This is a genomic window from Clostridioides sp. GD02404 (assembly GCF_045898275.1).
In the GTDB taxonomy this organism is placed as follows: domain Bacteria; phylum Bacillota; class Clostridia; order Peptostreptococcales; family Peptostreptococcaceae; genus Clostridioides; species Clostridioides difficile_A.
Map to the genome: position 1 here is coordinate 57,672 of NZ_JBJOCA010000015.1, position 48,304 is coordinate 105,975.

The window sequence follows — 48,304 nt, forward strand, 5'->3', positions numbered from 1 at the left end:
AAGAAATATGTACATTTATAAAGTAAAAATAATGATTTTTATAAAAATAAATTAAAGTAAAAATAAGTATGTTAAAAGTTAAAAAGTAGATTTTATTGATATTATATTTCAAATCATTGATTTGATTAATACAATAAGAGCTACTTTTTTTGTGTATATTAATGTTGAACGTCTTTAAATCTTTAGAAAATCTTTAGAAAAGTATGTATAATATCTTTAGTTTTTAACTTTAATATTAAGTATATAAACAAAATAAAGCAATACTAAATTGTGCTAGAGGGAGGTTTTTAAAATGGGAATTAAGTTCAAATAACTGAAATCAAAAGATATAAATCTATAAAAAAATGGAAAAACTTCTATCATATTGTATAATCATAGATGTAAAGAAAACTTTCAAACTAATTAATAAAAGGAGATTAAAATGAATTCATATAATATTTTGGTGGTAGAAGATGAGAAGGAAATAGCAGATGCTATAGAAATATATCTATTAAATCAAGGATATAATGTTTTTAAGGGGTACAATGGAGTGGAAGGGCTTAAAGTTATAGAAGACCAAGAAATACATTTAGCTATAATTGATATAATGATGCCTAAAATGGATGGAATAACACTTACAATGAAACTTAGAGAAAATCATAATTTCCCAGTAATAATGTTATCTGCAAAATCAGAGGAAGTTGATAAAATAATGGGACTTAACATAGGAGCAGATGATTATGTGACAAAGCCTTTTAAACCATTAGAGTTATTGGCTAGAGTTAATTCACAACTTAGAAGATATACTAAGTATCTAAACATGATTGGAGATAAAGAGCAAAGTGTAGAAACTAGTGACAGTGTATTTGTAATAGGTGGATTAGAATTAAATGAAAACACAAAAGAAGTTAGTATTGATGGAAAATATATAAAAACAACTCCTATAGAATTTAAAATACTAAGTTTACTTATGAGAAATGCAGGAAGAGTTTTTTCTGCTGATGAAATATATGAAAGAGTTTGGAATGAGAATGCTGTAAATACAGATACAGTCATGGTACATGTTAGGAATATAAGGGAAAAAATAGAGATAGACCCAAAAAATCCAAAATATTTGAAGGTGGTGTGGGGTGTTGGATACAAAATTGAAAAAATTTAAAGATAAATATATAGTTACTGTTATAGTTTTTATACTCATGTTATCAGCATCATTAGGTATGATTAGTCAATATTCTACTATACAAGCAGGTGCTAAAGGTGGAGCTAAGAATCCATTTGAACAAGAAGGTTTTGTAGATGATATATATAAAGGTAGTTATGTTTTATATCATAATATGAAAGAAGATCAAGAAGGTAAAATGATACAACCATCAAAGCTTTTTATAAATGAAGAGACTATAAACTATATAAAAAATGTAAGTAAAGAAAAAAACTTATATGATGGTTCAGAAAGCTATTATACAGATGATAGTATTAATGCAGATTTTAATGAAAACTTTGAAAGTTGGGAGTCTTTTATTAATAATTCAGGAAAAAATTTAAAATATTATTTGATTGATAAAGAAAAAAATTTCGAACTTTTCAATGAAGATAAAGAATTAAGGGCTCTTGATACAACAAAGAATGATAGTTCAGGAGAAAATTCTGATGAAAGTCAGGAAAAAAATACAACAATGAGCAATGAAGAGAGACAAAGTAAGCTTAAGGATATAAAGGATAATTATAGATTTTATGTTGCAATGAATTTTGATAAAGATGGAAAAGTAAATGTTGTCGATTCTTATGGAGTAAATCAAAAAGTTATTAACCAAATGTTGCTATCTAAAGCAAGAGAAGATTTAATGAATACCAATTTAGGTGGAAATTCAATTTCATATAAACTAACACCAATAAAAAATGTAACAGTAGTATATGCTGTGCCTAAAGTAATAAGCAAAGGTGATAGTACAGAGTATGGTTATGGAAGTATTTATAACAGTGATAATATAAGTGCATATATAAACAATGTAGAAAATAATTCTTATTATAAAATTTCTGGAATGATTTTAAAAATTATATTAGCTATAGTCGTGATTGTAGCTTTGGCATTCCCATATAGAAAATCTAAGGAATTAATGGGATTTGATACATTGTCAAAAATACCATTAGAGATACTTTTTATTGCTATTGTTATTGTACAGGGGATTGTAGACTTATATCCAACTGGAATAATAAGTGGTACCTTGAATGGAAATTATGTAGAGTATCTAATAAATAATGATATAAGTGCTAAAATGGCAAGTATATTGGTAAGCTTGATGAATCTAACTTATTGGTTTGTAATATTCTCAATAATATTTGTATTTATAACACTTTTAAAACATATTTTAAATGTTGGAATAAGAGAGTATTTTGTAAAGAGTACTATAACAGGAATGTTCCTTGTATGGTTTAAAAAAGTAGGAAAAAAAGCTATTAATCAAATTAGAACAATAGATTTGAAAGAAAAACCAAATAAAACTATAGTTATAATTCTTGGAGTAAACTTATTAATTATAGTTATAATGTGTAGTATGTGGTTCTTTGGGATAATACTAGCAATAATTTACTCAATAGTTTTATTTAAAGTACTATCTGATTATTCTAAAAAGACAGTATGTGAATATAATCAACTTTTAGATGTTACGAAGAAAATTTCAGATGGAAACTTAGAAGTAAATATGGAAAAAGATTTAGGATTTTTTAATCCTATAAAAGATGAACTAGGAAATATTCAAACGGGGTTTAAAAAAGCTGTTGATGAAGAAGTTAAGAGTCAAAAGATGAAAACAGAGCTTATATCAAATGTATCACATGACTTAAAAACACCTTTAACATCTATAATTACTTATATAGATTTATTAAAAGATGAAAATATAACAGAAGAAAATCGTAGATTGTACATTGATACATTGGATAGAAAATCACAAAGATTACAACATTTAATAGAAGATTTGTTTGAAGTAAGTAAGGTAAATAGTGGAGATGTACATTTGAATATAGTAAATGTGGATATTGTATCTCTAATGAAACAGACACTTTTAGAATTAGATGACAAAATTACAGATTCATCTCTAATATTAAAAAATAATTTTTCTAGTGAAAAGATAATATTACCACTGGATAGTCAGCGTACATTTAGAGTATTTGAAAATCTTATAATGAATATAAGTAAGTATGCAATGCCAAGCTCAAGAGTGTATATTGATATTTTAGAAACAGATAATAAAGTAACTGTTATGCTTAAGAATATGTCTGCAACTGAGATTGATTTTAGTGTAGATGATATAATGGAGAGATTTGTAAGAGGGGATAAGTCACGTAATACAGAAGGCTCTGGACTTGGTCTAGCAATAGCAAAAAGTTTTGTAGAGTTGCAGGGTGGAAAGATGAATATAAGTGTGGATGGTGATTTATTTAAAGTTACAATTACTTTTAATAAAAACTAAAGTAAATTTTTATAAGTACAATATTAAAATATAATTACAATTTGTTAAAATAAAAACGGTGAATCCTAATATATAGGATTCACCATTTTTGGTCTGTAGAATTGAGTGACTTACTAATTATCTCTTGTATATATTACTATAGCATCTCTCAAAAACTTTGCTAGCCCAGGCTGTTCTTTATCATAGTATGATGTAAAGCGTTCATCATATACATACATCTGCGCTAAAGAGGCATGAGCTTCCTTAGAATATGTATTCCAAGTGTAACTCAACCACTTATGATGTAATCTTGCAACTTCCTGAGAAAGTTCATTAGAAGCATCACCAGTTTTAAAAGCTTTCTTGAGTTTAGCAATTATTTCAATACTTAAGTTTTGCCAATCTTCATAATCTTGTTTAGACATATTTTTAAATTTTTTATTTGATGCATCTACTGCATCCTTACCATATTTTTCTCTAATTTCAGTTCCATAATTTTTTTCATTTTCATCAATCATTTTTTCTTTAAAACCTTCAAATTTTTCTATATCTGTCATATTGTATTTTCCCTCCCTTAAAGCTATAGTTTTATTTACATTTTCTATTAACAAGTCAATTTGTTTTCTTTTAGCTAGTAACTTGTTGTGATGTTCTTTTAATGCATTTAGACTGTCAAAAGTTGGTGAATTTATAATATTCTTTATATTTTCTAAGCTAATGCCTAACTCTCTATAAAAAAGTATCTGTTGTAGTTTATTAACTTCATTTTGACCATATATACGATAACCTGACGAATTTATTTTAAGTGGTTTAAGAAGTTCAATTTCATCATAGTATCTAAGTGTTCTAGTGCTTATACCAGCTATTTTGCTTAATTTTTGAACTGTATATTCCATGAGTAATACCTCCTATAAATTAAATATACACTTTTACGCAACGTCAATGTCAATATATTAAAATATAAAAATTCATATCTTTTAATAAAAATATAAAAAAATATCTTTACTGGATATTTTACACACAAGTGTCAATACTCACTAGTGAAAATTAAAAAAATAATATTTATAGATTTTCTTTATTGAAATATAGAGAGTCTGTAATCTAGGAGGAACTGTATGAATTTAAAAAGAAGCAACGAAAAACGAGAAGAGTATATAAGAATGTATTCAGATAAAGAAAGTTTTTTAAGTTTGATTCAAAATTTTACAAGTGTCTCAATAGCAAAAGAATTAACTCTTAAAAATATAGAGTTAGAAACATCTTTTATATGTGAATATAAAGGAAAGGAAGTTGATATAATATATAAGGTTTTTTCTAAAAATCATAAGGTATCACATTATATAGTACTGGAGTTTCAAACAGAAATGGATACTGATATTGTACCAAGATTAAAATCATATAGAGAGCAAATTTGGAAAAGCTTTATTATGAAAAAGAGTCTTGAAGAAATTGAAGACAAGAATTTTAAACTTCCCAAAGTTATACCAGTGGTTTTATATAGTGGACCTGAAAGATTAAGCAGAAAAAGAGGTATTTTAGATATGATAGAATCTATATCAGAGGAGAGTAATAATTCTAGTATAAAAAATTAAAATTACATATTATGTTTGTTGGTCTAAAATGGAAAACTATCGCATAAACTTGAATATGAAAATATTTATAGATACAAGTTCTATGTGGAGGTGTTCCATGAGAAATAACAAGTCTAAGGTATTGCTAGGAATACTATGTCTGGCAACAGGAATGGCTGTAATTTTGTCTATGTTGCTTCCTGGCTGGATTTGGTCAGCACTTACCGCATTAATACTTATTGGATGTGGAGCATTATTATTTTTTTGTTAAAATAATTTTAACTATAAAGTGTGGGGTGAGTATTGATGAAAGTAGTAACAATAAAGTTACCAAAATGGATTTCAAATATAGTCTTAAAATTCATGAGAAAGAGTAAAAATGATTAAATTAAAAAGCCTACTTACGGAAGTAGGCTTTTAAACGTGGTTACTAAGCTCTTTCAATCTTACCAGAACGTAAACATCTAGTACAAACTTTTACTCTCTTAGGAGCTCCATCTATAATCGCTCTTACGCTTCTTAAGTTAGCTGACCATGTTCTTTTATTATGTTTATTTGAGTGTGATACTTGGTTTCCAGAAACCTTACCTTTACCACATACGCTACATACTTTTGCCATCTATGCACACCTCCTTAAAATGATAACTATTTAAAGACTAAAAACATATTTATATTATCATAAATAACAAAAATTTGCAATAGAAATATATATTTGCCTTACACATATTGAAGAATTTCTTATTATCATATAAAATTATATATATAATTTTATATAAAGTAAATATATTTGGAAAATAATTATTATTTTTCTTTGAATATATATACTATAGAAGAAATTTTATCCAAAAACTTTTCTAGGTTTAAATTATACCATATTTATAGTATGATATGATTATAATTTTATATAATAAATAAGTAAAAATAGTAAAAAATAAATTAAGAAGTATTTTTAATAAAAATAAGCTTAAGGGGGTCAACCATGAGTGCAAAGGTAACGAATCAATATGGAAGTATAGAAATAGATAATCAAGTAATAGCTCAAGTCATATATAGAGCTGCAATGGAAAGTTATGGTTTAGTAGGTTTAGCGTATAAATCTAAAGGAATAGTAGAGTTATTAAAAGGCGAAAATGCTACTAAAGGTGTTAGAGTTGAAGAAGTTGAAGAAGATGCCATAGCAATAGAACTTTATGTTATAATACAATATGGTACAAATATATCTACTGTTGCCAATAATATAATAGATAGAGTAAAATATGTAGTTGAAAAAATGACTGGTGTAAGAGTCACTAGAATTGATATTAATGTACAAGGAATAAGAGTTAAGTAATTTCATAGGAGGAAACAAATGATTCAGTATATAGATGGTAAAAGGTTAAGAGAGATGTTTATTTCAGGTGCAAACAATCTCCAAAACAATAAAGATTTGGTTGACAAGTTAAATGTATTTCCTGTACCAGATGGAGATACAGGGACTAATATGTCATTAACTATATCTTATGCCTTAAAAGAATTAGCAAAAGTGGAAACTGATAACATATCGGACATAGGAAAGGCATTATCTAAAGGTTCTTTAATGGGAGCTAGAGGAAACTCAGGAGTTATACTTTCACAAATAATAAGAGGTATAGCTAAATCTATAGAAGGAAAAAGTAAATTATCAACAGATGATTTAGCAAAAGCTTTTAAAAATGGTTCAGATACAGCATATAAAGCTGTCATAAAACCAATTGAAGGAACTATACTTACTGTAGTTAGAGAAAGTGGCGAATTTGCAATAAAAGCTGCCAAAAAAGAAAAAGATATAGTAAAGTTTTTAAGTATGCTTGTAAAGGAATCTAATGCTTCATTAGAAAGAACTCCAGACCTTCTAAAAAATCTAAAAGATGCTGGTGTAGTTGACTCTGGTGGAAAAGGTCTTGTACTTATATACGAAGGAATGTTAGCTTCTATAAAGGGAAATGATATAGAAATAAAAAATGCTAACTTGGATGTTAATACTTCAGCAAGTATGGATTTTGCAAAGAGTACTACTAGTACAGATGATATAAAATATTGTTATTGTACAGAATTTATACTAGAAAGTTCTAAGGTGGAAGACACTAAAATAAGAGATATAATGATGGCTTATGGTGATAGCTTAGCAGTAGTTGGAGACGATGGAGTCATAAAGGTACATGTACACACTAATGACCCAGGAAATGTGCTTCAAGAAGCTCTAAAGTATGGTCAATTATTAACTATAAAAATAGAAAACATGAAGTTACAACATGAAAATACATTATTAGATGTAGAAGAGAAGAAAGAAAAAGAAGAGGAACCTTTAGAAGAAGAAAAAGAGTTTGGGTTTATAGCTACTTCTATGGGTGAAGGATTGGCAAATATATTTAAAGACTTTGGAGTTGACCATATAATAGAAGGTGGTCAAACTATGAATCCAAGCACAGAAGACTTTATGAATGCCATAAATAATATAAATGCTAAAAATATATTTATTTTCCCAAATAACAGCAATATAATAATGGCTGCTAATCAAGCTAAAGAATTGAGTGAGAAAAATATAATAGTTATACCTACAAAAAACACACCTCAAGGATTTGCTGCATTAGTAACATTTAATGGAGAGTTAAGTGAAGATGAGAATAAAGAAGCTATGATGGATGCTTTAAACTCAGTTAAATCAGGTCAAGTAACTTTTGCTGTTAGGGATACAGTAATGAATGAAATTGATGTTAAAGAAGGTAATATAATTGGAATTGCAGAAGGAAATTTATTATCAGCAGGAGATTATGTGGATGAAGTAACATCAAACCTTATTGAAAAGTTGGTTGATGAAGATACTGCTATAATAACATTATTCTTTGGTGAAGATGTTACAGAATCTCAAGCAAATGAACTACGTACTTCTTTAGAAGAAAAGTTTGAAGATGTAGATGTAGAATTATATTATGGAGGACAACCTCTTTATTATTACTTAATTTCAGTTGAATAATGATTATAAGAACCTGTATGACCAAGTAGCTTTTATAAAGTTGGTTGTACAGGATTTTTGTGTAGTAGGTGATATATTTGTTGGATTTATATAAAGATGTTCAATATGTTAAGGGGATAGGACCTAAAAAAGCTGATAAGCTGAATAAATTGGGAATATTTACTTTAAAAGACTTATTGTATTATTTTCCAAGACAGTTTGAAGATAGAAATAATCTAAAGAAAATAGCACAATTAGAGGATGATGAGAAAGTTACAATAAAAGCAGTCATATCAAGTATAAATACGTTTAGTCCAAAAGAAGGTATGACATTGACAAAGATTGATGTAAAAGATGAGACTGGTTCAGCTAAATTGGTGTTTTTTAACAAGAGTTATATAAAAAATACATTTCGTCCAGGTGATTCAATATTAGTTTTTGGTAAGGTTAAGAAAAAATTTAATAGTTTAGAGCTTACATCATGTGAGTTAGAGTATCTTACTAATTCACCTAAGAATACGTGTAGATTTATGCCTGTGTACCAGCTTACATATGGTGTTACAAATAAAGAAATTATGAGTATAATTAGAACAGTACTTGAAGATAAAGAACTAATTATACAAGAATATATGCCAAAGAGAATTATAGAGAAGTATAGACTATGTAATATAGATTTTGCAGTTAGAAATATACATTTTCCAAGCAATAAAGAATCATTAAAAATAGCTTTATATAGAATTGTATTTGAAGAATTACTTATACTACAACTTGGATTATTTGTATTTAAAAGTGGAAGAAATAAAGAAGATGGAATAAAATTTGAAATAAGTAAAGATTTAAAAAACATAATAAGTTCTTTACCATTTAAATTGACTAAAGCTCAAAATCGAGCATTGGATGAAATTATACAAGATATGGATTCGGATAAAATAATGAATAGGTTAGTTCAAGGTGACGTAGGGAGTGGTAAGACAGTAGTAGCCCTTTTGGCACTTGCAAATTGCGTTTTAAATGGATATCAAGGCGCTTTGATGGCACCTACAGAGATATTAGCAGGACAACACTATATTTCTCTTACTGAATCTCTGAAAGATTTTGGAATAAATGTAGGCTTATTAATAGGTAGCCTTACAAAAAAACAAAAGGATACAGTATTAGAACAAATCAAAAATAATGAAATTGATATATTGATAGGAACACATGCACTAATAGAAGACAAGGTTGAATTTAACAATATTGGTTTAGTTATAACAGATGAGCAACATAGATTTGGTGTTATGCAAAGAAGTAAGCTTTCAATGAAAGGTGCAAATCCAGATATATTAGTAATGACAGCTACACCAATACCTCGAACTTTAGCACTTATACTTTATGGAGATTTAGATATTTCTATTATAGATGAACTTCCACCAGGGAGACAACCAATAGAAACACTTGCTATCGAAAAGAATAAAAGAGATAGAGCCTATAATAACCTTGTAAGAAGAGAGGTTGAAGCAGGCAGACAGGTATATATTGTATGTCCTTTGGTAGAAGAAAGTGAAGCAATAGAAGCTAAATCAGCTGTTGAACTTGTAGAGGAATTAAGAGCTGAATATTTCCAAGATTTAAGGCTTGGCTTGCTTCATGGTAAAATGAAATCAAGTGAAAAAGACGAAGTAATGGGTCGTTTTAAAAATAAAGAAATAGATATTTTAGTATCAACAACAGTTATAGAAGTTGGTGTCAATGTGCCAAATGCAACACTAATGATAATAGAAAATGCAGAGAGATTTGGACTTGCACAATTACATCAGCTTAGAGGACGAGTTGGGAGAGGAAGTCATAAATCGTATTGTGTACTAATTTATGATTCTAAAACAGAGGTATGCAGACAACGAATGGCTATAATGGAAGAGACAAATGATGGTTTTAAGATTTCAGAGAAGGATTTAGAAATAAGAGGGCCTGGCGAGTTTTTTGGAACAAGGCAACATGGACTTCCAGAACTCAAAGTAGCAAACTTGTTTAAACATATAAAAATATTAAAGTTAGCTCAACAAGAAGCTAGATATATATTAGGTGAAGATAATAATCTACAATTGAAAGAAAATATGCCACTTAAAAAAGAAATTATAGATAAATTTAAAGATACATTGAAAGAAATTTCATTAAATTAATTTTAGATTATGTTAAAATATTATTAATGTAATAATGTGCTGAAGGGAGATTGTCATATTGAGAGTAATTTCAGGAAAAGCGAGAGGATTAAAACTAAATACTCCAAAAAATGAAGATGTAAGGCCAACTACAGATAGAGTAAAAGAATCTCTATTTAATATAATAAATTCATATATAATGGAAAGTGAAGTTCTGGATTTATTTGCTGGGACGGGTTCTTTAGGAATAGAGTGTTTATCTAGAGGAGCCAAGGCATGTACTTTTGTAGATATCAGTAAGGAAAGCATAGATATTGTTAAATCTAATATAAAAAAGGCAAGAGTTGAAAATGAAAGCATTATTTTAAATCTAGATTTTAAAACTGCTGTAGACAAGCTTAAATCACAAAATAGTAAATTTGACATAATTTTTATGGACCCTCCATATTATAAAAATATGTTTATAGAAGCTATTGAAAAAATTGATAATTCTAATCTGTTGAATGAAGATGGAATAATAGTTGTAGAACATGATACTAATGATTTGTTTCCAGACAAAATATGTAAATTAGAAAAAACTAGAGATAAGAAATATGGAAATACTACATTAACTTTTTATAAGATGGAGGCATAATATGGAAAATAAACCTAGAAAAGCTATATTTGCAGGAAGCTTTGACCCAATTACTAATGGACATTTAGATATTATTTGCAGGGCTTCTAAGTTATTTGACGAATTACAAATAGGAGTATTAAATAATCCTAATAAAAAAGGTCTATTTAGCTTTGATGAGAGAGTAAAGCTTATAGAAAAAAGTACAAGCCATTTAAATAATATAAAAGTTGTCACTTTTGATGGTTTATTAATAAATTACTGTCAGGAAAATGGGATTGGAGCGCTAGTTAGAGGTGTGAGAAGTGGTGCTGATGTTGATTATGAACTTCAAATGGCTCATATGAATAGAGAACTTAATCCAAATATAGAGACTATAATTTTACCAAGCTGTACAAAATACTCATTTATAAGCTCATCTTTGATAAAAGAGGTTTTGCTCTTTGATGCTGATATAAAAAATTTGGTTCCAAAGATTGTTTTGGAAGAATTAAAGAAAAAAACTACTGGGGGTAATTGATATATGAAGATAGATTTAGAAATGATTGAACTATTTGATCAATTAGAGGAGATATTCAGAAGTGCCTCTACGATTCCTTTCTCACATAAATGTACGGTAGATAAAGACGAAGTTTTAGCTATAATTAACGACATAAGAACTTTGATACCAGAGGAAGTGACACAAGCAGTATGGATTAATAGAGAAAGAAATAAAATAATAAGCCAAGCTAAGCAAGATGCTGCAAATATAGTTGAACAAGCAAAAAAAGAAGCTGAAAGAATACAACAAGAGTATCATGAGAATATAGAAGAGTTAAAGAAAAATTCTGAAGATGTGGTAAAAGCATATGTAGAATCGAGTGAACCTGTTGTTCAAGCAGACCAAAGAGCTAAGGAGATAGTTGAGAGAGCTGAAAGAATAGCAAATGAGATAAGAATTGGGTCAATTGAATATGCAGAAGATGTGCTTTCTAGTGTTGAGTATAATTTGAAGGAAATATTAGAAGAAGTAAAAAGAGATAAGAATGAACTTAGACCTAAAAAGTAAATTTTAAATGAATAAAGTGGGGCTATCATACAAATAATTTTAAATGATTTGTGATAGCTCTTTTTTATTATAGAAATTCTTTTAGATTAGAGTTAAAATGTGCAAAATTATAAAATCATGTGCAATTATTTGGTATGGAATTATATATAGAAAATATAGATAATAAAATTAAGGAGGTAGTATGAAAGAAAGGGCTAAAAAAATATTAGGTTTTATTATTAAAAATAATAATGTAACATCACAAGAATTACAAGAAAAGTTTAATGTATCAAAGAGAACTATTTATTATGATATCTTAGCTATAAATGAACAACTAGGAAAAAATGGTAATATAAAAAATGTAAAACACAAATTTACGTTTGAAGGTAACTTAGTTAATGCAAGAAAAATAATTTCAACTGAAGAAGATAAGTTTTTGGATAGTGACTATAGAAGAACTTTTATATTAAACAAAATATTACTTGGTGAAAAGATATCTATAGAAAAACTAACAAATGAAATGTTACTTTCAAAAAATACAGTAGTGCAGACAATAACTGATGTAAAAAAATACCTTCAGACAATGGGATTGAAACTAGAATATAATGGAAAATACAAAATTATAGGTGATGAATATGCTATTAGAGAACTATTTTTATTACTTACACAAGAAAATGTACTAGAAATTAATTGTATAAGTGAGGAAGTCACTAAATTTGATACAAAAGGATGTATAAATCTTACAGATTATTCTTTATTAAATCTAACTAAGTTTACAGAATTTGTAAATAAAAGGATAAGAGATGGGAAAACATTATACTCATATAAATACCTAAATGAAGCTAAAAAAATTAGTTACTTTAATAATTGTAAAGACCTTCTATGTGAAGAAGCAAATGAAAATGAACAGGCTTATGTATGTACTTATGTAAGTTCACTACCTAGTTTAAATAGTGAAATTAAGGGAGATGTCGTTGAAGAATATGTAGATAAACTTATAGACAAGTTTGAAGTGAATACAGCAATAAAATTAGAAAGTAAGCATGAATTTAAGAAAAATATTTTAAGACATCTACATTCTTCTTACAACAGAATAAGATTTAAGTTCCCTATTAGCAACCCCATGCTAGATGAAACTAAGTATAAACATGAGTCACTTTATAAAATTATAAAATCAATTATAGAGAATGAAGAAGAGTTTCCTATATTTGAGGGTATAAGGGAAGAGGAAATAGGGTTTATAGCAGCATACTTTGGTGGATACCTAAGAGGGTCTAGAGATAATGGTCTAAGAAGAAATAAAGTCTTATTAGTTTGTCCTAATGGTCTTATGGTATCGAAAAGCTTGGAAATACAGCTATACAAATATATACCAACTATAGAAATAGTGGGGATAGTGTCTATTAAGCAACTGAAAGAAGTAAAAGTATACTACGATTACATAATTACGACTATCGATATACAAGATGTAAGTAATGTAATAGTTGTAAATCCTCTTTTAACAGCATCAGATATTCAATTACTTATGAATAAACTCATAAGTGTAAAGGAAAATGATAAATATTTCAATCTTGAACTAATAATGCAAGTTATAAGAAAAAATGGAGTTATTAATAATGAAGAAGCACTAAAGTCTGATTTATTAAACATAATACACAAGATAGATGAAGGAGAGATGTATCAACCAATGTTAAAGGAATTAATTAATGAAGAAAGAGTTAACATAGTAAGTAGTGTTAAAGATTGGAAAGAGGCAATAAAAATAGCCTCAGAACCATTATTAGAAGATAATTCTATAGAAGAGTTATATGTAGAGAATATGATAAAATCAGTTGAAAAATATGGACCTTATATTGTTTTAGCTGACAGATTTGCTCTACCACATGCAAGTTCTAAAGAGGGAGTAAACAAGCTAGCGATGTCTTTACTTATAGTAGAAGAAGAAGTTGACTTATTAGGAAAGCCAGTAAACATATTCATGGTACTGGCTGCTATAGATAATACTACTCACATTAGAGCATTAGCATCACTATCAGAGATGATGTATGAAGAGGAAAATATAAAGTTAATAATTAATAGCAATAAAAGTTCAATACTAGAGCTTATAAATAAACAAAATTAGGAGGACTGAAAAATGAAGATATTAGCAGTATGCGGATTTGGTGTAGGTTCATCAATGGTGTTAAAAATGACAATACAAAAAGTTTTAAAGCAGTTAGATATAGAAGGTGAAGTAGAAAATACAGATATAAACTCAGCTAGAGGAACAGATTGTGACTGTATATTTACAAGTCAAGAATTATTAAATGAATTAAAAGGAACTTGCAATGTGCCAGTATATCCAGTTAAGAAGTATATGGATTTATCAGAAGTTAAAGAAGTTGTTCAAACTTTTTTAAATGATAAGAAATAGTATAAATTTTTAAAAATAAATTTAAGATAAGTAAAATAGAATAAAAGATTACTAAAACTGAAAATAGTAAGAGGGAGAGGAGGAATTTAGTGGTACAAAACTTAAATAGTTGACCTATCACTAAAAAAATATAATGCTTGATTTTATTTCAAATAATATTTTACGTAATCCATCTATGCTAATTGGATTAATAGCAGCATTTGGTCTTATATTGCAGAAAAAGAAAGCATCAGATGTCATAAAAGGGGCATTACTTGCAGCTTTCGGAATCATAATCATGGAGACTGGAACAGGCATGTTAGTCAGTTCAATAGCACCAATTAATGGAGCTTTCCAGAGTATAAGTGGTGGTGCAGTAACAAAAGGTTTAAGTGATGTCACTTTTACTGCAAGTTATGGGGGGATTATAGGTTTAGCCATGTTTGTAGGTCTGGCTCTTCACTTAATGATAGCGAGGTTTACACCTATTAAGACTATTTTTTTAACAGGTCACATGCTTTACTGGTTCCCATTTATATTTGTAGCATCAGGAGTTGAAGCGGGATTAAGTGGTGGAGTATTAATAGCCTTTGCAGCAGTATTATCAGCACTTTACTGGTCAATAATGCCTTGGTTATTGAGAAAGTATGTATTTGATGTTATTGGAGACGAGTCATTTACACTAGGACATCCATCAGGTTGTCTAGCGCTTATATCAGGATTTGTTGCTAAGTTAGTAGGAAATAAAGAAAAGTCTACAGAAGATATAAACATACCTCAAAGTATATCATTCTTTAGAGAAATATCTATAAGTGGAGGAATGGCAGTATTTCTAATGTTTATAGTTGTTGGAATAGTGATACCAGATGCGTTTAAAGATGCTAATGAATTTATTGGAACATATGCAATAAAACAAGGTCTTTCTTTTGGGGCAGGTCTTATAATAATGCTTCATGGTGTAAGAATGTTAATAAATCAAATAATGCCTGCATTCCAAGGTATATCAGAAAAAGTTGTGCCAAATGCGCTACCAGCTTTTGACTGTCCAATATTATTTAACTATAAGCCAAATGCTGTATTAATAGGATTTTTAGTTGCCATGTTAACATCTACAGCTATGATTTTAATATGTAACTACTTTAATGTATTTAATATGTTACTTATACCACTTGTTATAACTTCATTCTTTGAGTGTGGAGCAGCAGCCGTAATAGGAGAATCACAAGGAGGCATACGTGGAGCTATAATAGGTACAGCTGTAGCTGCAATATTTATGGTAGCTTTAGTAGGAGTATCTGCTGTAATTTACTCAGGTACTATTCAAAACTGGATACTAATATTTGGTGGTAATGACCTTTCTTTATTTGGCATAATCAGTAAATTTATGGGGTCATTATTTGGAGGAGTATTATAGACATGGAATTTAAATACATAAGTGAGATAAAGAGATTAATCGATATAATAGAAAATGAAGAAAAAGCCAATATGGAAAGAGCAGTGGAAATTCTTGTTAAAGCAATAGAAAACAAGAAAGCAATATTTTCTTTTGGAGCTTCACATGCAGGAATACTAACAGAAGAATTATTCTACAGAGCAGGTGGTTGTGTTCTTATAAATCCAGTATTTGCGAAATCTTTGATGTTAGATACAGCACCTATAACCCACACTAGCAAGATGGAAAGGTTAGAAGGATATGGTTCAGCCTTAGCTGATAAGACTCCAATTAAAGAAGGAGATGTAGTTATAATTCACTCAGTATCTGGTAGAAATCCAGTAAGTATAGAATTTGCTATAGAGGCTAAAAAAAGAAATGCAATAGTAATATGCATAACCAATTTAAGTTACTCAAAGAGTGTATCATCAAGACATTCTTTAGGGAAAAATCTTTATGAAGTATGTGATTTAGTAATAGATAATCATGGTCAAAAGGGAGATGCTTGTGTAGAAATAGATGGTCTAAATCAAAAAGTTAGCCCAACTTCTACTGTAATTGCAACTACTGTTATGAATTCTATTATAGCTCAAATTACTCAAGAACTAGTTAATAGAGGATTAAAGAATCCACCAATTTTTTATAGTGCAAATATAGATGGTGGAGATGAATTAAATAAGAAGATTTTTGAAGAGTATAAAAATGTAATTCACTACGAATATTAAGGTGAAGGATATGTTTTAATAAATTCTAAAGTATTATAACAATATAAATAAGTAGTATAAAATAAAGAGGATATCTCAAAATAGAGATAAGCCTCTTTTTAATTGTTAAAATGATGAAAATATATTTGCTTTTATACAAAAAAGAGTCCTCATGAACTAAAAAGCTTATTTTAGGAAACGTTGTCATAGAAAAAAACTATAATAAAAAAAAGTGCATAGAAAAAACTGATTAGACAATAAATACACGCTTTGATAATATTTTAAATGGAATAAAATATGTAGAATTATAATGAAAAATAAAATAAGATGGAGGGAATAAAATTGGGTATGTTGAAAAAATTATGTTCACTAGCTATGGTGGCAATTATGACTACAACTCTTATAACAGGGTGTTCAAGCGGGAATGGAAAAGATTCAAAAAAGGATGGAGAAAAAGAAAAGTTAGTTCTTTGGATGCCACCAGTAGAAGATAATATGAAGGAAGTTTGGGACCCTATTTTAGATAAATTTGAGGAAAAAAATAACTGCGAAGTAGATTTACAGATAATTCCTTGGGACAATTATTCTGAAAAATTTGCAACAGCTATAAGTGCTGATGAAGGTCCGGATGTGGGATATATGTATGCAGAAATGTATCCACAATTTATACAAAGTGGCGCAGTAGAAGATTTAACTAACTACGCAACTAAAGAAGACAAAGAACAATCTATTTATATAAAGACATCTGAAATGATGGGTGGAATGTATGGAATGCCATTCCAAGCAGCAAATCCAGGTGTACTGTACTATAACAAAGATATCTTAGAAAAAATAGGAGAAAAACCTCCTAAAACATGGGAAGATTTTAAAAGAATCTGTAAAAAAGCAACACAAGATACTGATGGTGATGGAAAGATAGACCAATGGGGATTGGCTCAAGGATGGGGAGCTAAAACTTTTGGTAACTTAAATTGGAACTGGTACCCTTACTTGTGGCAAGCTGGTGGGGATATATATAATGATGATTTAAAATCAGTTAAGTTTAATAATAAAAATGGTTTAGATGCAGCAAATTTCTTAAAAGAATTACAAGCATATGTACCTGAAGATTCTTTATCTAAAGATAGTAATGAAATAATAGAAAGTGTATTTGGTCCAGGAAAAGCAGCATTTACAGTAATGCTATCTTCTGCTGCAACAAGTGTATTTGATAAATCATTCCCAGACTTAAATTGGGGATTTGTAACTGGATTAGAAGATAAGAAAGCTGCGACTTTTGGAGCAGTAGACCATTTATCTCTAATGTCATCAGCAAAAAACAAAGAACTTGCATACAAACTAATACAACATATGTTAAGTGTTGAATCGATGACAGAATTCCATAAAGCAATACCAAGAGCACCAATAACAAAAGGTGAACCATATCAAGGTGATGAAAGATTTAAAGAAATGGTTGAAAATGACAAAGATATATATAGACCATTGGTTGTAGGTCCTCATGGTGTTGAAATATATGAATATTTATGGAAAGAACTTCAAACAATGATTTCAGGAGATAAAACTCCAAAACAAGCATTGGATGATGCTGCAAAATATTCAAATGATTTATTAGCACAATAAAAGTTTACAGCTGTAAGACGTTTTATAGTATCTTGCAGATTAAAATTAGCATTGTATCATAGTACAATGCTAATATTTATATTGGAGAGGATAAAATGGAAAACTTAGTTAGAGATTTTGAAGGAAATTCAAAAAAGAAAAGAATAAGATTGAATATTAAACCATATATCTATATATTGCCATTAGGTATAATTTTAGTGGCATTTTATGTGATACCAATAATAATGTCAATATATTTTAGCTTTACAAAGTATAACATTATTAGTCCAGCTACATTTATAGGTTTAGAAAACTATAAAAAATTGTTTACAGATGAAACACTAAAAGTATCTATTATAAATACAATTAAATTTACTATTGTTGTAGTACCATGTCAGACTATTTTATCATTGGTTTTGGCGGTTTGGATTACTGGGAAGGGAAATAGTAAAATAGCTTCATTTGCTAAAGGTGCAATATTTATACCAGTATTATCATCTATGGTTTTGATAGGTATGGTATGGAGAGCTTTATTAAATGGTGAAGGTTCAATTGTATATCAAGTATTAGGTGTTTTTGGCATAGAGTCTTCCAAACTTTTAGGAGATAGTAAGACCGCACTACCTACACTTATGTTTATATCTATGTGGAAAAATATAGGGTATTTTATGGTGATTTACATTTCGGGAATAATGAATTTACCAAAACATTGTTATGAAGTGGCAAAGGTTGATGGAGCTACAAAACTTCAAGAATTTATGAAAATAACAGTTCCTTTATTGAAGCCAACAACAATAATGGTTGTGTTTTTAGGAACTATATGGTCACTACAGGTATTTGACTTAATCTATACTGTGACTGGTGGAGGGCCAGGGATATCTACTATGAGTATAGTTATGCATGCTTTTAACTTGAACTTTAAAAATTTTAATTCTGGATATGCAATGACTGTAGCAAATGTATTATTCTTGTTGATAGCTGTAGTCTCAATTTTGCAGAATAAATTTGTAAGACGAGATAGTTCAGATATTTAGAAAGGTAGGTACAAAATGAAAGCAACAAGAAGATTATTGAGTGATGGTTTGTTATTATTTATAGCATGTGTAAGCTTGGTACCTTTTATATATATGTTGATAATATCTTTAAAGGTAACATATAATTCATATAATTTAGATATATCTTTTTCAACAGTGACACTACAAAATTATATAGATATATTTACTAAGAAAGGATTTACACAATACTTTTTAAATACAGCGATAGTATCTTTTTCAGGTGTAATATTAAACTTAGTATTTAGTACACTAGCAGGATATTCTTTTGCAAAGATGGATTTTAAAGGTAGTGATAAGTTATTTTTATTTATGATAATGACTTTAATTATACCATCTCAAGTTACAATGATACCACTTTATATAATAATGAAACATTTAGGCTGGATAAACAGTTACCTTGCACTTATTATGCCAATACCAACTGCATTTGGTGTATTTATAATGAGACAAGCTATTTTAGGAGTACCAAAAGAGCTATTAGAGTCAGCAAAAATAGATGGTTGTTCGGACCTTAGAATTTTAATACAAATAGTGCTTCCTCTAATTAAACCAGCATTAATTACATTAGCAATATTTACTTTTATGGGAGCATGGAATGAATTTATGTGGCCTCTTATAGCCACAACTAAAGATACAATGAGAACATTAACAGTTGGATTATCAACTCTTAAGACATTCCAGATAACAAACTATGGACAAATGATGGCAGGTGCAACAATAACATTTTTACCTCCATTTATTTTCTATTTGATTTTACAGAGTAAATTTGTAGAAGGTGTATCTCTGTCAGGAATAAAGGGTTAGATACTTTAATTTAAAATATAAAATAGAATTATGTAGATGTGGAGGAGTTTAAGATATGGAGATTTCATATGTATTGAAGGATTGTACATTTAAACACAATAAATATTCAGTTATAGAAGCTGAGACTTGGGAACCTAAAGATTTAGATATTGTAGTAGCTAAGGGGGAGAAGTTTGCTTTTCAAATTATGCTAAAAGCGACGGAAGAATTTAATTGTACAATTGATGGAAGTAGTACTATATCATGGAAAGGTCTTGGAAATAGAGTAAGACTTAAGTTAAATGTACCTAATGAATTAGAAAATGATTTTAGTATCAATGTAATGGGATATGTTCAAGATGATACAAAGGCATTTGTAAATGATGCTATTTTGAGAGATAAAGATGTATTAGTAGAACAACATTTACCTCAAATGTTTTGGATTGAGGGTCAAGTACCTGAGGACTTTACAGAAGATAACTTTAATATAGGTATTGATGTATTCAAAAGCTTTGGATATGAAGATGAAGAAAAAGTTTGTACTATTGATGTACCTGTGGAAGTAAAAAACGTTGTATTAAAATCTTTAGATGAAAGCAGATTCTTTTTGGATTTATGGCAACATCCAAGTTGTTTAGCCAGAATGTATAAGGTTGAATTATGGTCTGATGTCCATTTTGAAATAATTGATAACTATTTAAAAGAACTAGCTTCTTTAGGGGAAAAAGTTGCAACTGTGATAGTTTCTGATTATCCATGGGCAGGGCAAAGTTGTTATAAAGTTTATAAAAATCCATCAAACTTATATGAATACAATATGGTGAGTGTTTCAAAAGGTATAGATGGAAAGATTAAATGTAATTTTGAAAGTATGGACAGGTATATAAATATAGCTAATAAGCATAAAATGGCTCAGGAAATAGATTTATTTGGTTTGTTGGGCAATTGGTGTGCTGGTGAGTTTGGAAACCCTATAGAAGGCTATAAAGACCCAATAAGAGTAAGGTATTATGATGAAAATGATAAGGTATTTAAGTTTATAAATAATACAGGAGATTTAAAAGAATATATAGGATTAGTTTTAAATCACTTAATAGAATGTGGGTTATGGGATAGAGTTAGAGTGATAGCTGATGAACCAAATAATCCAGAAGTAGTAAAAGAGTGTATCGAGTTTATAAACTCTACTGTAGATGAATATAAAGTTAAGTACAAATCAGCAACACATGACCAAAATTTCTTAGATAGAGCTAAAGATGAAGTTGATGATATGTCAATAAACCTAAAACTTACTATTCAAAATTACAAAGATATAGACAAGTTAAAGAAAAAGGTTAATGATAAGGGTGGAATATTAACTTGGTTTGTATGCTGTTTTCCAGAGAAGCCAAATAGTTTTATAAGTTCTCCTTTTGTGGAAAATAGAATAATAGGATGGTATACTTATTATTTTGGTCTTGATGGATTTTTAAGATGGGATTACAATTTATGGACGGAAGACCCTTGGAGGGATGCAAGTTACAAATTCCCTATTTGGAAGGCCGGAGATATGTTCTTTGTTTATCCTGGAAAAGATTTAAAGCCAGTTAGAAGTGTTAGAATGGAGAATTTAAGATTTGGAATACAAGATTTTGAATTATTTACTATGTTGGAAAAAGAAAAGGGAAGAGAATATATAGAAGTTGAACTTATGCAAGAATTATTAAATAAAAAAGAAAATGCTGAGATTAAAGGTTTTGGAAACATAGAGCTAGGATATTCACTTGATAATTCTGGATATGATAAAGTTAAAAAACAAGTGTTAGATTTATTAGATAAATTGTAAAAAAATAAAAGGCAGTATATTACTAAATAACTAAAACTATTTAGTGGTATACTGCCTTTATTTTTTTACTTATTTTAAGAAATATTTTTTTTACTAAATACTTCTTTATCGACTTTTCCAAGTGATTTTCCTACAGTAATTGATGATACCATAGCACCATTAACATTTATCATTGTACGTCCCATATCCAATATAGGGTCTATTGCGAGGATTCCACCAACTAATGGAAAATAAGAGCCAAGGCCAACTCCAGATATAACAACTGAAACTGCCATTGTAGCAGTTCCTGGAAGACCTGCTATTCCAAAAGAACTAATTGTTATAACTATTAACAACATAACATAAAAGCTTATGTCCATGTTCACGCCAGCCATATTAGCAAGTGTAACAGCCATTAAAGCAGGATATATACCTGCACAACCATTCATACCCATATTTGCACCTAGACTTGCTGTAAAGCTTGATACACCCTCATCAACTCCATGATTTTGTACTAAGCTTTCTATCGTTACAGGCAATGTTCCTAAACTAGAACGCGAAGTAAATGCTAGAAGTAGAGCTTCTGTTGAATTTTTTATATAAGTAAAGGGATTTAGTCCATTTAAAGTTATAAAAATTAAGTGTATAACAAATAATACCGCAACTGATATATAAAGTGCTAATATAAAATGTAAAACAGATACTATTGAGCTAATACCTTGTGAAGTTATTGTATTTGCAAGTAGAGCAACTACAGCATAAGGCATAAATTTGATAACAGTCATAGATACACTTACAATTATTTTGTAAGATGCTTCTATAAAATCTATAAATGGCTTTATCGTTTCAGAATGTTTTTTGTTTAATCTTTTTATTGATGTAGCTATAAATGTAGCAAATATTATTGTAGCTACGATATTTCCATTTGCCATAGCCATTACAGGATTTGATGGAAGTAATCCTCTTAAAGTATCCACAAGAGAATTTATTTCTTTAAGTTCTTGAGTTCCTCCCAAAGCAGGTAGATTAACTCCTACACCTAACTTCATTATATTTGCAACTACAATTCCAACAATAGCAGCTATAGCAGTAGTAGTAAGAAGCATACCTAAAGACCTAAAAGTAAGCGTCCCAAGATTATTATCTTTCATATTAATAATTACCTTTATAATTGATAAGAAAACTAAAGGTACTACTAACATTTTTAATAAGTCCATAAATCCAGAGCCAAATAGACTATACCATTTACTTACTTCTTGTAGCCAAGTAACTTGAGTTGTATCATTAGGAAAACCAGCAAAAGCTTGAATTATAATTCCTAATATAAGTCCGAGTATTGTAGCATATATTGTTCTCAATGAAAATTTGATTTTTTTCTTTTCAAATTGCCTAACAATAAAGAATGTACCTAAAAGCAAGATTATAAAAAAAATCGTTTTAAAATCTGTAATCATAAGAAATTGTGATAAGAATGAACTTTCCAATATTTTTTCTCCTTTATCTAAAAATAAATTTTTCTAAGTCTAAATAATATCAATATATTAAAAAAATGTCAATATTATATCATAATTTACTAAAATAGAATAAATTAATTTAATTTACGTAAATGTGATTAAATACAGAAAAATAGGGTATAATATGTGTTTAAAGAATTTGACTTTGGGTAAGAAAAGATAAAATAGCTTTTGTGAAATTTGATTTCAAACAAAATGATGTGAAAAAAATAACAATAAATTATTATAAAGATGTGTACATAGAATATATATCAAATGAAAAGCTCAAAATAAGTAAAGAAATTAATTAGACATCAAAGGAGAGATAAAATGAGAGTAATAATAATTGGAGGTGTTGCAGCTGGGATGAGTGCTGCAGCTAAATTAAAAAGAATAAAACCTGAATATGAGGTTGTTGTTTACGAAAAAACAGAGATAGTATCTTTTGGTGCTTGTGGATTGCCATATTTTGTTGGTGGATATTTTGATGATGCTAATGACTTATTAGCAAGAACACCTGAAAAACTTAGAGAATCTGGAATTGATTTAAATATATTTAAAGAAGTTATTGAAGTTGATAGTGAATCTAAAAAAATAAAAGTAAAAAATATAAAAACAGGTGAAATACATGAAGATTACTATGATAAATTGATGATAGCAACTGGGGCAAGAAGTATTATGCCTCCTATAAAAAATGTAGAATTGAAGAATGTTTCTATGTTAAAAAGTTTAGATGATGGAGAATATTTAAAAAAGATTTTAAGTGACAAAGAAAATAAAAGAGTTACAATAATAGGTGCTGGATTTATAGGATTAGAAGCAGTTGAGGCATGTAAGAAGTTAGGCAAAGATGTACATGTAATTCAATTGGAAGATAGAATATTACCTCAAGTATTTGATAAGGAAATTACAGATGTTTTAGAGGAAGAAATAAGAAGACATGATGTTAAATTGCACTTGGATGAAATGGTTGTAGAGCTGTATGGAGAAGATAAAGTAGAAAAAGTTATAACAAATAAAGGAGAAATAGATACAGATGTAGTAATAATTGCTACTGGTGTTAGACCTAATACAGAGTTTTTGTCAAATACTAATATAGAAATGCTAAAAAATGGAGCTATAGTAGTTGATGAGTACGGAAGAACTTCTGTAAAAGATATATACTCTGCTGGTGACTGTTCAACCATAAAGAATATAGTAAGTAATGAAAATGTATATGTACCTTTAGCAACTGGAGCTAATAAATTAGGTAGGATAGTAGGAGAAAATCTAGGAGGAAGAGAAGTTTCTTATCAAGGTTCACTATCTTCAAGTTGTATAAAAATTATGGATATGGAAGCTGCTTCAACTGGAATTACAGAAAGACAAGCTAAAGCTTTAGGTATAAATGTTAAATCTAAATTTATTTCTGATTATAATCAAACTCATTATTATCCAGGAAGAAATAAGATATATGTAAAACTTGTTTATGATGCAGATACAAAAGTTATTTTAGGAGGACAAGTGGCTGGGTTTAAGGATGCTGTACAAAGAGCAAATGTATTGGCAGCTGCTATTTTTGGAAAAATGACCACAAATCAGCTTGGAATGTTAGACTTGTGTTATGCTCCTCCATTTGCAAGAACTTGGGATGTGTTAAATGTGGCTGGAAATGTATCTAAATAATATTATTTAGATTATAGCCAACAAGTAATTGAAGGAATGAATTTACACGAAAATATTTCTATAAATGTAAAATTCATTCCTAAGTTTTTGTTAATAAATATAAATAGATATTTATTCATCAAAATTTAAGTGTAGGCTTAGCCTATCTTCTCCAAGAATTGTATTTTCAAAAACATTAGTGGCGTTTTCTAAGTACATATTAGGCATATCTAATGATGGACTAAAATGTGTTAATAAGAGTTGTTTAACATTTCCTAGTTTTGCAAGATTTGCAGCTTCTCTAAAAGTCATATGTTTGTTTTTAACAGCTTTTGATATGTCTAAATCATCGCCATACATAGCTTCACATATGAATAAATCACTATCTTTTATAAAGCTTGGTATTGTTTCTATAGGTCTTGTATCAGTTGTAAGACTTATTTTAACGCCCTTTCTTGATTCTCCTAAGACCATATCTGGAGTGTACTTTTTTGAATCTAAAACTACACTTTGACCTTCTTGGAGTTTTTTCCACAATATTTTAGGAACTTCATTTCTAGTTGCCTTATCTATATCAAATTTAGGATTTCTTCTAAAATTAAAACTATACCCTAAACACTCTATGGAGTGTTCTAAATCAATTGTTGAAATTTCTACATTTCTTAAAAACTCATTATCTAAAGTAAAATTACCTTGAGGATTTTCTATGATTTTTAAAGTATATGGTATATATTCTACTAAATTTCTCATAGAACGAATACAATCAACTATTCCAACTGGGCCAATTATAGTTAAATCACTTGTACGACCACTATTTCCAATCGTTGATAAAAGTCCTAAAAGTCCAAATATATGGTCACCATGTAAATGGGTTATACAAATCAAGTCTATATCTTTAAAGCCACATTTTTTTAGCTTCATGGATACCTGAGTGCCCTCACCACAATCAATTAGTATTTTTCTACCTTTATAGTTTATGAACACAGAAGATAGAAATCTGTTTGGCATAGGGACATTTCCACCACATCCAAGTAAAGTTAAATCTATCATTTTTTCCCCTTTCTAAAATTAACACAAATCTGTTGTTTGTTTTTATTATAATATCCTATTATAATTATTTTAACATTAAATATATCAATAAATGTGTATTTGAGTCAAGAAATATTGTCAAATAGTTTTTTTGTATTGAAATATATAAAAACTTTATGAGAAGAAATTGAATTTTATTTTTAGAAACATTTAAAGGAGGATAAATTAATGAAAATATTAAAGAAAATAACTATTTTGTCATTGATTACATTAACTTTGGTTGGATGTAGTAATGGAGAAAGTAAAAAAACTATTGAAGGTTCTAAGAAAACTCAAAGCTCTAAAGAAGATGAACAAGCAATAATAGTACATAAAGATGCAAATATATTGAAAGATAGGTATGAGCCACCAAAAGGTTTTAAAAGAGTGGATGTAGAAAAAGGTAGTTTTGAATCATTTCTTAGAAATACTAAGTTGAAAAATTATGGAGAAAAGGTAAAGTATTATGATGGCAGAACTAAGGAATCAAAAGGCATTTATGATAGTGTATTCGATGTTGATATTGGTAATAGAGATTTACATCAATGTGCAGATGCAATTATGCTTATGAGAGCTGAATACTTATATCAGAATAAAAGGTATGACGAAATAAGTTTTGATTTTGTTGATGGTTTTAAGGCTAAGTATTCAAAGTGGGTAGAAGGATATAGAATTTCAGTAAAAGATAGTGGTTCAAGTTGGTATAAATCAACTGAATATTCAACATCTTATGAGAGCTTTAGAAAGTTTATGGATATAGTATTTGCTTATTCAGGAACTTTATCTCTTGAAAAAGAATTAAAACCTGTAGAAGTTGATGATATGAAGATAGGAGATGTGTTTATAATTGGTGGAAGCCCAGGACATGCAAGTATAATTATGGATATGGCAGAAAATGAAAAGACTGGAGAAAAAGTATTTATGATAGCTCAAAGCTATATGCCTGCACAACAAACTCAGCTTCTTATTAATCGCAAAAATTCAAACCTAAGTCCTTGGTATAGTTTAGACTTTAAAGGTGATTTAACAATACCTCAATGGACTTTTAAAAGAGACCAATTGAAAAGATTTTAAAATAATTTTATATAAAATAAAAGAAAAATACATATGAGAAAAAATGTAATTAGATTAAAACTAATTGGATATGGACAAAATTAAATTGATAGATATTAAAGGTTATGTTAATTAATCTTATGTATATTTAATATTTATCTAAAAGGTTTTATGTAAAATATAAATTTTATCTAAAGCTAAAACTAATTTGAGGAGGATAATTTATATTGAAAATTAGGAGATATTTAATTTTGGTAATTATAATTCTAATTACAACAAGTCAGAGTGTTATTTCTTATGGGCTAGAGCAAATTGAAGAAATAACTATTTTTCACACTAATGACATACATGGAAGATATGCTGAAGGTAATGAACATATACAAATAGGTAATCTAGCTACATTGAAAAAAGACACTCCAAACTCAATTTTAGTAGATGCAGGAGATTGTTTACATGGACTTCCAATAGTAAATATGGACAAAGGGAAAGAAGCAATCGAATTGATTAAGTGTGCTGGATATGACTACATTACTCCTGGTAATCATGACTTTAATTATGGAAAAGATAGATTGTTTGAATTATCTCAAATGGCTAGTTCAGGAGAGAACAATTTAAAATTTTTATCATCAAATATCCTCAAAAATGGTGAAAAAGTATTTGATAGTAATGATATAAAAGAAATAGATGGTATAAAGATAGGGTTTTTTGGACTTACAACTCAAGAAACAAAGAGCAAGACAGGATTTAAAAATGTGGAAGGATTGGAGTTTACAAATCCTATAGAGAATGCAACAGAGCAAGTAAATGAGTTGAAAGGAAAAGGTGCTGATGTAATAGTTGCAATATGCCATATTGGTACTAATAATTTAAGTAAGCCAAATAGTATAGATATAGCAAATGAAGTCCAAGGTATCGATTTAATTATTGATGGTCATAGTCATACTAAGTTTGAAAATGGCAAGCAAGTTGGTGACACATTGATTGTAAGTACAGGACAATATCTAGAACATATTGGCGAAGTAAAACTAACACTTAATACTAGTGATATAGAAAATATAAAAATAGAAAATAAATCAGCTAGATTGATAGATAAGGAAGAAGCATTAAAATATGAATTGGATGATAGTATAAGTAAAAAGATTGATGAAATAAAAGAACATCAAGAAAAAATATTAGATAAAGTTATAGGTGTAACAAAAAATACTCTAGATGGCTCATATGAAAATGTAAGGACAAAAGAAACTAATTTAGGTAATTTAATAAGTGATATTTTACTTGATAAGACTAAGGCTGATATTTCTCTATTTAATGGAGGAAATATCAGAGATACAATAGAAAAAGGGAACATAACAAGAAGAGATATTGTAGATGTATTTCCTTTTAATAATACGATAGTTACCAAAGAACTTACAGGAGCACAAATTAAAGATGTATTAGAGCAAGGAGTAAAACTCTATCCAGAAAAGAATTCAGCCTTTTTACAAGTAGGAGGAATGTCATATTATTTTGACCCAAAACAAAAAGAAGGAGAAAAAATAACTGGTATTTTAAAAGATGGAAAACCATTAAATTTGAATAAAAAGTATGTGGTTGCAACTAATGATTATATAGCATCAGGTGGAGATGACTTTAGTTGCTTTTCAAAAGAGCCAGTATTAAAGGATTTCGGAAATTTAGAGAGTATGGTAATTGAATATATAGAGTACAAAAAAGAAATATCACAAAGTATAGATGGAAGAATTAGTATCAAATCTAAAAAAGAGATAGCAAGTAATAATCAAGAGAGTGAATTGATAGTAGGAGAAAATAAAGAAAATATTAGTGATAATGAAGGTAGTACATCTAATAATGATATAAAAAATTCTGATAGTTATAAAAGTAAAAAAACAGATAAAATAAAACCTATAGAGAGTTCTAATACAGGAGTATATAAAAGAGAAGCTAAAGAAAAATCTCCTAAAACAGGAGACTTAGGTTTTTCAAATAGTATGATTGTATTTATAGCATCAAGTACATTACTATACTTATTAAACTTTAATCAAATAGGTTTAAAAAACAAAAAGTCAAAATAAAAATTAATAAGTAAGAGTTAGCAAATAAAAATTTAATCTTAGACACTAATAAAAGTGAAAAGGTAATTAGTTGTATAAATACTAATTACCTTTGTTTTTTTGTGTTTAAGTATATTTATATCTAAGTAAAATCCAATTAATAATCTATAAATATTTATAAATTGATAAATAAAATGTTTTTACTAGTATGATATAATTTAGCTAGTATGTATGATAATGGAGGATAGAAGGATGAATAATATATTACTTTTGGAAGATGATAAATCTTTAAATAGGGGAATCAGTTTTAAACTAAAAAAAGAAGGATACAATGTTTTTAATGCATTTAGCATAGAAGAAGCAAAAAATATTTTCGTAAAAGAAGAGATAAATTTAATTATTTCTGATATAGGTCTTCCTGATGGAAGTGGTTTTGATTTTTGCGAGGAGATTAGAAATAAAAGTGATGTTTACATAATAATGCTAACGGCCCTTGATGAAGAAGTAGATATTGTCACAGGATATGATTTAGGTGCAGATGATTATATCACAAAGCCATTTAGTTTGATGGTATTGATATCCAAAGTGAATGCACTTATGAAAAGGGTAAATACAGTAAAAAATTATACTTTATTAGTTTGTGATGATTTATTTTTTTATTATATAGAAAATAAGTTGATTATAAAAACAGATAATAAAGAAGAAGAGATAATTTTGAGTAAAACAGAAACTAAACTCTTAAGATATCTTATGGAAAATTCAATGCAGACGTTGACGAAAGAACAACTATTAGAATCCCTATGGGACAATAGTGGAAATTTTGTAGATGATAATACTATTGCAGTAAATATAAGAAGACTTAGACAGAAAGTAGAAAAAAATCCATCTGAACCTAAGTATATAAAGACAGTAAGAGGGGTTGGATATATGTGGGGGGAAAGGAGTATAAAAAAATGTTAAAAAATATGAATCTCAAAGATAACTTCAGTATGAGAGATGATTATATAATGAGAAGAGTTATTGGATGTTCTGTTTTATCTGTACTAATAATAACACTTATGTTTATACTCTTTGAATACAATAGATTACATAAATTATATGAATATCAAATAAAAAACACCCAAAGTATTGTAGGGGTATTGATTGATAAATATCCCAATGATGAAATAGATATAGTAAAATCTATTTACAATTCTGACTATAGTAAGGTAGATATTGGAGAAAAAGCATTTGAAAAATTTGGATATGGATTAGAAAATAAAATGTCAAATGATAAAAATTTTGGACTGTACTTAAAATCTTTTTTTAGAGAATCAGTTCTCGTTTTTTTAGTAATGTTTATAGTTGTTACAAGCATAATCTATTATTTTATAAGATACATAAATAAAAGATTGAGTAAAATTTATTTTATAGTAGATAAGATGTCACAAGAAAATTACTTGAAAGACACTACTGACCTAGAAGATACTGGTTATCTAGTAGAGTATAATGAGTATTTTAAAGAAGGTACATTTAGCAAAATAAATAACTGCCTATATGAGCTGAATAGAAGCTTAAAGATAAAATTTATTAAATTGGAGAAAGAAAAAGAGAGTGTGAAATCATTAGTAACAGATATCTCTCATCAACTAAAAACTCCTTTAGCATCATTAAAATTGTATAATACATTGCTTATAGAAGAAGAATTAGATGAAGACGAAGCTCAAGAATTTCTATTAACTAACAAAAATTCTATAAATAAATTAGAAAACTTGATAAACTCTTTGGTTAACATATCAAGACTAGAGATTAGTATGATAAACATAAAAAAAGAAGATAATGATATAAAAAATACCATTTTAAATGCTATAAAAAGTGTAGTGCCTAAAGCTAAGATTAAAAACATAACATTAAATATAAATGAATTCGATAGTAGGATTATACCTCATGATAAAAAATGGACTGAAGAGAGTATTTTCAATGTATTAGATAATGCTGTAAAATATACACAAATAAATGGAGAAATAAACATCTCTGTAGAAGAAACTGTTAATTATTTTAAAATTATAATAGAAGATAATGGTAGTGGAATTAAAAAGAGTGAGTTCAATAACATATTTAAACGTTTTTATAGAGGGATATCTGAGGAAGTTGAATCTATAGAAGGTAGTGGAGTAGGATTGTATCTAAGTAGAAAAATATTAGAAGAACAGGGTGGAAATATTATAGTTTCTTCTAAAGTAGGGGTAGGAAGCAAGTTTTCTCTGTTTCTTACAACTATGTAATATTAAATGAAAGGAAAATGTAAGCCTCTACATTTATTATATAAGTATAAACAGCTCCAGAAATAAAATGTAATAAAAAATGGAGTAATATAACTTAGAATGAGAGGATAATTTTATGAAAATACTATATACTGAAAACTTATCAAAACATTATGGAACAGGAGAGAGCTTAGTAAGAGCTTTAGATAATGTCAACTTAGAAATAAATGAAGGTGAATTTGTTGCAATAATAGGAAAATCAGGTTCTGGAAAAAGCACTCTTTTACATATGATTGGAGGTCTTGATATACCTACATCTGGGAATGTATATATAGATAATAAAAACATATTTACATTAAAAGAAGAAGAACTTGCTGTATTCAGAAGAAGAAAAATAGGATTTATATTTCAAAGTTATAACTTGATACCATCTCTTAATGTGTGGGAAAATGTAGTGTTACCAATTGGTCTAGATAGTAGAGAAGTAGATGAACAATTTATAAAAGAGCTTTTAAAATCATTGGGACTTGAAAATAAACACGATGTTTTGCCAAATACATTATCAGGTGGTCAACAACAAAGGGTGGCAATAGCAAGGGCATTAGCTACAAGACCAGCTATAATACTTGCAGATGAACCAACTGGAAACCTAGATTCTAAAACATCTGATGAAGTTATGAGTATTCTAAAGTCTATGTCTAAGAAATACAGTCAAACTTTAGTTATGATAACTCATGATGATAGTATAGCTCAAATGGCTGATAGAGTTATATTTATAGAAGATGGTAGGGTATCAAAGGTTGGTGATAAAAATGATTAATACTACTAAAATAGCAAAAAGTAATCTAAAGCAAAATAAATCAAAAAGTATTCTAATAATAATTACTATAATACTTTCAACTTTAATGCTTTCATCTATTGGAATTTATATTGTTGATGCAGGAACCTATCAGAAAGAAAATACTATAAAGTATTCAGGTAATTATCAAGGTATATTAGCTAATGCGGATGAAAAACAAGCTAATATATTGAGTAATCATGCAGATGTAGAGTTAACTGGTAAAATGAATGGAGTAGGTTTTGAGAAGTTAGAAGATGATTCAAATATTTCTCTAGCATACATGAATGAAGATGCTTTAAAATTAAATAATTTTGAGTTTGTAAAAGGGAAGTTACCAACAAAAGAAAATGAAATTGTGTTAGATAGAGGAGCTTTAAAAGCACTTGGTTATAGTAACAAAAACTTAGGTGAAAAGATAAAAATATCTTATAATGATTATAAAAGCGATAAAAGAATTGAAAAAGAATTCATTATAACTGGAATTTTAAAAACTAGTGAAATATCTGAAGCAGGTAAATTTTATACAGCTATTATATCAGAAACATATATGAAAAATACTAGAGATATGTCACAAGAAGATTTTAATATATATGTGAAATTAAATGATAAAAGTAATTTATCGATAGAACAAGCAAAATCAAAATTAAATAAGGTTGCTAATGATATAGGATTGGATACTGTTAATGTAGCTGTAAATGAAAATTATATAAATGCTTTAAAACCTGATATGGAAACAATTATGGGTGGAGTATTTGTAGGGCTAGTAATTGTATTGTCTAGTATTTTAGTAATATACAATATATTCTACATTTCAATAGTTACGAAGGTTCAAGAATTTGGAAAGCTTAGAGCAATTGGTGCAACTAAAAAACAAGTAAAAAATATAGTATTTAAGGAAGGTTTTATCTTAGCAGGGATAGCAATACCAATAGGAACAATCTTAGGATATGCACTTTCAAATATTATAATAAAATCAGTTATGGATATAGATATAAAATCATCACAATTACCAGTTATATTATTGGTTATAATAATAAGCTTTATGTCTGTTGTGTTATCACTTTTAAAGCCAATGAAAGTAGCATCAAAAGTATCTATAGTTGATGCAGTAAGATATACTGGAAATAAAATAAGTAATAAAAATAAGAGAAAAGGTTATAAAAATATAAATTTAAAGAGATTATCACAAGCTAATTTAGAAAGAAATAAAAAACGTACTTACATGACATTGGTATCTCTTATATTGAGTGGAACTATATTTATAACAGTATCAACTGCCTTAGAAAGTTTTGATGCTGAAAAGATGGCAAGAGCAAATTTTCCTTATGACATAGAGGTTAGTCTTGCTGGTTATGAAATGGATAGTGATAAAAATCCTAAAAATAATTTGAATATCTTGCAAATGAATAATCCTTTAAGTAAAGACTTTTTAAATCAAATAAAAGATATAGAGGGAATTAAAAAGATAGAGTCTGCGAGAAGTGTAAAGGTTGGAATGGATGATTATGATGTTGAATTTAAACATGACCTTTTACAGAGTGTAGATGAAAATGATGTCAAAGCATTAAATAATAATTTAGTAGATGGAAAAATAAATTTTGAAAGACTGCAAACAGGAGATGAAATAGTAATTACTCATGTTGATACAGCAAAAGAAATGGGAGTAAAGGCAGGAGATAAAATAAAATTAACTCTATATGATGGAGATAAAATAATAAAAAAAGAATTTAAAGTTCAAGCAATAGCTATGGGGTCTCCAAGCTTTGGCATAGGAAAAGATTTTATAGATAGAACTTTGAAACATGATTCAACAAGTAGTTTAGGAATATATACAGAAGAAGGAAAGTATCAAGAAATAAAAGATAGTATAAAGAAAATCGCTAAATCTAATGGTTTTTTAGAGACAGATTTTTTAGATAGTAGAGTAGAATCAAATAAGGCTGTTATTTCATTTATAAAGATAATGGGATACACTTTAACAGGTATAATAGGTGTGATTGGATTTATGAATCTTGTAAATACAATGATAACTAGTATAGTTACTAGAAAGAAAGAACTTGGTATGCTTCAAGCTATTGGTCTTACTAATAAACAATTAGTAAAAATGCTTAACTCAGAAGCTATATATTATACTTCTAGAATGATGATAGGAAGTATTTTATCTGGAGGAATATTAGGATATATTGCTGTTATATTTCTAAAAAAGACTGGATTATCTTATGCAACATATGCTTTACCAATAGTACCAATCCTATTGATGGCTGTATGTATTCTTATAGCTCAATTTATAACAACATATTTAATAGGAAAAAGTTTCAATAAAGAATCACTTATTGATAGAGTAAGATATAGTGAATAAAATATGGATATTTAATGGGTAGTTTTTAAGTAATAAAAAGAAGAATATAAAAAGATAAGTAAATAGATTAAAATATATAGATACAGAGTAGATATTCTAAAATGATATTTGCTCTGTATTTTATTGTGCAATTATTTGTATGTCTAATAGAGGAGATTGTTTATAGGGGAAATGTATTGGTACAATTTTAAAAAAACATAAAATTGTACCATATAAAATGAAAATTTTGTATAATAATCGTATAGAAAATAAAAAGGAGCTGAATATATATGAACAATAAAATTAATTATGCACCAGGACCAACAGAAACTAGGGAAAATGTAAGATTAGCAAGAGCAGAGAAGACAACAAACCCAGATATAGATGTTGATTTTGTTGAATTTTATAAAAAGACATGTGAAAAGTTTGGTAATATAGTTGGTACAAAAAATGATGTTTACATATTGAGTGGAGAAGGTATATTAGGGCTTGAAGCTGCCTGTGCATCACTTACAGAAAAGGGAGACAGAGTCCTTGTAATTGATAATGGGATATATGGAGAAGGTTTTAAAGATTTTGTAACAATGTATGGTGGAGAGTATGTGCTTTTTTCAAGTAAATATACTAAAAGTATAGATGTTGATGAATTAAAGGCATTTTTAGATAAAGATAGTAACTTTAAGTATGCAACAGTTGTACACTGTGATACTCCAACTGGTGTACTAAACGATGTAAGCAAAATATGCCCATTACTTAAGGCATATGGAATATTAACTGTAGTTGATTCTGTAGCAGGTATGGTTGGAGAGAGATTAAATGTAGATGAATCTAAAATAGACATAATATTAGGTGGTTCGCAAAAAGCTATCTCTGCACCAGCAGGTCTTACTATAGTTGGGATAAGTAAAGATGCAAAAAATTGTATAAAGAATAGAAAAACGAATGTAACAGGTTTTTATTGCAATTTAAATATATGGGAAGGTTATTATGAAAAAAAATACTTTCCTTATACAATGCCAATAAGCGACATAATAGGTCTTGATAAAGCTCTTGATAATATATTAGAAGAGGGAATAGAAAAAGTATTAGATAGACATGAAAAAATAGCTTATAGTGTCAGAAAATCTATTGAGGAATATGGTCTAGAATTATTTTTAGAAGAAGGGTATTCTAATACAGTCACAGCTATAAAAATTCCTGAAAGTATAGGAGCTTTAAAACTTACCAAATACATGCTTAAAAATTATAATACACTTGTTGCAACATCATTAAATCAATACATGGACACTATTTTAAGAATAGGTCATATGGGAGAAAATGCTAATCTAAACAAAATAGAACACATACTAAATATTTTGGATAAAAGTTTAAATACATTAGGATTTAAAGGAAATGGAAGTTTATTAGATTTATTTAATAAGTATTATTTTTAATAGTTAGACAAGGGGGATGAAGCATGGAAATTATAGCTAAACAAAAATTTACGACGAAAGACATGGTAGAAACTTCACTATTAATAGCTTTAGTGTTTATTGCAACCAAATTTATAAATATAAGATTGCCAATATCTATAAATGGTGGGCTTGTTCATTTAGGAACAGCAATGTTATTCATATCAGCGATAGTATTTGGAAGTAAGAAAGGTGCTTTATCAGGTGCTATTGGTATGTCAATTTTTGATTTAATATCTGGATGGACTCTATGGGCTCCATTTACTTTTATAGTTAGAGGTATCATGGGTTATTTACTTGGAAAGATTGTATGGGCAAATGGCAAGAATGGAAACAATTTTTTAATAAATGTAATAGGAATAGTTGTTTCATCAATTTGGATGTTGTTTGGATATTATGTAACAGAGGTTATACTTTATGGAAATTTTGTAGTACCTCTTACATCAATACCAGGTAATTTAATGCAAGTATTAATAGGTCTTATAATAGCACTTCCTATTTCTAAAATATTGAAAAAATGTATGAAATGATAATAAAGTAGACTAAAATTTTCTGATAGCATAAATTATATTGTATAATATTAAGGTAAAGTACATAATAATAAAAATATTTTAGGATAGGGGCTAACTCAATATGTTATCAGTTACAAGATATTCAGTTAGAAGTGCTCGTTTAAAGCCATGGGTAAAGTTTATTTGGTATCTTAAGACAGATGAAAATATATTGTTAAACAATAAGTTATTACCCACAGATAGTATAGATATTATTCTTAATCTTTCTGATATTATAGAATATAAAATTGGAAACCAAAACTATACAACTAATAATATACATTTTAATGGAATAAGAGACAAGTATGGATTTATCATTCAACGTGGAAATATACGTGTTATGGGAATTTCTTTTTATCCATTTGGTCTTTATCCATTTTTAAAGGTACCAATTTCAGAATTTAATGGTCAAATTGTCAATCTAGAACAAGTATCAGATATCTTTGCAAAAAAGTTGGAAGACTCTTTAAATAAAACATCATCAGTAGAAAAGTATGTTTTATATTTAGAAGAAGTGTTATTATCTATACTAGAAGAAGGTTTGATTGAAAATAAATCTGTAAAAATTTTGGATTCATTTATATATGACAATAGGTATAGTAATATAAAATCTTTTTGTGATGATATGAATATAAATATTAAAACTTTGGAAAGAATCTGCTTAAAATATACAGGATATACACCTAAAATTTTAAAGAGAATATGTAGATTTAAAATGGCAAGTAATCAGCTTATTCGTACCTATAAAAATAATGAACTTTTTGATTTTATTTATGAAAATGAGTACTATGACCAAGCACACTTTATAAAAGAATTTAAAGAATTTTCAGGGACATCACCAATTAAATTTATTAGTGAGAATAAGACTATTAAAGAAAATATAAGGTATAGTTACTTGTAATTACACTGTCGATTTTTTACAATACCTCTAATTTAGTTTTTGATATGATATAAGAAAAATAAATTGGAGGTTTTGTATATGAAAATTATTACAGAGATAGTGGAGTTTAGTGTGGAAGAAAACTTGTCAAAAGGGGAGTTTATAGAGATTGTAAATGATTTAGAAATGAAATTTCATTCTATACAACCTGGTTTTATTGATACTGAGCTTTTACATGATGAAAAAAGCCAAAAATGGATTATGATACAACATTGGGATTCTATGGAAGACCTTAAGAATTCTTCTAGCAAGATGTTTAAGGAGTCTTCAACTGAGAAATTTAGAAAAGCTTTAAAAAGTCAAACTGTTAAAATGAACATAATGCCACAAATTAAAAACTGGAAATTGTAGTTTTAAATCTAAAAAGTAATTAAACCACAAAAAAATAAATTAGCCAAATAACATTTTGTATTAAAATTGTTATTTGGCTTTTAGTATCTATTTTAATATTTAAATATTGTTATCTAAAAGAACTATTGCTGTACGAGAGGCAATAGGTAGTTTTGAAGATGGTGGGGCTGAGCTAAAATAGGCATTATAGTCTAGTAAGTTTTCTTTTTTTGTGTTTCCTCCAAATTCTATCATATCAGTGCTTAGTACTGTCTTGTAGTTTGTATTTTGAAATTTTGAAATATCAACTGACTGTATTAGATTAGGGTGGAAATTAAATATAAATAAATATTTGCCTTTACTGTATACTAAAAGTTTTTTATCATTATCCATATGTATAAGTTCGTAGCCATTTTGGATAAAAACATCACTGTATTTTGTAAGTTCAAGCATAGCTTTATCAAAGTTTAATAATTGTTTATATTTTAAAGTATCATTTTCTGAAAGGCTCCATTGCCTTCTAGCATACTTATAACTCCAATTGTTTCCTTCTCGTGGAAAATCAATCCATTCAGGATGTCCAAATTCATTTCCCATAAAATTTAGATATCCTTCACCAGCTAGAGAAAAAGTTATTAATTTGATTAGCTTAATTAGAGAGATAGCTCTATTTATAATATGATTATTTGAGTTTATTTCCATGTTCCAGTACATTTCCTTATCAGCTAGCCAAAAAATAATTGTTTTGTCACCAACTAATGCTTGGTCATGAGATTCACAATAACCTATATTTTTTTCACCAGGGCGTCTAGTTGTAAGTTCATACCACATTTTACCCAAATCCCAATTTTCATCAGATAAGTTAGAAATAGTTTTTATCCAAAAATCTGGGACACCCATTGCAAGTCTATAGTCAAATCCAATTCCACCATCTTTTATAGGTATACACATACCAGGCATTCCACTCATATCTTCTGCAATACTTATTGAGCTAGGTTTAATCTCTTTTATCAATTCATTTGCAAATTGGAGATATGTTATAGCCTCAATATCTGTATTCATACTAAAATATTTTTTATAACTATCAAATGAAACTCCAAGACCATGGTTATGATATAACATTGAGGTTACACCATCAAATCTAAAACCATCAAAATGATACTCATCTAACCAAAATTTTATATTTGAAAGTAAGAAATGGATTACTTCAGGTTTACCATAGTTAAAGAGTTTTGTACCCCAAGCAGGATGATTTCCTTTTGGACCTGAGTGGAAGAATTGATGTTCACTTCCATCAAACTCATTTATTCCCTCTAGAGTATTTTTTACAGCATGAGAATGAACTAAATCTAATAAAACAGCAATTCCCATGGAATGAGCAGTATTTATAAGATTTTTTAAGTCTTCAGGAGTACCAAACCTAGAGGAGATTGCATAAAAATTTGAAACTTGATACCCAAAAGATGCGTAATATGGGTGTTCCATAATAGCCATAAGCTGAATAGTGTTATATCCAGATTTTTTTATTTTAGGAAGTATATTTTCAGTAAACTCACTATAAGTCCCAATAGATTCATTTTCAGTAGCCATACCTATATGACATTCATAGATTAGTGGAGAAGTTATGCTTTTTAAGTCAAACTCATTGTCAGTCCAAATAAATGGAATCTCTGGCTGCCATACTTGTCCATTAAATCCACCAAAATCTTTTTGAATTACTCTTTTTATATATAGTGGTATACGGTCAAATGTTTTTCCATTTGCAATGACTTGTACTTTTACCTCTGACTTATGAGGTAAACTATCTTTGTTGGGAATAAATATTTCCCAATTACCAGAATCAATTTTTTTTAGAGGATGAGATTTTCTATTCCAATTATTAAAGTCACCAATTAATGATAAACTGTCTGCATTTGGAGCCCATTCCCTGTAAAACCATCCATCATTTGTCTGATGAAAGCCATAGTAAAGATGAGCATTTGCAAAAGAACTAAAATCTTTATAATTGGTTAATAATTTTGCTTTAACATCTTCATAATGTTTCATTCGCTTTTTTATATCAGATTCAAATGGTTGTAGGTATACATCAATATCTAAAATTTTAAATCTTTTTTGACTTTTCATTTTGTTTCTCCTCCATAATAAATATTACGTCTAAAAAATAATATTTATCTCATACTATCTTCTCTATATAATTGATATATATTATATAATCCTAATAAAAAGCTTAAGCCACCAATGATTAATTTCATAATTTACCTCCTTAGTATTTACACTTATATATCATATTCATCAAAATTTAAAAGTTTGTTTAAAACTCTTTTAATAATATCATAATCAAAGCCTTTATAGGAAAGATGTTGAGAAATTTTTTGATATATTTTCTTTTTATCTTCCTTCTTTACCCTTTCAAACCTTTTCTTTGCTAGATACATAGCATTTTCAAATTCAGTATCCTTATCCAATTCAGACACAGCTTCATCAATTGTACTTCTATTGATACCTTTATTGTATAGATTTTGCTTAATTCTGTTTTTGCCACATCTATTTAAATTAACATTTGTATTAACTATTTTTTGAGCCAATACACTATCATTTACGAGATTATAATTTTTAAGAAAATCTATAACTCTATCAATTATGTTTTCATCAAATTCTGCTGATAACTTTTCTTTTATTTTTTTTTCGGACTGGTCAGCATGAGATAAAATATTTAGTGCTTTATTTTTAGCTTTTATATACATTTCATCGTCCAAAATAGGTTTTAATTCGTCTTCATTTATTTCATTCCCTTTTTTTAAGTTGAATGTATAAACAAGTTCTTTAAATATAGCAATAAAAAATTTATCATCTACATAAATATTAACTCTATCATCATTTCTTTTTTGTTGTTCTATCTTAGTAATTATACCCATAAATCCTCCCTTTTTGTATGTAATTATATTAACAAAAGCAACTAATAAAATTTAATAAAAAACTTACATTTATATGTTATATTTTATCAAAATTAAGACAAAATAGTAAAAAGTTATTTTTATTAAAAAGTAAAGTAAAAACATGTTAAATAATTATTTTTTAAAGCATTTTTTATCATATAAATATAATTATATACCAAAAAAAATAAATTATAAGCTTTAAGAAATAAAAAATAATGGTACAATAGTATTATAACATTAAAAGGAGACAAAATATGAAAAGCGAAAATCTAGTTAAGAAGGCGGAGTTGAAAAATACTGAAAAACTAGAGAAATTTAATCGCCATAAAGGCAAAATCAAAATAGGTATATTGGGAGGTACTTTTGACCCTATACATTATGCTCATTTAGCAACAGCAGAGTTTATTAGAGACAAGTATGACATTGACAAAATTATCTTTATACCATCAGGAAATCCACCACATAAGTTATGTATCACTACAGACAAGTATGATAGATATAATATGACACTTCTAGCAACTGAAAGCAATGAAGATTTTTTAGTTTCAAAAGTAGAAATCGAAAGAAAAAAAAGGACTTATACAATAGATACATTAAAATACTTGAAGAAAAAATACAAAAATGCAGATATTTATTTTATAACAGGGGCAGATGCTATTTGTAGTGTTGAAGAGTGGAAAGATGTAAAGAAAAACTTTGAGTTAGCTACCTTTATAGCTGCAACTAGACCAGGAATTAGTTTGTTAAGGTCACAAGAGACTATAGAAAAACTAACTAAAAAGTACGATGCTGACATTATAACAGTTTATGTTCCATCACTGGATATATCATCCACATATATAAGGGAACAGCTAAATGAAGGCAAGTCAATACGTTACTTAGTACCCGAAAATGTAGAAAATTATTTATATGAAAATAAACTATATCAATATGGAGATGATTAAATGAACTTAGAGAATATTAACCAGAGACTAAATCAAATGTTACCAGTGGGGAGGCTTAGCCACTCAAAAAATGTTGCAAAATGTGCTGAAAAATTATGTGAGATTTATGGGTGTGACAAAGAAAAAGCTTGTTTAGCAGGAATGATTCATGATTGTGCAAAGTATTTAAGTGATAAAGAAATAGAAGATTATGTAAATAAGTATGAAATATACTTAGACCCAATAGAGGATGGAAATCGCTCTCTATCTCATAGTGTAATTGGGTCATACATATGTCAGTATGAGTTTGGAATAGAAGATGAAGATATTATAAATGCAATCAAATATCATACAACAGGAAGAGAAGATATGTCTCTTTTAGAAAAAATAATTTACATAGCTGATTTAATTGAAGAAGGTAGAAAATTCCCAGTTGTAGATACATTAAGAGAGTTGGCATATGGAGGAAAGCTTGATGAAGCACTTTTAACTTCTTTTAACAATACCTTAATGTTTGTTATTAATAAAAAAGAAGAGATACATCCAAGAACAGTTATGGCAAGAAACTATCTAATTAAACAAAAGTTATTATAAAAAACATATATAAAGGCAAATATATTAATAAATTTAAAATTGACTATGTTACAAAGTCGTATTAATATGTTACAATAACTAAGTGTATTTTAATTAGGAAAGTGAGGAATTTTATATGACAGTGGAACAAATGACAAAAATAGCATATGATGCCATAGAAGATAAACTGGGTCAAGATACAGTTATAATAAATATAGGAAAAGTTTCTAGTTTGTGTGATTACTTTATTATCACTACAGCATCTTCTCAGAGACAGGTAAAAGCTATTGCTGATAATGTAGAAGATGAATTAGCAAAACTAGGACTAGAGCCAAGAGGAAAAGAAGGACAAAGCACTCAAACTTGGGTACTTCTTGATTATGGAGATGTAATGGTTCATGTATTTAATGAGGAAAACAGAGGATTTTATAATTTAGAAAAATTATGGAAAGATGCGCCTTATATAGATATTGACACATTAGCATAAACATGATAATATATGTTATTATAGTTAGAAAATTTCAAAAATTATATTAAATTGAATAGACTAGAGCAGTAAAAGATTATATTTTTTCAGAGAGTTAGTGGAAGGTGAGAACTAATATTATATAACTTTGAACTTACTAGATTGAAATCTATTCTCCATAGCTGGATTAAAAGCTATCTAAGAGAGTCTATATAATGTAGACTAATTAGGGTGGTACCGCGAAGATTTATCCTCGTCCCTAAACGTAAGTTTAGTGATGGGGATTTTTTATTTTCAAGGCATTATTTGGAAATTATAAGTAAATAATATTAAATAAGGTAGTTGAACACAACTAAAATAGGAGGCAAAATATGAGCGTATATAATTTTAAAGAAGTAGAATCGAAATGGCAAAAAATCTGGAAAGACAATAAGCAGTATAAAATGGATACAGCACAAACTGAAAAACCTAATTATTACACATTAGAAATGTTCCCTTATCCATCTGGAAAGATACACATGGGTCATGTTAGAAACTATTCTATAGGTGATGTTGTCGCAAGATTCAAAAAAATGGAAGGGTATAATGTACTTCACCCAATGGGATGGGATTCTTTTGGTTTGCCAGCTGAAAATGCTGCTATAAAACATGGTATACATCCACACAAATGGACAATGGAAAATATAGAAGAAATGAAAGAACAATTAAATTTATTAGGTCTTAGCTATGATTGGGATAAGGAAGTAGCAACTTCAACTCCAGAATACTATAGATTTACTCAAGAGATATTTTTGAAGTTTTTAGAACATGGGCTTGCATATAAGAAAAAATCTTATGTTAACTGGTGTCCTTCTTGTGAGACTGTTCTTGCAAATGAGCAAGTTGTTCAAGGAGCATGTGAGAGATGTAAAGCAACAGTATTAAAGAAAGATTTGGAGCAATGGTATTTTAAGACTACTGAATTTGCAGAAGAATTACTTAATGATTTAGATACATTAGATGGATGGCCAGAAAAGGTTAAAATAATGCAAAAAAACTGGATAGGCAAGAGTACAGGAGCAGACTTAGTTTTTGATATAGATGGAACTGATAAGTCTATGACAGTGTTTACAACTAGACCAGATACAACTTATGGAGTTACTTATATGGTACTTGCTCCAGAACATGAGTTAGTTAAAGAATTGGTTGCTGGTACTGAATATGAAGCAGAAGTTGAAGCTTTCGTTCAAAAAATGCATACAATGACAGAAATAGAAAGAACAGCTGCTGATGTAGAAAAAGAAGGAATGTTTATAGGTAGATATGTTATAAACCCTTTAAATGGTAAGAAGGTTCCTTTATGGATAGCTAATTATGTATTAGTTGAATATGGAACTGGAGCTATAATGGCAGTTCCTGCACATGATGAAAGAGATAGAGATTTTGCTGAGAAATATAATTTAGATATAATAGATGTAATAACAGAAGATAACAAAATAATAAATTCAGAAGAGTTTAATGGATTAGATGCTTCAGAAGGATTTGAAGGAATAATAGATAAATTAGAAAAAGAAGGTAGAGGAAAGAGAACTATTAACTATAGATTAAGAGACTGGTTAGTTTCAAGACAAAGATACTGGGGTTGTCCTATACCTGTAGTTTATTGTGATGAGTGTGGAATAGTTCCAGTTAAAAAAGAAGATTTACCAGTTCTTTTACCAACAGATGTTGAGTTTACTGGAAAAGGTGAATCTCCACTTACTACTTCAAAGCAATTTATGTCAACAACTTGTCCTCACTGTGGAAAACCAGCTAGAAGAGAAGTTGATACTATGGATACATTTGTAGATTCTTCTTGGTATTTCTTAAGATATGTGGATAGTAATAATGAAAGTGAGCCATTTAGTAAAGAGTTAGTTAATAGATGGCATCCAGTAGACCAATATATAGGTGGAGTGGAACATGCTATAATGCACTTATTATATGCAAGATGGTTTGTAAAAGCATTTAAGAGCATGGGTATGGTAGATTTCGATGAGCCATTTAAAAACTTACTTACTCAAGGAATGGTTCTTATGGATGGTTCTAAAATGAGTAAATCTAAAGGCAATACAGTATCACCTATGGATATAATTGATGAGTATGGAGCAGATACTGCAAGACTTTTCGTATTATTTGCAGCACCACCAGAAAGAGATTTAGACTGGTCAGAGCAAGGTGTTGATGGATGTTTTAGATTCTTAAATAGAGTTTATAGATTGGTTGATGAGTTAGCAGATGTAGTTAAAAAGGATGTAGAGTTTGGAGAATTAAATTCTCAAGATAAAGATATGAGATATACTATACATTCTACACTTAAAAAAGTTACTGCTGATTTAAGTGAAAAATTTGGATTTAATACTGCTATATCAGCTCTTATGGAATTAATAAATGATATGTATAAATATAAAGAATTAGATAATATAAATGAAGCAGTTATAAAAGAAGGTGTACAAACTATAGTAACTATAATAGCACCATTTGCACCTCATTTAGGTGAAGAATTATGGACTATGATAGGTAAAGATGGAAGTGTATTTGATATAGACTGGCCTAAGTATGATGAAAAAGCTTTGGTAAAAGATGAAATAGAAGTTGTTGTACAAGTTAATGGAAAAGTTAGAGGAAAATTAACTGTTAACTCAAATATATCTAAAGAAGAAATGGAAAAAGTAGCTTTAGAAGATGAAAAAATAAAAGGATTAGTTGAAGGTAAAACTATAGTTAAAGTTGTTGCTGTACCTAAGAAGTTAGTCAATGTAGTTGTGAAATAAATTAAAACTATAAGATAAAATAAGACCCCTATTACAAATTAATTAAAAATTGTAATAGGGGTTTATTATTTTAAGATTTATTATAATTAACAGTAGATTCCTTTTTCAAAGAAGTCTTTGATTTCATCAAGATTATCAGTTTTCCCAAGTGCTAAGATAAGTTTTATTCTAGCTTTTTGACCTGGAAGGTCTCCGCCAAATATACATCCAAGATTTTTTAAATCTCTACCAGAACCATAATAACCATAGCTATCAAACACTCTACCTGAGTGGCATCTAGAAACTATAACAACAGGAAGTCCTTTTTCTCTAGCATATTCAACTCCAGAAAGCATATGAGGAGGAATATTACCTCTACCCATTGCCTCAATAACTATACCTTTATATCCACTATCAACAGCAAATCTTATAAAATCTGCATTCTCTCCTACATATGCTTTAAATAAAGCAACTTTAGATTCTACCTTATCAGTATCTATAATTGTTCTATTTACAATATCTCTTGTAAGAACAAGTTCATTGCAGTCAATTATTCCTAATGGACCACTAGTTAAAGATTTAAATGTATTTAAAGAAAGAGTATTTGTCTTAGTAGCCTCAGAAGCTAATAATACTTCGTTATTTAGGACTACAAGAACACCTTTGCCCATAGCATCTTTAGATACAGCAGTACAAACTGAAGCAGATAAATTACTTGAACCATCATATCCAAGCTCAGAGCTACTTCTCATAGCACCTGTGACTATTACGGGTTTAATGTTATCAATTGTAAGGTCTAGAAAATAAGCTGTTTCTTCTAAACTATCTGTACCATGTGTTATTACAACTCCTGTAATATCTTTTCTTGCTAATAAATCATTTACATAATTTTTTAATTCCATCATTCTATAAGGCGTTATATGAGGTCCTGGAATTTCATCAAAGTTAAAGACCTCCACATCTGCGACTTTATCAATATTGGTAACCATTGATAATATTTGTTCCCCAGATAAAGTTGGTATAGCAGCTCCTACTTTATCATCCACTGTCATAGATATAGTTCCACCAGTAAAAACTATGGCAACTTTTTTCTTAATACTCATACTATTCTCTGCCTTTCATAAATAAAATTTATAATTCCGATAGGATTATATCAAAAAAAGTAGCTAAGGTCTACATAAATTCTTTTATTCATATAATTTAGATATTTCAGTGTAATATAACTATTTCTTAGTTTTTTGCCATTCAGTAATGTAACCATTTAGTATTTCTCTGATAGCTTTTCCTATCTTAGTGTAAGCCTCATCATATAAATTTGCTAGAGATATTCTGATTGACCATTCAGGACCATAAAATCCATTTCCACTAAGTAAGACTACAGAATAGTCATTAGCTAATTTATAAAGAACATCCACTGGAGCAGAAATTTTACTTATAAATTTAAATAAATCTTCTCCATAGTTTAATTTAGCCCATTCTTCAATATCAAATTGAGTATAATATGCAGCATTATTTTTACTTTCATTGATTGGAAGCTCTAAAGCTTCAAACAATAGTTTTTGACGTCTATGACAGATACTCATATTAAGTTTTTTGTAGGCATCAACTTTGTCAATTAAGGCAAATGCAGAGAAAAATGCCATTTGTACTTGCTGAGGAGTAGAAAGACCAGCAGTATGATTAAGAGCAACAAGTCTACTATCAGCAACAACTCTTTCCATAAATGAAAGACTAGAAGGATTAAGACTCATATCACTGTAACGCTTATCTACTGATTTTTTTAATTCTCCAGTTAAATCATTTATTTTCTTATCAAAAACATTCTTCTTATGAAGTGCAAATGTACCAAGTCTCCATCCTGTAACTCCAAAATATTTTGAATAAGAATAAACCCCAACAGTGTTATAAGGAAGTTTTGACATCAATGATGAAAAGTCTTCTACAAAAGTTCCATACACATCATCTGATATTATCATTAAATCTTTATTATAATTCTCAATCACATCTATTAGGTTATTACAAGATGTGTCATCCATAGCTATAGATGCAGGATTATTAGGATTAACAACAAATAAAGCTTTAATAGACTTGTCACGAAGTTTTTCTAATTCTTTTTTAGTGTATTGCCATGTATGAGCACCTTTTTCATCAACTGCATTAGCATTTATATTTACAACTTTAAAATCATAACGAGGAAGATTAGGTATTTCAAGATAAGGTGTAAATATTGGAGTCATCAAAGCTATAGTATCACCTTTTTTTAGTAGTTCATTAGCCATTAATGAATCAAAAATATAACACATGGCAGCTGTAGCACCTTCAACAGCAAAAATCTCTACATCACCATATTTACCTGATATATCATATTTCATTTCTTGAACCAAGTAATCATGCACTATTTTTTCCATATGAGGTAACATTCTATCTGGAAGTGGATAGTTATCACCAATAATTCCATCAGCTAGTTCATGGACAAATTCATCTCCATCAAATCCAAGTTCATTTATACCAAAGTTTATAATATCTCTAGCTAAGTATGCTCCAGGCATATCTATATTTTCATTTATAAATTTAAAAAATCTTTCTTTTATACCTTTCTTTTGAGGCATTCCAGCCAAATGACCTAAATCCCAATTAGAACGAGTTTCAGTAATAGCAAAATGACCAAAAGTAAAAAAGGCTTCTCTAGCAGTTGAACAAGTCCAATTTGGATTACCACGACCTGCATCAAGTAACTCTCTGTTATTTTCTTTTGCAGTGTATTTTGCAATATCTATTAATTTGTCCTTAAATTCAAAAGGGCTTATTTTTCCATATATGTTTTTGATTTCTTTATAAGTATTATTTTTCATGTTAAATTCCTCCTTATGTAATAAGTTTCACATTTTTATAATAAAATAAACAAGTTAGCAAAATGAATATACTTTAATTATAATAGGTTTATAGAAAAAGTAAAGTATAAAATTAAAATAATTATTCTATTTAACCTTATTAAATGTATATTAAAATAAAAAATACCTTTTAATAAAAAATGATTGTTATATAAAAGAAATCTTCAATTTGATTGGTATTTTAGTTTTTTTATTATATTTTATTATTAATGTATAGTTTTCTAATT

42 protein-coding genes (1 of these 42 running past the window's edge) are annotated in these 48,304 nt (G+C 28.4%); 34 read left to right on the plus strand and 8 right to left on the minus strand.

What is annotated here, in order from left to right; translation table 11 throughout:
• The 3 genes from Q3287_RS10715 to Q3287_RS10725 all read left to right on the plus strand — a co-directional run.
• Positions 1-26 carry the final stretch of a nitroreductase family protein gene (locus Q3287_RS10715; RefSeq protein ID WP_054271153.1) on the plus strand. It extends 631 nt beyond the left edge of the window, so only the last 26 of its 657 coding nucleotides appear in the window; the start codon falls outside the window, past its left edge; its stop codon occupies positions 24-26.
• Positions 27-421: 395 nt separating this feature from the next.
• Positions 422-1,138 carry a response regulator transcription factor gene (locus Q3287_RS10720; RefSeq protein ID WP_054277247.1) on the plus strand — a complete coding sequence of 239 codons (717 nt, stop codon included), beginning with the start codon at positions 422-424 and terminating at the stop codon, positions 1,136-1,138.
• Entirely contained in the window at positions 1,110-3,446 is a 2,337-nt protein-coding gene (locus Q3287_RS10725; protein ID WP_407964059.1) for a sensor histidine kinase, read from the plus strand. The genes Q3287_RS10720 and Q3287_RS10725 overlap by 29 nt, the downstream gene beginning before the upstream one ends.
• A gap of 113 nt (positions 3,447-3,559) precedes the next feature.
• Here Q3287_RS10725 and Q3287_RS10730 read toward each other — a convergent pair whose 3' ends face one another.
• Positions 3,560-4,321 (minus strand): MerR family transcriptional regulator, encoded by a 762-nt coding sequence (locus Q3287_RS10730; protein ID WP_054271150.1) that lies wholly within the window; start codon positions 4,319-4,321, stop codon positions 3,560-3,562.
• A 219-nt stretch (positions 4,322-4,540) separates the two neighbouring features.
• On the opposite strand from Q3287_RS10730, the gene Q3287_RS10735 reads away from it, so the two are divergent.
• Both Q3287_RS10735 and Q3287_RS10740 read left to right on the plus strand, forming a co-directional pair.
• Complete coding sequence (locus tag Q3287_RS10735) at positions 4,541-5,017, plus strand: Rpn family recombination-promoting nuclease/putative transposase (RefSeq protein WP_219673209.1); 477 nt, start codon at positions 4,541-4,543, stop codon at positions 5,015-5,017.
• 97 nt (positions 5,018-5,114) lie between these two features.
• On the plus strand, positions 5,115-5,267 hold the full coding sequence (locus Q3287_RS10740) for a hypothetical protein (RefSeq protein ID WP_009893656.1): 153 nt from the start codon (positions 5,115-5,117) through the stop codon (positions 5,265-5,267).
• Between the two features lie 159 nt (positions 5,268-5,426).
• Here Q3287_RS10740 and rpmB read toward each other — a convergent pair whose 3' ends face one another.
• Complete coding sequence (gene rpmB / locus Q3287_RS10745) at positions 5,427-5,615, minus strand: 50S ribosomal protein L28 (protein WP_003416297.1); 189 nt, start codon at positions 5,613-5,615, stop codon at positions 5,427-5,429.
• 360 nt (positions 5,616-5,975) lie between these two features.
• Here rpmB and Q3287_RS10750 point away from each other — a divergent pair, with 360 nt between their 5' ends.
• The 14 genes from Q3287_RS10750 (at position 5,976) to Q3287_RS10815 (ending at position 21,535) form a co-directional block, all read left to right on the plus strand.
• Positions 5,976-6,326, plus strand: coding sequence for an Asp23/Gls24 family envelope stress response protein (locus Q3287_RS10750; protein ID WP_021385398.1), 351 nt, complete (start codon positions 5,976-5,978; stop codon positions 6,324-6,326).
• Between the two features lie 18 nt (positions 6,327-6,344).
• A complete protein-coding gene (locus Q3287_RS10755; protein WP_054271148.1) occupies positions 6,345-7,988 on the plus strand; it encodes a DAK2 domain-containing protein in 1,644 nt (547 codons plus the stop codon).
• A gap of 80 nt (positions 7,989-8,068) precedes the next feature.
• Positions 8,069-10,126 (plus strand): ATP-dependent DNA helicase RecG, encoded by a 2,058-nt coding sequence (gene recG, locus Q3287_RS10760; RefSeq protein ID WP_407964060.1) that lies wholly within the window; start codon positions 8,069-8,071, stop codon positions 10,124-10,126.
• 58 nt (positions 10,127-10,184) lie between these two features.
• Positions 10,185-10,739, plus strand: a complete 555-nt coding sequence (gene rsmD / locus Q3287_RS10765; protein ID WP_054271147.1) for a 16S rRNA (guanine(966)-N(2))-methyltransferase RsmD — start codon at positions 10,185-10,187, stop codon at positions 10,737-10,739.
• A gap of 1 nt (position 10,740) precedes the next feature.
• The gene (gene coaD, locus Q3287_RS10770; RefSeq protein ID WP_054271146.1) at positions 10,741-11,238 is read left to right on the plus strand and encodes a pantetheine-phosphate adenylyltransferase; all 498 of its coding nucleotides are present in this window, start codon (positions 10,741-10,743) and stop codon (positions 11,236-11,238) included.
• A gap of 3 nt (positions 11,239-11,241) precedes the next feature.
• Positions 11,242-11,766 (plus strand): hypothetical protein, encoded by a 525-nt coding sequence (locus Q3287_RS10775; RefSeq protein WP_054271145.1) that lies wholly within the window; start codon positions 11,242-11,244, stop codon positions 11,764-11,766.
• 181 nt (positions 11,767-11,947) lie between these two features.
• On the plus strand, positions 11,948-13,867 hold the full coding sequence (locus tag Q3287_RS10780) for a BglG family transcription antiterminator (protein ID WP_054271144.1): 1,920 nt from the start codon (positions 11,948-11,950) through the stop codon (positions 13,865-13,867).
• Positions 13,868-13,879: 12 nt separating this feature from the next.
• Positions 13,880-14,158 (plus strand): PTS sugar transporter subunit IIB, encoded by a 279-nt coding sequence (locus Q3287_RS10785; RefSeq protein WP_054271143.1) that lies wholly within the window; start codon positions 13,880-13,882, stop codon positions 14,156-14,158.
• A gap of 133 nt (positions 14,159-14,291) precedes the next feature.
• Entirely contained in the window at positions 14,292-15,551 is a 1,260-nt protein-coding gene (locus Q3287_RS10790; RefSeq protein ID WP_054271142.1) for a PTS ascorbate transporter subunit IIC, read from the plus strand.
• A gap of 2 nt (positions 15,552-15,553) precedes the next feature.
• A complete protein-coding gene (locus Q3287_RS10795; RefSeq protein ID WP_054277243.1) occupies positions 15,554-16,294 on the plus strand; it encodes an SIS domain-containing protein in 741 nt (246 codons plus the stop codon).
• 306 nt (positions 16,295-16,600) lie between these two features.
• Complete coding sequence (locus Q3287_RS10800) at positions 16,601-17,893, plus strand: sugar ABC transporter substrate-binding protein (RefSeq protein ID WP_161803382.1); 1,293 nt, start codon at positions 16,601-16,603, stop codon at positions 17,891-17,893.
• A gap of 95 nt (positions 17,894-17,988) precedes the next feature.
• The gene (locus Q3287_RS10805; protein WP_054271140.1) at positions 17,989-18,906 is read left to right on the plus strand and encodes a carbohydrate ABC transporter permease; all 918 of its coding nucleotides are present in this window, start codon (positions 17,989-17,991) and stop codon (positions 18,904-18,906) included.
• Positions 18,907-18,921: 15 nt separating this feature from the next.
• Positions 18,922-19,731, plus strand: a complete 810-nt coding sequence (locus Q3287_RS10810) for a carbohydrate ABC transporter permease (protein ID WP_054271139.1) — start codon at positions 18,922-18,924, stop codon at positions 19,729-19,731.
• 55 nt (positions 19,732-19,786) lie between these two features.
• A complete protein-coding gene (locus tag Q3287_RS10815) occupies positions 19,787-21,535 on the plus strand; it encodes a DUF4091 domain-containing protein (RefSeq protein ID WP_407964061.1) in 1,749 nt (582 codons plus the stop codon).
• A gap of 74 nt (positions 21,536-21,609) precedes the next feature.
• On the opposite strand, the gene Q3287_RS10820 is transcribed toward Q3287_RS10815, so the two are convergent.
• On the minus strand, positions 21,610-22,998 hold the full coding sequence (locus Q3287_RS10820; protein ID WP_407964062.1) for a cation:dicarboxylate symporter family transporter: 1,389 nt from the start codon (positions 22,996-22,998) through the stop codon (positions 21,610-21,612).
• A gap of 339 nt (positions 22,999-23,337) precedes the next feature.
• Here Q3287_RS10820 and Q3287_RS10825 point away from each other — a divergent pair, with 339 nt between their 5' ends.
• On the plus strand, positions 23,338-24,672 hold the full coding sequence (locus tag Q3287_RS10825) for a CoA-disulfide reductase (protein WP_074178468.1): 1,335 nt from the start codon (positions 23,338-23,340) through the stop codon (positions 24,670-24,672).
• A gap of 111 nt (positions 24,673-24,783) precedes the next feature.
• Here Q3287_RS10825 and Q3287_RS10830 read toward each other — a convergent pair whose 3' ends face one another.
• A complete protein-coding gene (locus Q3287_RS10830; protein ID WP_407964063.1) occupies positions 24,784-25,701 on the minus strand; it encodes a ribonuclease Z in 918 nt (305 codons plus the stop codon).
• A 207-nt stretch (positions 25,702-25,908) separates the two neighbouring features.
• Between Q3287_RS10830 and Q3287_RS10835 the strand changes: the two genes are divergently transcribed.
• The 10 genes from Q3287_RS10835 (at position 25,909) to Q3287_RS10880 (ending at position 37,538) form a co-directional block, all read left to right on the plus strand.
• Positions 25,909-26,793: a DUF4846 domain-containing protein gene (locus Q3287_RS10835; protein ID WP_407964064.1), complete on the plus strand. Its 885-nt coding sequence runs from the start codon at positions 25,909-25,911 to the stop codon at positions 26,791-26,793.
• A 230-nt stretch (positions 26,794-27,023) separates the two neighbouring features.
• Positions 27,024-28,844, plus strand: coding sequence for a 5'-nucleotidase C-terminal domain-containing protein (locus Q3287_RS10840; protein ID WP_236730096.1), 1,821 nt, complete (start codon positions 27,024-27,026; stop codon positions 28,842-28,844).
• 231 nt (positions 28,845-29,075) lie between these two features.
• Positions 29,076-29,783 (plus strand): response regulator transcription factor, encoded by a 708-nt coding sequence (locus Q3287_RS10845; protein WP_054271128.1) that lies wholly within the window; start codon positions 29,076-29,078, stop codon positions 29,781-29,783.
• Positions 29,777-31,087: a sensor histidine kinase gene (locus tag Q3287_RS10850; RefSeq protein ID WP_407964065.1), complete on the plus strand. Its 1,311-nt coding sequence runs from the start codon at positions 29,777-29,779 to the stop codon at positions 31,085-31,087. Before Q3287_RS10845 ends, Q3287_RS10850 begins: the two co-directional genes overlap by 7 nt.
• Before the next feature lie 115 nt (positions 31,088-31,202).
• The gene (locus Q3287_RS10855) at positions 31,203-31,886 is read left to right on the plus strand and encodes an ABC transporter ATP-binding protein (RefSeq protein WP_054271126.1); all 684 of its coding nucleotides are present in this window, start codon (positions 31,203-31,205) and stop codon (positions 31,884-31,886) included.
• Entirely contained in the window at positions 31,879-34,266 is a 2,388-nt protein-coding gene (locus Q3287_RS10860) for an ABC transporter permease (protein WP_407964066.1), read from the plus strand. The genes Q3287_RS10855 and Q3287_RS10860 overlap by 8 nt, the downstream gene beginning before the upstream one ends.
• A gap of 269 nt (positions 34,267-34,535) precedes the next feature.
• Positions 34,536-35,678, plus strand: coding sequence for a pyridoxal-phosphate-dependent aminotransferase family protein (locus Q3287_RS10865; RefSeq protein ID WP_407964067.1), 1,143 nt, complete (start codon positions 34,536-34,538; stop codon positions 35,676-35,678).
• Positions 35,679-35,701: 23 nt separating this feature from the next.
• Complete coding sequence (locus Q3287_RS10870) at positions 35,702-36,226, plus strand: ECF transporter S component (protein ID WP_407964068.1); 525 nt, start codon at positions 35,702-35,704, stop codon at positions 36,224-36,226.
• 103 nt (positions 36,227-36,329) lie between these two features.
• The gene (locus Q3287_RS10875) at positions 36,330-37,148 is read left to right on the plus strand and encodes a DUF6597 domain-containing transcriptional factor (RefSeq protein WP_407964069.1); all 819 of its coding nucleotides are present in this window, start codon (positions 36,330-36,332) and stop codon (positions 37,146-37,148) included.
• A 78-nt stretch (positions 37,149-37,226) separates the two neighbouring features.
• A complete protein-coding gene (locus Q3287_RS10880) occupies positions 37,227-37,538 on the plus strand; it encodes an antibiotic biosynthesis monooxygenase (RefSeq protein ID WP_054277227.1) in 312 nt (103 codons plus the stop codon).
• Between the two features lie 99 nt (positions 37,539-37,637).
• Here the strand turns inward: Q3287_RS10880 and Q3287_RS10885 are convergent, their stop codons facing one another.
• A complete protein-coding gene (locus Q3287_RS10885) occupies positions 37,638-39,641 on the minus strand; it encodes an alpha-amylase family glycosyl hydrolase (RefSeq protein ID WP_407964070.1) in 2,004 nt (667 codons plus the stop codon).
• A 152-nt stretch (positions 39,642-39,793) separates the two neighbouring features.
• A complete protein-coding gene (recX, locus tag Q3287_RS10890) occupies positions 39,794-40,432 on the minus strand; it encodes a recombination regulator RecX (protein ID WP_054271119.1) in 639 nt (212 codons plus the stop codon).
• Positions 40,433-40,707: 275 nt separating this feature from the next.
• On the opposite strand from recX, the gene nadD reads away from it, so the two are divergent.
• The 4 genes from nadD to leuS all read left to right on the plus strand — a co-directional run bounded on the left by nadD (position 40,708) and on the right by leuS (position 45,207).
• Complete coding sequence (gene nadD, locus Q3287_RS10895) at positions 40,708-41,397, plus strand: nicotinate-nucleotide adenylyltransferase (protein WP_054271118.1); 690 nt, start codon at positions 40,708-40,710, stop codon at positions 41,395-41,397.
• Complete coding sequence (gene yqeK, locus Q3287_RS10900) at positions 41,398-41,970, plus strand: bis(5'-nucleosyl)-tetraphosphatase (symmetrical) YqeK (protein WP_054277225.1); 573 nt, start codon at positions 41,398-41,400, stop codon at positions 41,968-41,970. It abuts the gene before it with no gap.
• 115 nt (positions 41,971-42,085) lie between these two features.
• Positions 42,086-42,436, plus strand: a complete 351-nt coding sequence (gene rsfS / locus Q3287_RS10905) for a ribosome silencing factor (protein ID WP_054271116.1) — start codon at positions 42,086-42,088, stop codon at positions 42,434-42,436.
• Between the two features lie 350 nt (positions 42,437-42,786).
• Positions 42,787-45,207, plus strand: coding sequence for a leucine--tRNA ligase (gene leuS, locus Q3287_RS10910; RefSeq protein WP_054277224.1), 2,421 nt, complete (start codon positions 42,787-42,789; stop codon positions 45,205-45,207).
• 86 nt (positions 45,208-45,293) lie between these two features.
• On the opposite strand, the gene Q3287_RS10915 is transcribed toward leuS, so the two are convergent.
• Together Q3287_RS10915 and aspD are read right to left on the minus strand one after the other, a co-directional pair.
• Positions 45,294-46,289, minus strand: coding sequence for an asparaginase (locus Q3287_RS10915; RefSeq protein WP_054271114.1), 996 nt, complete (start codon positions 46,287-46,289; stop codon positions 45,294-45,296).
• A 120-nt stretch (positions 46,290-46,409) separates the two neighbouring features.
• Entirely contained in the window at positions 46,410-48,038 is a 1,629-nt protein-coding gene (aspD, locus tag Q3287_RS10920) for an aspartate 4-decarboxylase (protein ID WP_054271113.1), read from the minus strand.
• Positions 48,039-48,304 lie beyond the last annotated feature (266 nt).

Excerpts from the sequence above, each read along its gene's own strand:
- rsfS (WP_054271116.1), top strand. The coding sequence starts at position 42,086 with ATGACAGTGGAACAAATGACAAAAATAGCATATGATGCCATAGAAGAT.
- Q3287_RS10870 (WP_407964068.1), top strand. The coding sequence starts at position 35,702 with ATGGAAATTATAGCTAAACAAAAATTTACGACGAAAGACATGGTAGAA.
- Q3287_RS10785 (WP_054271143.1), top strand. The coding sequence starts at position 13,880 with ATGAAGATATTAGCAGTATGCGGATTTGGTGTAGGTTCATCAATGGTG.
- Q3287_RS10800 (WP_161803382.1), top strand. The coding sequence starts at position 16,601 with ATGGAGGGAATAAAATTGGGTATGTTGAAAAAATTATGTTCACTAGCT.
- Q3287_RS10885 (WP_407964070.1), bottom strand. The coding sequence starts at position 39,641 with ATGAAAAGTCAAAAAAGATTTAAAATTTTAGATATTGATGTATACCTA.
- leuS (WP_054277224.1), top strand. The coding sequence starts at position 42,787 with ATGAGCGTATATAATTTTAAAGAAGTAGAATCGAAATGGCAAAAAATC.
- Q3287_RS10790 (WP_054271142.1), top strand. The coding sequence starts at position 14,292 with ATGCTTGATTTTATTTCAAATAATATTTTACGTAATCCATCTATGCTA.
- Q3287_RS10865 (WP_407964067.1), top strand. The coding sequence starts at position 34,536 with ATGAACAATAAAATTAATTATGCACCAGGACCAACAGAAACTAGGGAA.
- Q3287_RS10730 (WP_054271150.1), bottom strand. The coding sequence starts at position 4,321 with ATGGAATATACAGTTCAAAAATTAAGCAAAATAGCTGGTATAAGCACT.
- Q3287_RS10845 (WP_054271128.1), top strand. The coding sequence starts at position 29,076 with ATGAATAATATATTACTTTTGGAAGATGATAAATCTTTAAATAGGGGA.
- Q3287_RS10805 (WP_054271140.1), top strand. The coding sequence starts at position 17,989 with ATGGAAAACTTAGTTAGAGATTTTGAAGGAAATTCAAAAAAGAAAAGA.
- Q3287_RS10850 (WP_407964065.1), top strand. The coding sequence starts at position 29,777 with ATGTTAAAAAATATGAATCTCAAAGATAACTTCAGTATGAGAGATGAT.
- Q3287_RS10855 (WP_054271126.1), top strand. The coding sequence starts at position 31,203 with ATGAAAATACTATATACTGAAAACTTATCAAAACATTATGGAACAGGA.
- Q3287_RS10915 (WP_054271114.1), bottom strand. The coding sequence starts at position 46,289 with ATGAGTATTAAGAAAAAAGTTGCCATAGTTTTTACTGGTGGAACTATA.
- Q3287_RS10750 (WP_021385398.1), top strand. The coding sequence starts at position 5,976 with ATGAGTGCAAAGGTAACGAATCAATATGGAAGTATAGAAATAGATAAT.
- Q3287_RS10880 (WP_054277227.1), top strand. The coding sequence starts at position 37,227 with ATGAAAATTATTACAGAGATAGTGGAGTTTAGTGTGGAAGAAAACTTG.
- Q3287_RS10825 (WP_074178468.1), top strand. The coding sequence starts at position 23,338 with ATGAGAGTAATAATAATTGGAGGTGTTGCAGCTGGGATGAGTGCTGCA.
- aspD (WP_054271113.1), bottom strand. The coding sequence starts at position 48,038 with ATGAAAAATAATACTTATAAAGAAATCAAAAACATATATGGAAAAATA.
- Q3287_RS10860 (WP_407964066.1), top strand. The coding sequence starts at position 31,879 with ATGATTAATACTACTAAAATAGCAAAAAGTAATCTAAAGCAAAATAAA.
- recX (WP_054271119.1), bottom strand. The coding sequence starts at position 40,432 with ATGGGTATAATTACTAAGATAGAACAACAAAAAAGAAATGATGATAGA.
- Q3287_RS10795 (WP_054277243.1), top strand. The coding sequence starts at position 15,554 with ATGGAATTTAAATACATAAGTGAGATAAAGAGATTAATCGATATAATA.
- Q3287_RS10875 (WP_407964069.1), top strand. The coding sequence starts at position 36,330 with ATGTTATCAGTTACAAGATATTCAGTTAGAAGTGCTCGTTTAAAGCCA.
- Q3287_RS10775 (WP_054271145.1), top strand. The coding sequence starts at position 11,242 with ATGAAGATAGATTTAGAAATGATTGAACTATTTGATCAATTAGAGGAG.
- Q3287_RS10740 (WP_009893656.1), top strand. The coding sequence starts at position 5,115 with ATGAGAAATAACAAGTCTAAGGTATTGCTAGGAATACTATGTCTGGCA.
- Q3287_RS10735 (WP_219673209.1), top strand. The coding sequence starts at position 4,541 with ATGAATTTAAAAAGAAGCAACGAAAAACGAGAAGAGTATATAAGAATG.
- rpmB (WP_003416297.1), bottom strand. The coding sequence starts at position 5,615 with ATGGCAAAAGTATGTAGCGTATGTGGTAAAGGTAAGGTTTCTGGAAAC.
- Q3287_RS10815 (WP_407964061.1), top strand. The coding sequence starts at position 19,787 with ATGGAGATTTCATATGTATTGAAGGATTGTACATTTAAACACAATAAA.
- Q3287_RS10755 (WP_054271148.1), top strand. The coding sequence starts at position 6,345 with ATGATTCAGTATATAGATGGTAAAAGGTTAAGAGAGATGTTTATTTCA.
- coaD (WP_054271146.1), top strand. The coding sequence starts at position 10,741 with ATGGAAAATAAACCTAGAAAAGCTATATTTGCAGGAAGCTTTGACCCA.
- Q3287_RS10810 (WP_054271139.1), top strand. The coding sequence starts at position 18,922 with ATGAAAGCAACAAGAAGATTATTGAGTGATGGTTTGTTATTATTTATA.
- nadD (WP_054271118.1), top strand. The coding sequence starts at position 40,708 with ATGAAAAGCGAAAATCTAGTTAAGAAGGCGGAGTTGAAAAATACTGAA.
- Q3287_RS10780 (WP_054271144.1), top strand. The coding sequence starts at position 11,948 with ATGAAAGAAAGGGCTAAAAAAATATTAGGTTTTATTATTAAAAATAAT.
- Q3287_RS10830 (WP_407964063.1), bottom strand. The coding sequence starts at position 25,701 with ATGATAGATTTAACTTTACTTGGATGTGGTGGAAATGTCCCTATGCCA.
- Q3287_RS10720 (WP_054277247.1), top strand. The coding sequence starts at position 422 with ATGAATTCATATAATATTTTGGTGGTAGAAGATGAGAAGGAAATAGCA.
- yqeK (WP_054277225.1), top strand. The coding sequence starts at position 41,398 with ATGAACTTAGAGAATATTAACCAGAGACTAAATCAAATGTTACCAGTG.
- Q3287_RS10835 (WP_407964064.1), top strand. The coding sequence starts at position 25,909 with ATGAAAATATTAAAGAAAATAACTATTTTGTCATTGATTACATTAACT.